Origin of the sequence: Vreelandella nanhaiensis, assembly GCF_003990185.1 — a bacterium.
Taxonomy (GTDB): domain Bacteria; phylum Pseudomonadota; class Gammaproteobacteria; order Pseudomonadales; family Halomonadaceae; genus Vreelandella; species Vreelandella nanhaiensis.
Genome location: NZ_RZHF01000016.1, coordinates 114,088 through 171,758, shown reverse-complemented (window position 1 = coordinate 171,758; position 57,671 = coordinate 114,088). Strand labels below are relative to the sequence as shown.

Sequence of the window (57,671 nt, the reverse complement as noted above, 5' to 3'; positions counted from 1 at the left end):
TTTACCCGGCAGGCCCACTCGGAAGGCGAATTCGCCTGATGCATCGTAATGACCGCACATCATCATTAGCGAGTTAATACGCCGTGCTCGTTGCGGAGAAACCACGCGGATATTGCTGGGCTGGTTAACGCCATCGGAGGCCAGAAACAGCCCCGCATGGGCGAGCTGTTCGCAGCTCATGGCGATTGCACATTGGTGGAAATAGGTGCCCAAGACTTTATCAACATCGTGACGCAGCCGGCCAAAGGCTTTCATGAAGTGGGCAAGGGAGGCATTGCGGTCACGGTGCGCCATTTCAGAAGCGGCGACCTTATGATCAAAGCAGATACTTTCGTCATCAGCGATATAGCGGACAAAGTTTATAAGCTCGGCGAGCGTTTCCTTAGGCTCATGGCCCATCATGATCGCATCGACCACGGCAATAGCACCGGCATTGATGAAGGGGTTACGTGGCTTGCCGCCTTCATGCTCAAGCTGAACAATGGAATTGAAAGGATCACCCGAAGGCTCTCGGCCAACGTTTGACCATAACGCATCGCCCATTTTCCCCAGTGCAATCGTCAGGGTAAATACTTTTGAAATACTCTGAATTGAAAAAGGCGAGGTAGCACAGCCAGCTGAATAGCGCTCTCCATTCACCGTGGCAAGCGAGATGGCAAACCGGTTGGGGTCTACATGAGCAAGCTCTGGAATGTAGTCGGCGACCTTGCCACGTTCGGTTTCGGCGCCCATCGCCTCGGCGATCTCATTGAGTAAATCTTGCATTTATTGCCGTTTGATTTCAGATAAAGGAAAGCGCTACCGTAACCGAAAACAAGGGATTTGTCTGTTAGAAGGCATAGGGCTAGCGTGTGTAAAGTATACTGCTAGGTGGTATGAATGGCAGCTGAAACGGTTATTCAAATTTCATGGTTTTTGACAGTAAACGCTCTTGAGAATTTTATTCAGCTTGGCAAGGAAGATTGAGACTTTGAAACGCCTTTATTTTATTTCAAGTCGATAAATCAACTGATCTCATATTGCCGAGTAATTATTTAAAAAATTATTTAAAAAAATAGTTTACTAGCTTCCCCAACTGTTGCCAGTTAATCAGCTTATCTTAATAATTGTTGGAATGATTGTAGTTAAAAAGTTTTAAGCTTGCACAGTATTAAGTGCCACCTAGACTTAGCTCTCAGGGAAGTTGTTATAAGGAGAGTGCTAATGGTAAAGGAAACCGTCACCGATTCACTACCTACCGCATCGCTTAGCGAAACATTATCGTTCTTATGTAAGATAATGGCTCCTAATATTGCTAAAGGAGTCATTGTTCGCCGCCCAGGCGTGGTGCACTTGGCTGAGCGGTGGGCACTGGACAAGCGCTCTGTTAAACAGGTGCAAGCGTTTAATAATAAATATGGCAAAGGCCCGTTACTTTTTAAAACGCCCTTCAAGCCCATGGCGCTCGTATTGGACCCAGAAGACGCCAACCGTGTGATGGAAGAGACGCCCGAACCCTTCGCGACGGCTGAGGCAGCAAAACAAAGCGCGCTTTCCCACTTCGAGCCAGATATGGCGCTGATCTCTCACGGTAAAGCCCGCCAAGAACGGCGCCGTTTAAATGAAGAGGTCTTACAAAGCAGCTGCCCGATGCACAGTTTTTCTGCGCATTTTTCCCAGGTGGCCGAACAGGAAGTGGCGGCATTGCTAGAAACCGTTCGTCATCATAATAACAAGCTGGACTGGTCATTATTTATTGATGCCTGGAACCGAATCGTGCGCCGTGTTGTATTGGGTGATGCCGCCCGTGATGACGACCCGCTCACCCAAGATCTTATTCAATTGCGTAAGGCGGCTAACTGGGGCTTTATGCGCCCTAAACGCAAACGGTTACGGCAAAAATTTCATGGGCGCTTGGCGCACTATGTTGACCAAGCTGAGCCTAATAGCCTAGCGGCGAAACTATCGGACTACGCGTCTCAAAGCCAGGCGAAGCCGTTGGACCAGATGCCCCAGTGGCTCTTTGCTTTTGAGCCTGCCGGTATGGCAACGTTTCGAGCGCTGGCGTTACTCTGTGCCCATCCGGCGCAGGCAGAACTGGCCCAGGCAGAGGCTGATCAAAAGCCGCAGCCCCAATCCGACAACCCCTTCTTAAAAGCCTGTGTGCTGGAAGCCTTACGACTCTGGCCAACAACGCCTCTTATTCTACGCGAAACAACCGAGCGGACACGTTGGTCGCAGGGCGAAATGCCAACGAATACCACGTTGCTTATTCATGCGCCTTATTTTCATCGGGACGATCGCCATCTGGAAATGGCTAACCGCTTTGCGCCCGACATATGGCTAGACCCTGAGCAGCTTAAGCACTGGCCACTGTTACCCTTTAGTGGAGGGTCAGGTATTTGCCCCGGAAGACATATCGTTTTATTGGTGACCAGTGCAGTACTGGCGGCCATGATGAGAAACCATCAGTTCCGTTTAGACCCACCGGGCAGGCTGACAGAACATAAGCCAATGCCTGCGCTGTTGAGCAATTTCCATCTCTGCTTTCGCTTAAAACAAGCTGGTTCTGTATCGAGTCGGGAAGGCAGCGCATTGTAAAGAAGGTGTTTTACTAGCGAACCATGCTGAATCTTGTTATAGAGAGTGGCAAGAATAATTATCTACTGCCTAAGGTTTAATGGCTTTCCCGCCTGCTTCGTCATTCAGGCGCATTGCATCCTGATAAGACGCTCGCTAAAGTTCCGCCCTCTTTGAGTTTTTGAATGCATGGAGCAGGGCGCATGGCCACCTTAATGATTCAAGGCACTACTTCAGATGCAGGGAAAAGCACAGTGGTCGCTGGGCTATGCCGTGTTTTGAAACGTCGCGGCATAGCCGTTGCTCCTTTTAAACCCCAAAACATGGCGCTAAACAGTGCCGTGACTGAAGACGGGGGCGAAATCGGTCGTTCTACCGCTTTGCAGGCCCAGGCGGCAGGCGTTGCTCCTCATAGCGATATGAACCCTGTCCTGCTCAAGCCGGAAAGCGACCGGGGCGCGCAGGTTATTCTGCGTGGCAAGGTTTACGGACACATGGATGCGCTGGATTATCATGCTTTCAAGCAGACCGCCAAAGAGAGCGTGATGGCGGCCTGGCAGGCGCTTGAAAATCGCTTTGACGTGATTATTGCTGAAGGCGCTGGCAGCCCCGCCGAAATCAACCTGCGTAAGGGGGATATCGCCAATATGGGCTTTGCCGAGGCGGCCGATTGCTCGGTGCTGCTGGTCGGTGATATTGACCGAGGGGGCGTGTTTGCTCAACTGGTGGGTACGCTTGAGCTACTCAGCAAAAGCGAACAGGCACGTACCCAGGGCTTTATTGTGAACCGTTTTCGTGGCGATATCGGCTTGCTTAACCCCGGTCTTGAATGGCTTGAGTCGCGAACGGATAAGCGTGTCTTTGGCACCTTGCCCTATTTGCCAGGGTTACTGCTGGATGCTGAAGATAGCGTGGGCCTGACCCAGAGAACGACAGAAGCGGCGCCGTTAACCGTAGTGGTGCCTGCGCTGCCACGTATCAGTAACCATACTGATTTCGACCCGTTGCGCCTGCATCCACAAGTGGCGCTGCATATGGTTGGCCCTGCCCAGCCCATTCCTCCGGCCGATGTGATTATCTTGCCAGGCAGTAAAAGCACGGCCAGTGATTTGGCGTGGCTTAAACAGCAAGGGTGGGAAGAAGCCATCAACCGGCATCTGCGCTACGGCGGAAGATTATTAGGTATTTGCGGTGGCTTTCAAATGCTGGGGCAGTGGGTGGAGGACCCTGAAGGCCTTGAGGGCCAGCCGGGACGCGTTGCGGGGCTTGGGTTGCTGTCGCTTGTTACGCGCATGGTAGCGAGCAAGCAGCTTCGCAATGTTGCGGGAAAATTGCTTCCTGAAGGGGCTCGCGTGACCGGCTATGAGATTCATAACGGGGTTAGCGAGGGAACTGCGCTGACAAACCCACTGTTCACGCTTGATGGACGTGAGGAAGGTGCCATCAGTGATGATGGGCAGATAATGGGCACCTACCTGCATGGCTTGTTTGACCATCCTGATGCCTGCCAGGCGCTATTAAAACGCCTGGGAATGGTGGATGCCGCACAGGTGGATTACCTGGCTCACCGTGAGCGTGAGCTGGACCGTCTGGCTGATACGCTGGAGGCACATTTGGATATGGATGCCATCATGAAGCTGATCGGGCGCACCTAATCGCGTTTTGCACGCTTGGCCATCAGGGTAATTTCGATACTCGCGCCGCCGCAGATCGTGGGCGATTCGGTACAGGTGCGGGCCGGGTAGCGGCCCGGTTCAAAAAACTCGGCGTAGATGGCGTCCACGTTGCTAATATTCTTTAGATTCGCTAGATGAATATCGACGCGAACCACATCGGCCAGACTGCCTTCTTCTTGAACCAGCATACGCTCAAGCTCGCGCATGATGAGTCGTGTCTCTTCTCTGATATCACCACGAGCAGCGTCGCCGTTGGAAAGGTCAGCCACAGTTAAACCGGAAATAAACACGTAGTGGTCGTCAATCACCAAGTGGCTTCCCGGAAAGCTGGGCTTGGGCAGGGTGGGGTCGTTAATAAACTGGGGCATTGGGCCTCCTTGGTAGCCAAAATGGGTACTCCACCTTGCGACTATACTCACGTCAATGCGTTCATATTGATGAAATGTGACTGGTGTGAAGCACTGGTTTCCTCTAGGCTTGCGGGCATTAACATGCTGACATTGATCGCAACAGCTTAAAGAGAGCGTAATGAAGGTAGTTCAGATTAAAGAGGCGGGGCAGCGAGATGCCTGTTTAGCGCGTCTATGCGCTGAGGTTTATGGCCAGAAAGCTGGCCTGACGCCGCTGGTAGTATTTACCGGTACGCGCAGTGTGCTATTCAAACAAGAAGTAGCCCGCTTGCTGGCAGGCGTAGATAAAGCGGGTAAGCCGCAGGCATTGGCGCTCTTGGTGCTCGATGAAACGGGCGAAGGTATGACACTTACCCACGCCTGCGAGCTTGAACCTAACGGTGCCAAGCAGCGCCTGATAAGCGAGCTGACCTTAAAGGCGCCGCTCCGGGTCGAGGTCGACAGCGCCGAACAGGAAGCGTTTTATCAGGCGTGTGGTATTAAACGCTGGTTCAATGGCGCTGACCAAAAGCGAATTGGTTTGAGCGTGCGCCATCCGGCCGGTAGCCAGGAAGAGCTGGCTGCAACAGTGGCGCTTGATGAAGCGCTGATCCTGCGGCGCTTCAAGCACGATGCCAAAGCCTTTGAAAGCGCCAAGCAGGACTTTTTGAACGGCCTGAATCAGTTTCCAGCATCCCTTAACGCATGATGCTCACCGCCATGGGCAAGGCTACCTTCTAGCCAGTTCGCGCATGGCGGTTTCCAGCCCTTCAAGGGTCATCGGATACATGCGCCCGCCAATAAGCTCCTGAATCAGCTGGGTAGAGTAGGTATACTCCCAGGCACGAGGCGGCATAGGGTTAAGCCATGCCAGATGGGGAAACGTCTCACAAAGACGCTTCAGCCATAGGCCGCCGGGCTCTTCATTGAAGTGTTCAACACTGCCGCCCCGGTGAGTGACCTCATAGGGTGACATGGCCGCATCGCCCACAATGACGACCTGGTAATCAGCGCCGTAAGTGTGTAGCACATCCATGGTCGGAATACGCTCGTTACCGCGTCTTGAATTATGCCGCCATACGCCTTCGTATAGGCAGTTGTGAAAGTAGTAGTGTTCAAGGTGCTTGAATTCAGAGCGGGCCGCTGAGAACAGCTCTTCACAAACGCGAATATGGTCATCCATGGAACCGCCTACATCCAGAAACAGCAATACCTTGACGGCGTTATGGCGTTCCGGCCGCATCTGCACATTTAAAAGGCCTGCATCCCGGGCGGTTTCGCGAATGGTGCTGTCGACATCGAACTCCTGCAAAGCCCCTTGGCGAGCAAACTTGCGCAGCCGACGCAGCGCCATTTTGATATTGCGCGTGCCAAGCTCCAGAGAATCATCATAGTCGCGAAAACGCCGCTCATCCCATACCTTGGTGGCGCGACGGTGGCGTGAACCATCCTGGCCAATTCGTATCCCTTCGGGGTTATAACCATAGGCGCCAAACGGGCTGGTGCCTCCCGTGCCAATCCATTTGTTGCCACCTGCGTGGCGCTCCTTTTGCTCTTCCAGGCGCTTTTTAAACGTTTCAATCAGCTGTTCCAGGCCGCCCAGGGATTCAATCTTGGCTTTCTCTTCATCGGTAAGCTGCTTTTCAAACTCGCGACGCAGCCAGTCATCCGGGATCAGCGCCTCAATGGCAGCGTCCATATCTTCAAGGCCTTTAAACCAAGCGGAAAAGGCACGATCGAAGCGATCAAAATAGCGCTCATCTTTCACCATGACGGTGCGGGCCACCTGATAGAACGCTTCCATATCAGCGAACACCACGCCACGCTCTACCACGGCATGAAGGTCTAATAGTTCACGCAGTGAAACGGGCACCTCGGCACGCTTTAACGTCTCAAACAGGCCAATAAACATGGCTTAACGACCTGAGCCTTTCTGGCGGCGTAGCATAAATGCCAGACGCTCCAGCAGGTGAGTGTCCTGTTCATTTTTAATTAGTGCGCCTGCCATGGGGGGAAGTGCCTTGACAGGGTCGCGGTGGTAGAGCGCTTCCTGGACAAGCTCATCGGCCATCAGCAGTTTCAGCCAGTCGACCAATTCAGAAGTAGAGGGCTTTTTCTTGAGGCCTGGGGTATCACGTAGCTCAAAAAATACTTCCAGCGCTTCGCTGACAAGCCGAGGGGCGATATCGGGAAAATGCACATCGACAATGGCTTGTAGAGTGTCCCGGTCAGGGAAGTCGATATAGTGAAAAAAGCAGCGCCGCAGGAAAGCATCGGGCAGCTCTTTTTCGTTGTTGGAAGTTATGACAATAATCGGGCGAAGCTCCGCACGGATGGTTTCGCCGGTTTCATAAACGTGAAACTCCATGCGATCCAGCTCTTGGAGCAAGTCATTGGGAAACTCGATATCGGCCTTATCGATCTCATCAATCAGCAGTACCACCCGCTGATTGGCGGTAAAAGCTTCCCACAGCTTGCCAGGCTTGATGTAGTTGGCAACGTTCTCAACCCCTTCAACGCCCAATTGGGAATCGCGCAGGCGGCTGACGGCATCGTACTCATAAAGGCCTTGAGCCGCCTTGGTGCTGGATTTGATATGCCAGGTGATCAATTGAGTGCCAAGGGAGGCCGCCAGCTCTTCAGCCAGCAAGGTCTTACCCGTGCCAGGCTCGCCTTTTATCAATAGCGGGCGCTCCAGCATGACGGCTGCGTTTACCGCCTGTTTCAGTGCGTCAGTAGCAATGTATGAAGAGGTGGATTCAAACGCCATGGAGAGGGCCTCGGCTGGTTGAGTCAATTAGCAGATTCAAACAAGTGTACGTGAGGCTGGCTGCCTAGGCCAAGCGGCAGAGGTGTCAACCGTTAGGCTTTGTTCGGCGCCACGATGCCCAGGCGCTTCATTTGCCGATACACCGTTGGCCGTGAAACGCCAAGCTCTCGGGCCACCGCGCTGATGTTCCATTGGTGCTGCTGAAGTCGTGTGACGAGGTGACTATCCACACAGTCGCCTGCGGGTGCGGTTAGCGAAGGCGTATGGGTAATGCGCTGGCTCAGGCACTGTTCGGGTAAGTTGTAAACGGTGATTTCATCGCTCTCGGCGGTTGCCAGGGCAAACGCCAGCGCGTTTTTGAGCTGACGAATATTGCCGGGCCACGCATAAGCAAGCAGGGCGCTGATGGCATCGGCCCCGAGGCGAGGTGATTGACTGCCGCCGCGTTCGCGTGTCACATCGTCGAACACCTGACGAATCACGTAGAGCCTGTCGGCGCGTTCGCGCAGCGGAGGCAGGTATAATTGAGCGCCGTTTAAACGGTAGTAGAGATCTTCGCGAAATTCGCCTTGGGCAATCAAGGTGTCGATATGACGGTGAGTGGCGGTTATTACCCGGATATCGACCTTTTCAGGCTTGTGCGCCCCAAGGGGCATCACTTCCCTCTCCGCCAGTACCCGCAGCAGACGGGTTTGCAGGGCCAGCGGCATATCGCCGATCTCATCCAGAAACAGCGTGCCGCCATGGGCTTGGGGAATCAGCCCACGCATACCTTTGGGGCGCCCACCGGTAAAGGCGCCAGGTTCATAGCCGAACAGCTCGCTCTCGATCAGCGCTTCGGGAATGGCGGCACAGTTTACCGCAATGAAGGGGCCCTGGGCGCGGTTGCCACTGTCGTGCAGGGCACGTGCAACTACCTCTTTACCGGTGCCAGTTTCACCACTGATCAGCACGTTGACGCTGGTTTCGTTGCGCAGTCGCTCGGCCAGTTTCTGCACCTTGCGCATGGCGGGGTCATCGGCCCCCAGCCGGGCTAGCGGCGTGGGGAGTGTAGATGCGGGCGTGCCTGGAGGCGCCACGCGGGGCCTGCGTGGTTCCAGCAGGCTGATAAAGTAGATAACGTTGCTGGCGCGGGCACGGAACGCTCGTAGCTGGTCGTCGGCGGCGCTGTTGATACTCAGCACGTCGGCAATGTCGCACTCAAACAGCTCGCCTAGCAGAGGCGCGTGCTGGGCGGACCATGGCGGCCAGCGGCGCTGGTGGTCTGCTACCAGTTCGCGGCCCACGGCATTGGCGGCAATCACCTGTCCGTTCTCCTCGATCGCGATCAGGCCGCGGCCATTTACGTGCACGAACTCCCGGGAAGTATCCAGGCGCACCATCAGACAGTCGCGATAGCGCTGCAGGAAATAGGCGTCTTCGATCATGCGGGCATAGAGCGTTACCAGCGAGAGGCTGAAGTTCTGGCTTTCATGCGCGGTGGGCGAGTGCAGCGCCGAGATATCCAATACAGCCATCACGTTGCCTTGCGGGTCGGCGATGGAAGCGGCGGTGCAGGTGAGCGAAATATGGGTCGCGTCGAAATGCTCCTGGTGGTGGCAGATGATGGCCCGACGGTCGTGCAGACAGGTGCCGACCGCGCAGGTGCCCGCAAAGCGCTCGTCCCAGTCGGCGCCAAGATAGAGGCCTGCACTGCGTAGCTGCTGGTCCTGATCGGGGTTGCCGCGAAATTCGACGGTAATACCGCGGTGGTCGGTAAGCAATAGCGCATAGCCCAATTGGGCGATTTGCCCGTACAGCTGATCGACCCCGGCGCGGGCAACGTGCAAAAGCTCATCGACGGATTCACGGTGCTCTAGCAGCGTTTGCTGTGGTACTACGCGAGCCGGGCGTGGTTGCGTGGGGTCGAGTCGGTACTCGTTCAGGCAGCGCAGCCAGGAGCGCCGGATGGTGGCCTGAGCCGGTAGTTGCGGCGCTTCCCGCCCTTCGCCGAGCTGGAAGATATGTTCGATATGCTGTCGCTGCACGGATGCCAAGCGTGCAGACGGGGGCAATTGATTCGGCATGGCGTTTCCATACGGCGTTATTGTTGTGCTTCCAGCCTATGCGCTTTACAGGCGGTGTCAACGAGGGCGGGCTACGCCGTTAGTCGTGCGTTACAGCTGTAACGTATACCGTACACAAAGTGTGACAGGTGTACGTGTCCGGCTACGCCTTTTTCAGTAGGGATTGCACTGAATTTCATTGTTTTTCAGTGGTCTATGTGGGTTTTTGTTTTTTGGCATGGCAAGTGCTTAAAGTTGAGTGTCTTGCCGACAGTTCAACAATAATAACGCACCTGGAGTATCCGCGATGACCCACACAGATGTACAAACACCGCAAAACGCTACCAGTACGGCCAACGCATGGCTGCATGCGTTTGATGAGGCGCTGCAAGCGAAGGATATTGAGCGCGTACTGACGCTGTTTAACGATGAGTGCTATTGGCGCGACTTTCTAGCGTTTACCTGGAATCTCAAAACCTGCGAAGGCAAGGATGAAATCCAGGCCATGCTCAGCGCCACGCTGGCCAATACCCGACCCACGCAGTGGCTGCTCGAAGGGGAGGCCAGCGAAAACGGCGATACTGTTGAGGCGTGGTTCACCTTTAAAACAGCGCTCGCCAGCGGCAAAGGGTACTTGCGCCTGAAAGAGGGCAAGTGCTGGACGCTGCTTACTACCATGCAGGCGCTGGACGATTTTCCCGAACCGCGTAATCACCACCGGCCCAAAGGGGCCGAGCACGGCGCTAATAAACAGCGAAAAACCTGGCTTGAAGCCCGAGAGCGCGAGGAAGCCGAGCTGGGCTACACGCAGCAACCCTACTGCGTGATTATTGGCGGTGGCCAAGGGGGGATTGGTCTGGGGGCGCGATTAAAACAGATGGGCGTGCCAACGATCATCGTCGAGCGCAACGAGCGTGCCGGCGATTCCTGGCGCAAACGCTACAAATCTCTCTGCCTGCACGATCCGGTATGGTACGACCATCTGCCCTATATTCCCTTCCCTGATAACTGGCCAGTGTTTGCCCCGAAAGACAAGGTGGGCGATTGGCTGGAAATGTACACGAAGGTAATGGAGCTCAATTATTGGGGTTCTACCGAGTGCCAGAATGCACGCTTCGATGAAGCCGCGGGCGAATGGGTCGTCAACGTGAAGCGCAACGGCGAGGCGATCACGCTACGCCCTAAACAGCTGGTGATGGCCACCGGCATGTCGGGGATGCCCAACGTGCCCGAGTTTCCAGGCGCGGAGAGCTTTGAAGGCGAGCAGCAGCACTCCAGCCAGCACCCGGGGCCGGATGCGTACGCAGGCAAAAAGTGCGTGATCGTGGGCTCGAATAACTCTGCCCATGATATTGCCGCCGCACTCTGGGAGCATGGTTCCGATGTCACCATGCTTCAGCGCTCTTCGACCCATATCGTCAAGTCGGATTCATTGATGGAGGAGGTGCTGGGGCCGCTCTACTCAGAGGAGGCGGTAGCCAGCGGGTTGACCCATGACAAAGCCGATCTGCTGTTTGCTTCAATCCCTTACAGGCTGCTGCCTGACTTCCAGCGCCCGGCGTTTGACGCCGTTAAACAGCGTGACGCAGCGTTCTATCAAAAATTGGAAGACGCGGGTTTCATGCTTGATTTCGGCGATGATGAGTCCGGCCTTTTCTTGAAGTACCTGCGCCGGGGGTCGGGCTACTACATCGACGTAGGCGCCAGTGAGCTGGTCGCCAACGGTGATATCAAGCTGCGCAGCGGCGTCGGCATCGAGCGCATTAATCCACGCTCGATCACTCTGACCGACGGCAGCGAACTGGAGGCGGATTTGATCGTGTATGCCACCGGCTACGGCTCCATGAACGGCTGGGCAGCACGGCTTATCTCCCAGGAAGTGGCGGATAAGGTAGGCAAATGTTGGGGTATGGGCTCTGATACCACCAAAGACCCTGGCCCTTGGGAAGGCGAACTGCGCAACATGTGGAAGCCCACCCAGCAGGAGGCGCTGTGGTTTCATGGTGGTAACCTGCACCAGTCACGCCACTACTCGCACTATTTAGCGCTGCAGTTGAAAGCGCGTATGGAAGGGCTGGAGACGCCCGTCTATGGTCTGCAGTCGGTTCACCACTTGGCATAAAACAAAGTTGGCATAAAACAAAGTTGGCATAAAACAAAGTGCAAGTCTGGTGATGCAGGGCATGAGGAAAAAAGGCCATTTTCGGATGGCCTTTTTTGATCGTCGTCTTGGTTACTCGGCGTAGATCATTTTGCGCGTCATGCCGCCATCGGCCACAAAATTCTGGCCGGTAATAAAGCCTGACTCCTTGGAGAGTAGAAAACGGGTCAGCGCACCAATATCTTCAGGCGTGCCAACGCGCCCGGCGGGGTGCTGCTCGCGGTCGATGGCGCGGTGCTCGATGGGCTGCTGGCGGGAGGGCTTTTGCCAGTCGCCGACTTCGATCCAGCCGGGGCTTATGGCGTTTACCCGAATATCCGGGCCGAGGCTGACCGCCAGTGCGTGGGTCAGGGCCACAATACCGCCTTTGCTGGCGGCGTAGGCTTCGGTGTCCGGCTCGGACTGGATGGCGCGGGAAGAGGCCATCAGCACGATACTGCCACCCTGAGCGCGTAGATACGGTGCCCCATGTTTGGCACATAAGAACGCTCCGGTGAGGTTGGTGTTCAAGTAGGCTTGCCAGGTATCGAGTGAGAGCTGCTCGACCGGGCCATGAAAAGGGTCGGCAATGCCCGCGTTGTGCACGATGCCGTCCAGGCGGCCAAAGTGGCTGACGGTTTTCTCAAGACTCATTGCTACCTGAGCCTCATCGCCGGCATCTGCCTGCAGGGTCAATAGCTGTTGGTGGTTGGATAGCCTCTCAAGTGCTGCGTCAAGGGCGTTTTTGTCAATGTCGGTGATGGCAACGCAGTGACCATCGGCCAATAGCATCTGGGCGATGCCGAGGCCAATGCCTTGGGCGCCTCCGGTGATGTAGTAGGTCTGAGGGTTTGTCATGAGTATGTCTCCTGGGTGGTATCGGCGGTTCGATAATACCCTCGAGGTTCTTGCCGGAGTTATTGAGTGATTCGTTATGAGGCAAAGCGAGAAAAGATGCGCCGGATCGGTGCGCTTTTGCAAATATTCCAGAAAAGCCCAGCATAGCATTACAAACGAAAATTTTTAAGGTTATGTTTTTTAATATAAAAAATATTATTGGCACATGTATCGCATTATAAAATACAAGCAGCAAATGAATAGAGTTGTTTACATCGAGATTGATTCGATAGTGGGTGCTCTCCCTTCTTTGCCACGTCGCCACGGTGAACCTGCCGGGCGATACATAGAGTGAGCTGGCGTGCTCCACCTAGGCCTCCTTCGGGAGGTCTTTTTTTGCGCTTAATAAACATTCAATTTATATAAACCTACGCAAAAACTCCACAAGGAATTTGGAAACACTGTTCGAGTAGTATATATTGTATAGGTAAGCCGGTTGCCCGGCGCTAGTCCAGCTAAAATGCAACGAGGATGAACCAAATGCGCAACGTAAAATTGATTTCAGCCGCTGTGATTACTGCTGGTTTTGCTCTGGCAAGTCAGGCGGCGTTGGCATATAACGCAGGCGATGCATTTGTCCGCGGTGGCTATGCAAAAACTGATACCGGTTCTGGTAACGGTAATGTAGGCGGCAATGAGCTCAATGTTCAGAACGAGAGCGGCTTCACCTTCGGCGCTGGTTACCTGTTCACTGATAAAGTCGGCATTGAGCTGAATAGCTCCGAGAAATTTGAGCATCAGTTTAATGCAGCGGGCAATAACGGCAGCTTCGACCGTATGCCGGTCAACCTGCTGGTGAACTATTACCCGCTGGGTGGCATGGATTCACGCGTTCAGCCATATGTTGGTGCGGGCGTGAATTACACGCGTTTCTCCGGCGAGCCGAGCGATGTAAGCGTTAAATCAAGCTACGGTGCCATTGGTCAGGTCGGTGTCGATCTAGCGGTTACCGAAAACGTATCGCTGAACAGCTTTGCAAGCTACGCGGATGTAAGCTCCGATATCCGCACCGGTGGCGAAACCGTTGGCAAGGTGGATATGGATCCGCTGACGGTCGGTGGCGGTGTTACCTTCCGCTTCTAACGCTCTCTGATCGACGTTAGTCACCTCGAAACGCTCGGCAAACGCCGGGCGTTTTTGTGTATGCTCGATTTACACACTTTTAAGCTATCTCAAACGGTAAAGGAGTAGCCACGTGTCCACATCCTTCGTTGATACCCATTGCCACTTCGATTTCCCCCCCTTCGCAAGCAATGAAGCGCAGAGTCTTGCGCGGGCAGGCGAGGCCGGGGTCGAAAAAATCATCGCGGTGGGCGTAACGGCCGAGCGCTTCGACGGTGTGATGGCGCTGGCCGAGCGTTTCGATCCGGTTTACGCCGCGCTCGGCATTCACCCGATGGCGATCGGCGAGTTCGAAGAGGCGCATCTCGACCGGCTCGAGGAATGGCTTCGCCAAAGGCCAGAGAAGCTGGTAGCGATCGGGGAGATCGGGCTGGATCTTTACATCGACGACCCGCAGTTCGAAAGGCAGGAGGCGCTGCTTCAAGCGCAGCTGCGTCTGGCGCGTGAGTTCGAGCTGCCGGTAATCCTCCACTCCAGGCGCGCCCACGACAAGCTCGCGATGCATCTAAGGCGAATCGAGCTGCCAAGGACCGGGGTGGTGCACGGTTTTGCTGGCAGCGAGCAGCAGGCACGGGCTTTCATCGAGGCGGGGTACTATATCGGCGTGGGCGGCACGCTAACGTACGAGCGGGCCACCAAGACCCGCCGAACGCTTTCGCGCCTGCCGCTTTCATCGCTTTTGCTCGAGACTGACTCGCCGGATATGCCGGTGCAGGGGTTTCAGGGCGAGCCCAATCGGCCCGAGCGTATTCGCCACGTCTGGCATAGCCTTTGCGAGATTCGCGAAGAGTCGCCGGAGGAGATTGCCGAGGCCATTCGCGACAATACCCGCCGGCTTTTCAGGATCTGATTGGTTAAAACCGTCAGCGCCAAAGGGACGACCCCTTTAAGCCTGGGAGGCTCAAGGCGTCAGGTTCTCGAAGCCGGATTCGGTGACCAGCACGTTATCCTCGATGCGAATACCGCCGCAGTTGATCAGCGACTCCACCAGCGGCCAATTGACGGCACGACCCTGCTCCTTGAGCGGGGACAGCAGCATGGGAATGAAATAGAGTCCGGGTTCGATGGTCACCACCATGCCGGGCTTGAGTGTGCGCGTCAGGCGCAGCGCCGGGTGCTTTTCGGGGGCGGGTAGCGGCGCGCCATCTTCGGTTTTAAGCCCCGCCACGTCGTGCACCTGTAGCCCCAGCAAATGCCCCAGCCCGTGCGGGCAGAAGGCGCGGGTGACGCCGAGCTCGAGCGCGCTTTCGGCGCTGTCCTTGTAAAGGTCGAAGCTCACCAGAATATCCGCCAGGCGCTGGTGCATCGTTTCGTGCAGCGCCGTAAACTCCACGCCCGGTCCGATGCACTGCACCAGCTCGTTTTTCAACCCATGCAGCGCGACCACCAGGGCGGCGAAGATTTCCGGCGCATCCGGGCCGACGTGGGTGCGGGTGATGTCGGCACAGTAGCCGCGAAAACGGTGGCCTGCATCCACCAGCAGGCTATGGCGCATCTTCGGCGGAGTAAGGTCGTAGTGCTGGTAGTGCAGCACGCCGGCGTGGCCGTTCAAACCGATGATGTTCTGGTAGGGCACTCGGGATTCGCGCTGGCGGCTGGCGCCCAGGTAGGCGAGCTGAATGTCGAGCTCGGCGCCCACGCCGATGAACGACGCCTTGGCCGCCTGGTGGCCCGCCTTAGCCAGCCGGTTGGCCTCGCGAAGACAGGCGAGTTCGTAGTCGGTCTTTGTCACGCGCAGCTCGTCGAGCGCGGTGATCAACGACTCGGGGGTGAGTTCGACGTTGCCAAGCGTTTGGCGCTGCTCTTCACCGAGCCTTGCTGTATCGCCGATCACCGCGGCGTTTTTAGAAAGCGTCGGCGCGGTGGGCTTTTGGCAAAGCGTGATGTCGAAGGCCTCGATCCAGGGCTCGTCGGGCAGGGTGGTGGTCAAATGCCAGAAATCACTGGGAGCGTAGAGCAGCAGCCGAGGTTTTTGGCCTGGTTCGATCACCACCCAGCTATGCTCGGCGTCACTCAAGCCCACCCAGTGCATGAAGTGCCCGTAGGCCTGAAAGGCCGGGGCGTGATCGTCGGCGAAGAAATAATCGCTGTGGCCGCTGTAGATCGCCACGCTTTCAAAGCCAAGACGCTCAAGAATGTCGGTATAGGCGCGGTCGAGGCGCTTTAGGTGGGCAAGCTGCAGGGCGAAGAGTGTCTCTGACATGAGGAAATCCTTTTAAACGCGGAGTGCGGGCAGTTCGTTCCAGAGCCTTTCGAGTTCGGCGTGATGCTTTTGATAGCGGTATAGGCGCAGCTCCATGGGCACATCCCAGCGGCTATCACCGGCTCTAACCAGTGTGCCTTCGGCAAGTTCAGCGGCAACGTTGCGCTCGGGTAGCCAGCTCATACCATAGCCAAGCAGCAGTAGCTCCTTGATACCGGCGGCATACAGGTTTTCGCTTTGCGCAATCAAGTGCGTGCTTTGAGGCAGCCGGGCCAGATGAGCCTTTATGGCCGAGCCGAGCAGACCCCGTTTGGGGTAAGCAAGCCAGGGCGAAGGCTGCTGGCGCGTTCCGGGCAGCGCGGTACATGGCTCCCCCAGAGGGGTAACCCCGGTTACGGGAATTAATCGCTCATGCCCAATAACCCGGTAGTGGCAGGCGCTGGTGTCAATATCCAGGTCGCAGCGCCCAACAGGCCAGTAGCAAATCGCCAGATCGCACTCGGCGCGTGCCAGCGCCTGGAAATAGTCGTGGGCTACCCAGCCGGTGGCTCGCAGATAGGGCTGTACCTGATGTTGCCAGCCGGTAGAAGACAACCATTCGGGCAAGAAATGGGCCAGCAAGCTTTGCGGGGCGGCCACCATGATGCGCCGCTGTTGGCCTGCATTGATCTCTCGTAAGCGCTCCCGCGTTAAGCGCACCCGGTCGGTAACCTGCTCGCACAGGGTAAGAAACTCTTCACCGGCCGGGGTCAGGGAAAGTGGCAGGGTCTGACGATTAATCAACGTGACCCCCATTTCCTCTTCCAGAAGCTTGATTCGCCGGGAAAAGGTGGGCTGAGTAACGTGTTGATCATCCGCTGCACGCGAAAAGTGCCGTGTTCTGGCCAGGGCAATAAAGTCTTCTAGCCAGCGAATTTCCATGCCTTACCTCGCAGTAATGGAGCTTGCCTCGCTAGTAAAGCGCCGCGATTCATAAGCGGCCTTCTTCTACAGCGTGGCACGCAACGTGAGTGCCATCATGCTGCATTTGCAGTAAAGGTATTTCCTCGCGGCAGCGCGGGTTAGCATACGGGCAGCGACCATGAAATACGCAGCCGCTAGGTAAGTGAACCGGGGTCGGCACTTCGCCTTTAAGCCGAATATGCTGTGGCCGGTCATCTTCCAGGCGCGGAATGGAAGAGAGCAGTGCCTGAGTATAGGGGTGGCGCGGCTTGGAAAAGAGTGTGGCTGTTGTGGCTATTTCACATACGGTACCCAAGTACATGACGGCTACACGAGTACCAAAATGCTCTACCACGGCCAGATCGTGGGTAATAAACAGGTAAGTGAGATGACGTTCGTGCTGCGCTTCCATCAGGAGGTTGAGCACCTGAGCCTGAATCGACACGTCGAGTGCTGAAATAGGTTCATCAGCAACAATGAATTCTGGGTCGACGGCCAAGGCGCGGGCGATAGCAATACGCTGGCGCTGCCCACCAGAAAATTCGTGGCCAAAGCGTTTGCCCCAGTCGGGGTCGATACCCACCGAGCGCATGACTTCTTCAACCTTATCGGCGATCTGCTGTCGATTCCATTTTGGATGGTGCAGACGCAATGGCTCTTCCAGAGTTTGCTGAATGGTCATGCGTGGGTTCAGTGACGCATAGGGATTCTGGAAGATCATCTGCATACGCTTGCGATAGGGCAGCAGCTGGCGCGAGCTTAAATGGTCGATCCGCTGACCATCGAAATGAATCTCGCCTTCGGAAGGACTTAAAAGCCCCATGACGGTGCGCGCCACGGTCGATTTTCCGCAGCCGGATTCGCCTACCACACACAGGGCTTCACCGCGCTTGATATCCAGGTTCACGCCGTTGATGGCATGTACATGCTCTTGATGACGGACAAGTTTGCCGCCCTTGAAGCGGAGTTGGTCAAGAAAATCACCTGACAGCGAAAAGCGTTTTCTCAGATCGCGAATTTGCAGCAATGGCTGGGCGACATCGACGTTTTCAGCAGGGATATGGTTATCTACCCTGGCGCTTGCGGGCATGCTCATTGGCTCTCCTCTTTTAAACGACGATCTTCCTGGAGCTCGGCCACCATATGGCAAGCCGCCTGACAGTTACCCGCCTGTACAAAGCCAGGTACCTGCTCGATACAGGCCGGGCGGACTTGCCCGTCAGTGCGCCTGATAAAATCGCAGCGTGGATGAAAGGCGCAGCCGCTTGGCAGATTGGAAAGCGACGGCATGCTGCCGCGAATCTGATTAAGCTTTTCACCCGGTGTTGCCATTTGAGGGAGGGCGTTGATCAGCCCTTGGGTGTAGGGGTGTTGCGGGTCGTTGATAATTTCCCGTGTGGGGCCCTGTTCAATTACCCGGCCGGCGTACATGACCAGCATGCGCTGGGTAACCTGGCTCACCACACCCAAGTCATGGGTAATCAGAATCAGACCTACATTGTGCTGCTCGCAAAGATCTAGCAGCAACGCCATAATTTCCGCCTGAATGGTGACATCAAGCGCAGTGGTAGGCTCATCGGCAATAATGATATCGGGGTCAAGCAGCAGGGCGATGGCGATAATGATCCGCTGGCGCATCCCGCCCGATAGCTCATGGGGGTATTGGTCCAGACGCTTTTCCGGTGAAGGAATCTGCACCTGGCGCAGCTTGTCCAGCGCAATGGCACGCGCATCCCGCGAAGAAATGCGCCGGTGAGCCTTCAAGCACTCGACCATCTGCTCACCGATGGATAACACCGGGTTCAGGGTCATCATCGGGTCCTGGAAAATCATCGAGATGCGGTTGCCGCGAATTTTCCGCAAGCCGCGTTCCGACATGGTATTCAGTGTTTGCCCTTCAAAACGAACACTGCCACCGGCAATAAACCCTGGCTTGGAAATCAGGTTCAAAAGCGAAAAGGCCGCGACCGATTTGCCCGCACCGGACTCGCCGACAATGCCTAAACGCTCACCACGCTCAAGCGTAAAACTTACATCGCGTATTGCCTTAACCTCGCCCTGGCGTAAGGCAAAGCGTACATCCAACTGGGAAACTTCAAGTAATGCCATGGTGTCCTCAGCCTTTATAGAGTCGTGGGTTCATGACATCGCGTAGCCAATCGCCCAGGAGATTGATAGACAGCACCAGCACTACCAGCACCGCACCGGGGATCAGTGTGATCCACCAAGAGCCTGACTGAATGTAGTCAAACCCCGCCTTGATTAACGAGCCAAGCGACGGGTGGGTTTCCGGCATACCTAGACCCAAAAACGAAAGCGCCGCCTCGGAGATGATCGCATTGGCAATCTGCACCGTGGAGATGACGAAAATGGGTGAAAGCGTGTTGGGCAGTACGTGGCGGAACATGATCCGTTTGCTGCGCAGGCCCATGACCCGGGCGGCGTCCACGTACTCCTTGCCCTTTTCAGCGAGCACCGAGGCACGCACCGTGCGGGCATACTGAGGCCATTCAGCCAGGCCAATAATCAGCACCAGCATCAAGACGGCGTACTGGCTGTAAAATGCCCCGCCCAGGGTCGCTTTCACCACCGCACCCACTACAATCGCGACCATTAACGTCGAGAATGACAGCTGGATGTCGGCAAGGCGCATCAAAAAGGCATCCACACGTCCCCCTAGATAGCCCGCCATCAAACCAAAGGTGACGCCCAGAAGCGCCTGGAGAATAACAGCACCGAAACCAATCAATAGTGACACGCGGGTGCCATAAAGAATGATCGACCAGAGATCGCGGCCCTGGGCATCGGTGCCCAGTGAATATTGCTCATCGGCGCCATCGATCCAGAAAGGCGGCAGTTCTGATGCCATGATATCGATCTGGCGCAGATCGTAAGGATCGGTAGGCGCGAGCAGGGGGGCAGCAAACGCGGCCATTACCAGGCAGAGAAAAACCGCCAAGCAGAGCTGCGCGGTGCGGTCACGCTTGAAGCTGTACCACACAAAAGAGTCGCGAAAGCGTTCTAAGCGGCTGGGTGCCTTATTCGTTTTCATCGTCATGCGGGCTTACCAGTCAGTTTTACAGTGGGGTTCACAAAGCCGTAGATCAGATCCACGATGGTGTTGGTCACCACGAAAATGACGCCGACAATCATCAGGTAGGCCACAATCAGTGGAATATCGGCACGGTTGATCGCATCCAGGAACATCAGGCCCATGCCCGGCCATTGGAATACGGTCTCGGTCAGGATGGTGTAAGCCACCATGGTGCCGATCTGCACGCCGCCTACGGTAATGACCGGCAGCATGGTGTTTTTCAGCGCGTGCACGAAGTAGACGCGGCGCATGGAAATACCCTTGGCGCGAGCGTACTTGACGTACTCTGACTGGAGTACTTCCATCATTTCCGCACGTATCAGGCGGATAAATAGCGGCAGCATGATGGAGGCAAGCGAAATGGCCGGTAGTACCAGATGCTTGAGCCCGTTCCAGGACGCCAGGTTGGTATCCCAGTGGCCGATAACGTGCACCAGATCATAGCCGCGTCCAAACGAAGGCATGCTACCTTGGGTGGAGAAAAAGCCGTTCAGCCAGGCACCCCAACTGGTACTTTCCGGGAAAATGGAGACGGTGATGCCGATAGAGAATATTTGAATCAATACAATAGCGGTCAGAAACACCGGAATAGAAATACCGATAATCGACGCGCCCATGAAAAAACGCGAGATAATGGAGCGTGGTTTAATCGCGCTATATACCCCGATTGGCACCGACAACAGCACAATAATCAGCGTGGCGGCAAAAACCAGCTCAAGGGTTGCCGGTAAATGACGGGCAATCACGCCGAGAGCGGGTTCACGATAAAAGTACGAGTAGCCAAAATCACCCTGTACTGCGTTCTTGGCAAAGCGCACATACTGCACTATGAAGGGGTCGTTGAGCCCTAAACGTTCGCGAAGGGCATCGCGTTCGCTCTCAGGGACCGATTGGCCCACCATCTGTTGTATCGGATCACCCAGGTTATCCTGAATGGCGAAGGCCAGCACGCTGATGACGAACATCACCAATACCGCGTGCATCAGCCGCTTGATTAAAAAAGCAATCATGGCGTACGCCACCTATGTAATAGTGTTTAACAAAGGGCCTAACGATAAGCTTTGAAATGCGTTGCAGCCGTTTTGGTACAACAAGTACTTCGCTCTCCAGTTGCCTGGAGAGCGAAGCATCCTTGCTTTAAAGCTTGCGGGACGTTCAGCAGGATTAGCGACTGATCACAAGATCACCCAAGTAAGGGAAGTCGAGCGCATTGACCACCGGCTCGATTTCTACGCCGTTAGCGGCGGCGTAGGCCAGGTTCTGCCAGTGCAACATGACAAAACCGACATCTTCATAGAGCATGGCTTCGGCTTCGCGTAGCATTTCGTTACGGCGATCAAGGTTGGTGACACTATCAGCTTCGGTTACCAGCGCATCGATCTCTTCATTGCAGTAGTTGCCGTAGTTGTACTGGCCTGCACCAGTCTCGTCATCGATGCAGAAAGAGAGGTACTGGAAGAAGTTAGCGCTGTCTTCGGTATCCGCGTGCCAGCCGATCATGGCGATATCGGACTGGCGCGTATCGTACTCAGGCCAGTATTGCGCCAGCGGCATGGTGCGCAGGTTAACCTTGATATTGATGCGCGACAGCATGTTGGCAACGGCCTGAGCAATTTGGGCATCGTTAACATAGCGGTTGTTGGGCGCGATCATGTCGACCGTAAAGCCGTCTTCATAGCCTGCTTCGGCCATCAACTCCTGGGCGCGTTCAAGGTTATAGCGCGGTACTAGGTCGGGGTTGTGGCCGGAGTAGCCTTCCGGCGAGAACTGGCCTGCAGGAGTGGCAAAGCCGCGCATTAGGCGGTCGGCAATGCCTTCCTGGTTGATGGCAAGGTCAACGGCCTGGCGAACGCGAACATCCTGAAACGCTTCAACTTTCTCCTGGTTAAGCTGAAAGCCGATGATGCGGGTGCCGGGTACCTCTACCAGTTTGACATCGCCGGACTCACGGATGCGCTCAAGGTCGTTGGGCGGTACGGCATCAATAAAGTCAACACCACCCGACAGCAGGGCCGCCACGCGTGAAGCATTTTCAGAAATCGGAGTCAGAACGATGCTGGAAACGTTACCTTCTGTTTCTGTGTCCCAGTAATCTTCAAAGCGTTCAAAGTCAACGCGTACGCCCTGGCGGCGGTCAGTCAGACGGAAAGGGCCTGTACCAGAAATATTGCGCGAGGCGAACGAGTTACCGGCTTTAACGATTTCAGCCTTGTCGTTGCCGTTATCCGTTTCACCGGTATAGAACTGGCTATCCATCGGGAAGATGTAGGTCGCCAGGTTCAACATCAACGGGTACGGCTCGGTAGTGGTGATTTCTACCGTGTAGTCGTCGATGGCTTCAGCGCTGGCAATTGGCTCAAAAATAGCTTTGTAATCAGGGCTTTCTTTCAGGCGCTCAATGGTCCACACCACATCTTTGGCGGTGAATTCGTTGCCTGAATGGAAGGTGACACCTTCACGCAAGGTCATGCGCATATGAGTGTCGTCGGTCTGTTCCCACTCGGTGGCCAGGCGTGGTTCGAAATCGAAATCTTTAGTCCAGCGAACCAACGGGTCAAAGGCAAGGTGTGAAAAACGCAACATGCCGCCTGAAAGCTGTTCATGAATATCCAGGGTTTCCGGGTCGGCTGAGTAGCCAATACGCAGGGTTTCCGCGCTTGCCGTTAGCGGTAGCATTGCGCCACCCGCCACGGTCGCCCCAATAATAGAAGCCAGTAATGTTTTCTTAAGCGTCATAATTGTTCCCATTTTTTGATGGTTTTATTGTTCGCCTTACCGCCTAAAGCCATATATAGAGCCAGTAAAACAGACACGGTCAGCTTGTAAGCTATGCTACTAACATAGAGAGAGGGCAATACGCCGCACAATCGAAATAATGACAGGCTCTATTCATCTACTAAATGATCAAGCTATTAACAGGCATGAACGATCAATCTGTTAGACGAAAGGTGTAGATCAAAAGTAAACGTTCGTTTAGTTATCAGGTTCTTCAGGTACATAACTAGAAGGTTATAATGAAAAAACAGGGATGGGCCGCACTACTGATAGCTGGGCTGCTTCCACTATCCGTTCACGCGTCAAGTATAGAAGGAACGCTTGAAGGTGAAGCATACGAATGGTTCGTCTTAAACGGCGGCCAGGACTCAAGTGCTGCCTATGTTGAAACAGGCAACCAGTTGGATATTACAATTACGGGTTTTATGGATCCGGATAGCCGGGATGCCCGAGAGGCGCTGTCCATGCATTTAAGCGTTGAGGATGGCGAACTTGTTGACGCCCAAGTGGTTCAGCTAATCGGCAGCGCAGCCACGCCGCCTTTTTATACGTCAGAGGGCGGTAGCGTTGCTGTCTCAATAAGTCATTTTGAACAGCAGGGGCGTCTTTTGCATGTTGCAGGTCGCATTAAGGGCTCAATGGCACTGCAAAACAGCGTAGAAGCTGCACAGGGCCCGGACGAAGAAATTGCGATTGATGTTCACTTCGATGTTGAAGCCTACCGGGCAGAGTTCTAGGCCCCAAACTGCTTATGCAGCCAGCGATTAATATCGTCTGACTCATAAAGCCACTCTTCACGACCGTCTTCATGATTGATTTTCAGACAGGGCACTTTCGGCTTACCGCCGCCTTCTATAAGAGCCTGCTTGTGAGCGGGTTCTTGTTGGGTATCCCGAAGCTCGATGTTTAATCCAAGACGGGCGATCTCCTTACGCACCTTGATGCAAAAAGGGCAGGTTCTGAACTGGTAAAGGGCCAGACGCTGGCAGGCTGCGTCAACGCGTGCCTGCTCAGCAGGTGTACGCTCAAGGGCGCTTGGCGTAGTGAGTTTCTCCGAAATAATCATCACCGGTGCCAGCACCAAACGAACACCCCGGAAAAAGTAACGAATCAATATGCGCACGGTACGCTCCTTCGCTGGCCTATAGACGCGGCCAACGCTTGTAAAAAGTGGTTAGTCAATAAGAGTGGACGCATCCTGCAACAATCACGGGCATTTGTCACTTTGATGGCACGCTTAAGGACGGTTCTGATCGCGTCATGATCATTTTTGTGCGTTAAAACCGGCCCTTAGGGATGAGCAATTAGGCCGGTCGTGCTAGTCTTTCCTGTTATTTCAATGCAGTGTTGATTACGTTGTCAGGGGCGCACCATGCATCTCCATATTATCGGTATCTGTGGCACCTTTATGGGTAGCCTTGCGCTACTTGCACGCGAACAGGGCCACCAGGTCAGCGGGTCGGATGCCAATGTCTATCCGCCGATGAGTACCCAGCTTGCTGAGGCGGGTATCACGCTGATGGAAGGCTACCGGGCAGAGCACTTGTGCGATTCTGTCGATTTGGTCATTGTGGGCAACGCGCTGTCTCGAGGGAACGTGGAGGTAGAGGCGCTGCTCAATAGCGGCTTGCCCTATACCTCGGGCGCCCAATGGCTTGCCGAGCATGTGCTGCCGGGACGGCAGGTCATCGCGATCGCCGGCACCCATGGTAAAACCACCACCGCCAGCCTGCTGGCCTGGCTACTGGAAAGTGCCGGTCAGGCGCCGGGCTTTCTGATTGGCGGCGTACCACGTAACTTTGGTGTTTCGGCGCGCTTGGGCGATCCGCAAGGGCCGTTTGTCGTGGAAGCCGATGAGTACGATACGGCTTTTTTCGACAAGCGCTCCAAGTTCGTTCATTACCGCCCAGATATCGCCGTACTCAACAACCTTGAGTTTGATCACGCGGATATTTTTCCTGACTTGGCCGCCATCGAGCGTCAGTTTCATCATCTGGTTCGCACGGTACCAAGCCAGGGGCGCCTATTGATAGCTGACGAGCAACCCGCGCTTGAACGCGTATTGGCCATGGGGGCCTGGACGCCGGTTGAGTACTTTGGCGAGAAGCCTGAAAGTGCCTGGCAACTATGCCTCGAGCGCCCCGATGCCAGCCGTTTCCAGGTTATTTACCGGGCGAAGCACGGCGAAGAAGACAGCGTTGTCGAGTGGCCGTTAAGCGGTGCGCATAATGCGCGTAACGCATTGGCAGCCCTCGCCGCCGCCCATCAGTGTGGGGTAGATCTGGCCCGCGCCTGTGCTGCCTTGGCTCGCTTTGAAACGCCCAAAAGACGCCAGGAAGTGCGGGGTGAAGTTAGTGGCGTACAGGTGATCGATGACTTTGCCCATCACCCCACCGCCATAGCCGCCACCTTAAAAGGTTTACGCGCCACTACGACCAAGGGGCGCTTGCTGGCGGTGATTGAGCCACGCTCCAATACCATGCGTCTTGGTTCATTACGCGATCGGCTAAACCAGAGCATTGTCGATGCCGACCAGGTGTACTGGTATCAGCCTGCGGGTATCGAGTGGTCGATGGAGTCCCTAGTGGCTGAGCAGGGCGCTAACGCGCATCTGTATCGTGATATCGATGCGTTGGTGAGTGCTGTCGTTAGTCAGGCTGAACCGCTGGATCGCATCGTCGTGATGTCCAATGGTGGCTTTGAAGGAGTGCATGAGCGGCTGCTGCATGCTTTGACGGCCAAGGAGTTCGGCGCATGAGTGGCACCCCCTTTAAAAAGCCAGTTACCGTGGCCTTGACCGGCGCTTCCGGTGCGCAGTATGGGCTGCGCCTGATTGATGTGTTGGTCGAGGCAGGTCATGAAGTGTGGGTCATGGTTTCAAAGGCAGCTCACATGGTAGTTGCCACAGAAACCGATATGAACCTGCCTGCACAACCGGAACGCCTGGCCCAGGCATTAAGTGAGCAAAGCGGCGCCGCACCTGGCCAGATACGCTGCTTTGGGCGCGAAGACTGGATGGCTCCGGTGGCCTCTGGTTCAGGCGCGCCCTCTGCCATGGTGATTTGCCCGTGCTCGACCGGAACGCTTTCAGCCGTGGCTTCTGGTGCAAGCAATAATCTGATCGAGCGCGCGGCAGATGTCGCGATCAAAGAGCGGCGCACCCTAGTGCTAGTTCCCAGGGAGAGCCCACTGTCGCCCATTCATCTGGAGCATATGCTGGCGCTAAGCCGTCTAGGAGTCGTGATTCTGCCCGCTGCCCCCGGCTTTTATCATCGCCCGCACTCTATTGATGATCTTATTGATTTTATTGTTGCGAGAATTCTTAATCAGCTGGGAATTCAGCATACTTTAATGCCGCGTTGGGGCGAGACAGGAACAGGCGCAGAAAGCCCCGCTAAGGATAATTCATGACCTGGACCACGCTCTCGATCTTCATTCCCACCTTTTTGTTTGTTTCGCTTACCCCTGGCATGTGCATGACGCTTGCCATGGTATTGGGAATGACCCAGGGCGTTAAGCGCACGCTCTGGATGATGGTGGGGGAGCTTATTGGCGTAGGCTTGGTGGCTGCAGCTGCTGGGGCGGGTGTTGCCGCGCTAATGCTGCGCCAGCCCGAGCTGTTTACGGCTTTTAAGTGGGTGGGCGGGGCCTACTTGATGTATCTGGGCATCATGATGTGGCGTTCGCGGGGGCGCATGGCCATCCCCAGCGAGCTTAACGCCGGGCCCGCGGCTGGGCGCCTGCAGTTGGCCATACAGGGGTTTGTCACGGCAGTTGCTAACCCCAAAGGCTGGGCATTTTTTATGGTCCTGCTGCCGCCTTTTCTGGACAGCAACCGCCCGCTTGGTAGTCAGCTTTTGCTGCTGATTGCGGTTATTCTGCTGATCGAGTTTGCCAGCATGCTGGTGTATGCCACGGGCGGTAAAACGTTGCGTAAAACGCTAGGTAAAAGCGGCAATGTACGGCTGCTTAACCGTATTGCCGGCTCCCTGATGATAGGCGTGGGCCTTTGGCTTGCGTTAGGCTAGCCGCTTCACACCGGCGGAAAAAACAAGACCCTAGCACTGATCAACACAAGCGAGGCAAGGCCCAAAAGCTGCCATGGGCATGGCCTTAGCGGCTTGCGTGGGTAGCGTTGCCAGCTTAAGCGAACCAGCGCGCACAGCACCAAGCCAAGAAGTGCACCACCCACCAGATCGCTAAACCAGTGTACGCCGATGACTAGGCGGGAAAGTGCCATGGGAACGGCCAGCATAATAGCGGCCCAGTAAACCCATGCCCGCTGCTTGCGTGAAAGTTCAGAGGCGATGAAAGCCGCCACTAGCCCAAGCACAACAACGGATGTTGAGGTGTGGGCGCTTGGGTAGGAGAGCGAGCCTGTCAAATAATCAGGTGTGTCAGGCCGCGCGCGGCCGAAATACGCTTTCCCATAAGTATTCAGGAGCGCAATACCACCCACCGCCGCGCCCCAATGCGCTAAAGCATCGAATCTCTTGCGACTAATCATCCATACTGCCCAAGGCAATAAAAGCGCCGCAATGCCCATCTTGTCGCCTATCTTGGCGAACACAAGGCCCAGCGAAATGAAAATATCGTTTTCAATCCATATAAATAGACGCTGTACGTAGACATCAATCAACAAGGGGCCGTCGTGGTGAATAACGAGCAGTGTCCAGCCAGATAAGCTTGTCAAGGCCACAATAAACAGAAGCAGCGATGCGATCGGTACTTCGCCCGACTGACTCATGGCAAGCCAGGGACGGCGCATTAACGGCACTCGCCGGGCTAGCCGGGCAATCGCTAGGTATACGCGCCCATGGCGACCCACTTGCGCGCGTCCCCAGGAAAACACGACCGCTAGTGTGATGATAATGGCTGCCATGATTAACAGAGCGGTCTTGATACCGGGCGGCAAGTCGAGATGATCCTGCCACGTGCGCCCCAGAAGATAGCCTGGCAGTACATATGCCGGTGCCCATAGCACTGCCGAGCCGACGTTAGCCCATAAAAAACTGCGGGGTGACATACGCATCATGCCCGCAACCAGAGGAATGACCGGCCGAACCGGACCCACAAAACGCCCAATAAATACGGAATACAGGCCATAACGTTCAAAAAATCGTGCCCCCCGACCTAGCCACTCCGGGTGAGCAGAAAGTGGCCAGCGTTGGGTAATATGTTCTCGGTGGTGATAACCCAGCCTGAAGCTAATGCCGTCACCCAGGATAGCCCCTACAAAGGCGGCGAGCATTACCCAGAGCAAATCGACAGATTGATGGCCCGCTAACGATGCTGCGGCTGTAATCAGCACAACGCCTGGTACCAGTAGCCCAACCAAGGCTAATGATTCCGCGAGGGAGATCAGTAAAACCACCAGGAGTAACATCACAGGGGAGAGCGAGAGCTGATAGAGGGTATCGGCTAGAGACACAAAAAACTCCTAAAAAGCATTTGGTCATCACCCGTTTGCCAGTGCATCGGCACGGGCGTTCAGGCGGTGCACATAGCGCTCAAAGCTCTCTTTACGAGGCAAACAGGCGGCAATCCTTGCTTCAAGCTGGCCAGTTTCAATCAATACGCATTGCGAAAGCGCGTAGTGTAACCGTTCACGCACTAACAGCGCACCGCTCTCGCTGGTATCAGGTAATACCAGCCAAAAGGTAGCCTCGCCAGCACGCCCCAGCACATCATGATCGCGACACCGGGCGTTAACTTCGCTGCATAAGGTGTTGAGCAATGCTATTTTCGCCCGGGATCCAAACTGCTCTTCTGCCATATCAAGCTGCGGTAAATGAATCACTAGCACGGCTAGGCGCCTATTCAGCATGGCAGCCCGCTGATACTCATTATGCAAGCGTTCCTTTAGGGTATCGATATTGTAGGCATCGCAGTCGGAGTCATTGGGGTCTGTTGCATGCAACAAAGCCCTGCGGCGGGCATGTTCCCAGCGGGGCAAGGCCAATAGCAAAAGAAGTGCCATATAGCCAAACAAGAAAGAAACAGGCTGCGGTGGGTGGGAAAGGGCAAACCACACCAATGGCCCGATCAGGCTGGCAAGTACCAGTGCAGTCCAGAGAGGCAAGAGTAAAAAAACACTTGCCATGGGCAAGCCAAGCCACATAGTTGATGCATATGGATAATTGCAAATCGCATTCAGGACGGCCAGACAAGTGCCCACCAAGAGTAATACCTGGGCAATATATCCCTTCGTAGTTTGCCCCAAATGTAGCAGTAAGGCTGCTAGCAATAGCAGAGTCAGAAATGCCGGAATCGACAAGCTTTGATAGTTACCCATCCCATAAAGCCATAAAGCGTAACCCATCATCAGCATTAAGCTGGCGCTATAGGCCAGTGTCATTAATCGCTTGGGAAAAAGGTGTCTGGTCATGTCAGACTCCGTGCTTTGGGAAGTTTGCCAAGCTGCTCCAGCGTAACAGCGGAGGGTTCTATATCAATAAGAGGGAGATGGTGGCTGAAGACGTTATCAGAAAAGGCTGCCTGTAACTGCTGGCGTCGAATCGCCGCCTCCTGAGCCGAACGTGACAACATAAGTGTTACCAGCGTTGTATTATTCAGGCGGTAAGCATTTTCAAAACTGTAGGTAAGCTCGCAGAGCTTTTTTGCTGTTGACCAGAGCTGGTGGCGCTTGACCTGCAAGATAAACAGTTCGGCATGAATAGCCTCGCGCTCTGATCGGGTTTGCTCGCGTGGTAAATCACGCAGTAGCTGCTCACCCGCCCAGAGATTTACTCCCGGGATCAAGCGTGAGCGCTGACGAATAGCACCATTCATATCCACAAGCTGGCGTGCCTTGGCTAGGGCCAAGACGCCAAGTATGGCCAATAGGAAAAGCATCAGGCCCCACTCGGGAAGGTTCAGCATTGGCGCTAAAAGCACCCAGCTAAGTGTGGCCGCAGTGGCGTTGAATATAAACGCCCACCTCGCCTGAGGAAGCATGAAAACAGCGGCCCAAGCCCATATCAGCAAGCTGTGTCTTTCTGGTGCGACAGCAATCATGCCCAGCAGAAGTACACCGGGCACCACTTGCCAAGGCAAGCCGTAGGAATGACGGTGGCTGAAATCCAGCAGTAACGCGGTAATGCAAAGCCAGCTAAGCGATAGCCACAGCATCAGTGCCGCAAGCGGGGGAGCTGATAATGACCAAGCGGCGAGTACGCCAGAAGCAGCGAATAAGTTGGCTTTCAGCAGGCGGATTTTGTATTTGCTTTGCATGGTGGCTTACTATTCACCCTTAATAACTTTATTTATCCGATCGGTACATGCGCTAGACGGATGACTGAGATTCGGAACTCAGAGTACTCATTATAACGTCTAAGTAGCGTAATATATTGTTAACCATGAAACACCATTGCCAAGCGATACCGCTAGCGCGACGATAATAGGGAGACAGCATGAGCGTTTTAGCACCGTTTAACGATAAGGCCCAGCAGCAACTTACCGCCGGCGATGTCCCGGCGTACATGCAGACGCTGGGTAAGGCGGCACGTTTGGCAGCTAGTGCGTTGCGTCGCGCTGAAACCGGTGTCAAAAACCGTGCTCTTGACGCAATGGCGGGCGAGCTTGCCGCCGCCCGCGAGCGTATTTTGAATGCCAATGCAGAAGATTTGCAGCGCGGTAAGGAAGCCGGGCTGGATAGCGCGCTGCTGGACCGCTTGGCGCTTAGTGACGCACGAATTGATGCGATGATTGAAGGGCTTCGCCAGGTGGCGGCACTACCGGACCCGGTTGGCGAGATTGATGATATGAGCTATCGGCCAAGCGGTATCCAGGTGGGTAGGATGCGTGTGCCACTAGGCGTGGTTGGTATCATTTACGAGTCGCGCCCCAACGTAACATTGGAAGCGGCCAGTTTGTGCTTGAAATCAGGCAATGCCTGCATTTTACGAGGAGGGTCTGAGGCAAGCGCATCCAATGCGGTTATCAGTGAGTGCATTACCCAGGGGCTAATAGAGGCAGGCCTACCGGCAAGTGCCGTTCAAGTTGTTGCGACCACTGACCGCGCTGCAGTAGGTGCCATGATCAGCATGCCCGAGTATGTGGATGTGATTATTCCACGGGGCGGGAAGTCGCTGATCGAGCGCATTTCTCGGGAGGCGAAAGTTCCGGTTATCAAACACTTGGATGGCGTCTGCCATGTTTACATAGATACCACTGCAGACCCGGCCAAGGCGTTGGCCATTGCGGTAAATGCCAAGACGCACCGTTACGGTACCTGCAATACCATGGAAACCCTGCTGGTGGATGCACCGGTTGCGGATCTGATTTTACCCGAGCTGGCCCGCGCCTACGCTGAACATAAGGTTGAGCTGCGTGGTTGCGAGCGCACCCGTACCTTGCTGCCTCAAGCGCTTGCCGCCTCAGAGGAAGATTGGTACGCCGAATACCTTGCTCCTGTTCTGGCCATCAAGATCGTTGATGGGGTGGCTGAAGCGATCGCCCATATCGAACAGTATGGTTCTCACCATACGGATGCCATCGTGACCCAGGACTACTCGCTGGCGCGCCGCTTCATGGCTGAGGTGGACTCGAGCTCAGTCATTGTTAATGCCTCCACGCGGTTTGCCGACGGCTTTGAATACGGCCTGGGTGCGGAAATCGGAATTTCGACGGACAAGCTGCATGCACGAGGGCCGGTTGGTCTGGAAGGCCTGACCACGCGCAAGTACATCGTATTTGGAGACGGCCAGGTTCGGCAATGACTTCTCAGGCAATAAAAGTCGGCATGCTGGGGGGGACATTCGACCCCATCCACCACGGTCATTTACGTAGTGCGCTGGAGGTACGTGAAGCACTGGAACTTGACCGGCTGCATATGATACCAGCGCCCCAGCCACCCTTGCGCGGCGTGCCTCAGGTGTCCGCCGAGCAGCGCTTGGCACTTTTGAAAATGGGTATTGGCGAGACTCCCGGGCTTTATGCCGATTGTCGCGAGCTTCGCCGCGAGGGGCCCTCCTATAGTATTGATACGCTTGCCGAACTGCGCGCCGAGTATGGTGAACAGGCTCGTTTGGTGATGATTATTGGGTTTGATGCTTTTTTGCGTCTTCCTCAATGGCACCGGGCAGGCGATTTGCTGTCTTTGGCCCATCTAGTAGTCATGGCGCGCCCTGGCTATCAAACGCCTTGGCCTGAAGAATTAAAGGAACTGGTTGGCTCATCTGAAGTCGAAGGTGCGGATTCGTTGATGCAACGCCCAAAAGGGGGAGTGTTGATGCTGTCGTTACCCTCCATGATGGCGATTTCAGCGACCTATATTCGTGAGCGGCTTGGTGAGGGTAAAAGCGTGCGTTATTTGCTTCCGGAAGCGGTTGAAGAAGCCATACATGAAAAAGGTTTTTATCAACACTTTTTCCAACATGACGAATAGCGCTGGCAGTCACGATAGAAGCCGTTACAATGGCCGACTTTATCAGCCGATTACCACATGGGGTTGTCTTCAGGAGTCATGCACATCGATACACTGAAAAGCCTAGCGCTTGATGCGTTAGAAGAACTTAAAGCACGCGATATCTCCCAACTGGACGTTTCCAGCTTGACCGAGGTCACCGACCTTATGCTGATTGCCAGCGGCACCTCTACCCGCCATGTTGCCGCACTGGCGCAAAACCTAGTGGAAAAAGCCAAGGCAGCAGGCCTGCAGCCGCGTGGTGTTGAAGGCGGTGATAATGCCGATTGGGTACTGGTGGATCTGGGCGATATCGTTGTCCATATCATGCTGCCCGAAGCCCGTACTCTTTACGACTTGGAACGCCTTTGGTCGGATCTGCCCAGCGACGGTTTTAAGCCTGATGCGTCGTTTGAGCACTTTGAAGAGCGAGCTCGCATGTCATGAGGATCCGGCTGTTAGCGGTAGGTACTAAAATGCCGGCATGGGTTGAAGAGGGCATTGAAACCTACCGTAAACGGCTCCCTCGGGATTTCAGCCTAGAAATAGAAGAAATCCCGCTTGGTCAGCGAGGCAAGAACGCGGATATCGTGAAAGCGCGTGCCCAGGAGGCACAGCGCATTCGCGATAAACTTCGCGGCGATGAATACATTGTAGCGCTTGAGGTAAAGGGTAAGCCCTGGACTACCGAACAGTTGGCTCAGGAAGCTGACGCCTGGCGGATGAACGGTCGCGATATCGTACTGCTGGTCGGTGGCCCTGATGGGCTTGAACCTGCGTTATCGGCAATGGCTGATAAAGCTTGGTCACTATCTCCGCTGACACTGCCACACCCGTTAGTTCGCATTATGCTTGCTGAGCAGCTTTATCGTGCCTGGACGTTACTGGTTGGCCATCCCTATCACCGTTAATGAGGTATATAGACGGTAATATATGTTGGTTTCTATAACGTCAATCGATTGATTTAAGAGTTCTCTGTTGCCATGTCTCAGCGCCGTGACACGCTAAAAAATTCCGAGCAAGAGCTGCATATTTTCCGTGTCAGGGCGCTACTTGCCGTTTTAGTGGTTATTGCCCTTACCAGTCTCCTGGTAGGGCGTCTGGCTTATCTTCAAATCGTTCAGCATGAGATCTATACGACACGCTCGGAAAAAAACCGTGTGCGGGTCGAGCCGTTGCCCCCTAACCGTGGCCTGATCTATGACCGAAATGGCGTGCTGCTCGCTGAAAATCGCCCCACCTATAACCTGACGCTGGTACGTGAGCGTGTTGATAATCTTGAGGATACATTAGCGTTACTGGTCGAGCTTCTGGAACTTCCCGAGGAGGATATCGAGGCGTTTAATGTGCGCTCTCGCCAGCGTCAGCGTCCTTTCCAACCAGCGCTTTTGATGAGTGATCTTAGCGAGGAGCAAATCGCGCGCCTAGCGGTGAATCGTCATCGCCTGCCGGGTGTTGAGGTCGAAGCACAGCTTCTGCGTTACTACCCAGATGCCGAAGTGATGGCTCATACGCTGGGTTACGTGGGGCGAATCAATGCTGAAGAGCTGCAAACGTTGGATGCAGGGCGCTATGCAGGCACGCATTTTATCGGCAAAACAGGTGTCGAGCGATTTTATGAGGAAGAATTGCACGGTCAGGCTGGGCTTCGTAAGGTAGAAACCAATGCCCGCGGACGCGTATTAAGGGAGCTGGGGCGAACAGACCCTGTACCGGGTGAGAACCTGGTACTCACCATCGATAAGTCGCTGCAAACGCTAGCGTATGAGCTGATGGACGGCCGACGCGGCTCGATTGTGGCGATCGTGCCAGCCACTGGTGAAATCCTGGCCATGGTGTCAACGCCCGGATTCGATAGCAATCAATTCGTCACCGGTATTGACGTTGCCTCTTACCGCGCCCTGCAGGAAGACCTGGATTTACCGCTGTTCAACCGCTCCATTCGCGGACACTATCCACCCGGCTCGACAATCAAGCCCTTTCTGGCGCTGGCGGGGCTTGCTGAAGGCGTTATCACGCCAGATAGTACAATCAATGACCCCGGCTACTATCAGTTGCCCAATGACTCGCGTCGTTATCGTAATTGGCTGCGTTGGGGGCACGGGCGGGTGGATCTGGAGCGCTCGCTGGCTGTGTCCAACAATACCTATTACTACACCCTGGCCCACGACCTAGGTATCGATAAGCTCCACGAGCGGATGAGCGGTTTTGGTTTTGGCCAGCGGGTTGCTCACGATGTGCAGGGCGAAAGCAGTGGCTTAATGCCCTCGCGAGAGTGGAAGCGGGAGCGTTTCAACCAGCCCTGGTACCCTGGAGAAACTCTGTCTGTGGGTATCGGGCAGGGGTATTGGCAGGTGACCCCGCTGCAGTTGGCCAGCGCCACGGCGGCGCTGGCCAATCGCGGTCATTGGGTAAAACCGCGTCTGGCGCTGGAAATTGGTGATGAACCGGTCCCCCATGATTTGCCCAACACCCTGGACGATATTCACATTGAGAATGATGCCTGGTGGGATCGGGTGTTCAGCGGCATGGAAAAAGTGATTAGTGGCAGCGAAGGCACTGCCCGGCGAACCGGGGTTGGGCTTGAGTACCGCATGGGCGGCAAGTCAGGCACTGCCCAGGTGTTTTCACTTGGCCAGGACCAGCGTTATAACGCTGATGAGCTTGAAGAGCGCTTGCGGGATCATGCGCTGTTCATGGCCTTTGCGCCGATTGAAGATCCACAGATTGCTGTTTCGGTGATTGTTGAAAACGCAGGCGGGGGCAGTACTCACGCGGCCCATCTGGCGCGCGCGATGACCGATGCGTGGCTTTTGAAAGATGAAGCTCCAAACGCTGACGATATTAAAGAAGTTCTCGAAGTAGATACCGCCAACGTGGAGGGCGACTGATTTATGGCCTGGCAGACCCTGACGCGTCCCTTGCGCCGCCATCCTGTTCGCCCACCTGATAGTGGTATCGCACGGCGCAAGAGTATTTGGGAGCGTATCCATCTGGACCCGTGGCTATTGGGGTTCCTTGTAGTGCTAATGGCAGGTGGTCTGCTGGTTCTCTACAGCGCTTCTGGTCAGCGAATCGAGTCTGTGATCGCCCAAGCTATGCGCTTTGGTTTTGCCATAGTGGTTATGGTATTTCTAGCTCAGCTTTCACCTACCACTTTCCTGCGCTGGGCGCCATTCGCCTATGGGGTCGGCGTTGCCATGCTGTTGGCGGTGGAGATTGTCGGCGATATTGGCATGGGGGCCAAGCGTTGGCTGGAAATTCCCGGCGTTATCCGTTTTCAGCCCTCTGAAATGATGAAGCTGGCGGTGCCATTGATGGTGGCCGCCTATTTGAATCGGTGCCAGCTCCCGCCGCGGATAAAAGACATTGTGATATGCGCGATTATTATCGGCCTGCCGGTCGTGCTGACGGCCATTCAGCCTGATCTGGGCACTTCATTACTGGTAGCAAGTGCCGCTGTTATTGTGGTGCTGCTGGCGGGGCTGTCGTGGCATCTTATTGCGTTTGTCATAGCGCTATTATCCGCATGCGTACCGTTACTGTGGATGAATATGCATAATTATCAGCGCCAGCGGGTGCTAACTTTTCTCGACCCTGAAAGCGACCCGCTGGGTTCCGGATGGAACATTATTCAATCGACAACGGCGATTGGTAGCGGCGGGCTCTGGGGTAAGGGCTGGCTTGAAGGTACCCAGTCGCAGCTGGAATTTCTGCCTGAACGGCATACCGACTTTATCATCGCGGTACTAGGCGAGGAGTTTGGGCTTGTTGGCATGCTGGTGTTGCTGGCGCTGTACCTGATGATTGTCGGGCGAGGGATATGGCTTGCCGCCTCTTCACAGGATACATTTGGACGACTTTTTGCAGGCAGTATTATCCTGACCTTCTTTATTTACGTATTTGTGAACGTGGGAATGGTCAGTGGCATTCTGCCCGTGGTGGGGGTGCCGCTACCGCTGGTCAGTTACGGCGGCACCTCTAGCGTGACCTTGTTGGCTGGGTTCGGTATTCTCATGTCCATCCATGCCCATCGTCGGCTGTTGCCACGTTGATGCCTCGATAAATACGACGCGTTTTCAAAGGAGTGGTGAGTTGATGAACAGGGTCCGAAATAAAGCTGGCGGTTACTTTATCGCCGCGCTACTGGTGTGTTCAGCCCCCGCTGTTCTAGCCGAGGTAGAGCATTCGCCAATAGACCTTCAGGAGAATGAGCGCGTTCAGCAGTTGATAGATGAGCTGGCCGCGCAAGGTGTGCCAGAGAAATGGCTGCAGAATACTTTTGCTGAGGCCACTTATTCCCAAGGCGTGCTTGATGCCATGGAAGGAGCGGCGGAGCGCCGTCTACGCTGGTTTGAGTATCGCAACATATTTCTAAACCAGCAGCGCATCGAAGAAGGTGCTGCTTTTATGGAAACCTATGCAGATACCTTGGCCCGCGCAGAGGATGTTTATGGTGTGCCGGGGAATGTCATTACCGCCATTATTGGCGTAGAGACCTACTATGGCCGCCATAAGGGGCAGCACCGCGTGTTGGATTCCTTGGCAACGCTGGCCTTTTATCATCCCAGCCGCGGCAACTTTTTCAAAGGCGAGCTGGCAGCATTCTTAAAGATTGCCTATGAGCAGGAAGTTGATCCTGTAGCGCTTTATGGTTCCTATGCAGGTGCCATGGGCTACCCGCAGTTTATTCCAACCAGCTACCAGGCTTATGCTGTTGATTTTGATGACGATGGATTTCGTGATCTGTGGGAAAACCCAGTCGATGCCATTGGTAGCGTAGCTAACTATTTCGCCGAACATGGCTGGCAGCGCGATGGTGCCATTTATCACGAAGCAACCGGGCCTGACGTACTTCCCGAAGCTTTGGCATTTAATCAAACGTCGGCACCCAGTATCACTATTGCTGATGTGAAAGCCGCTGGTATTGAGCCTGAGCAGCCGCTTGCCGATGAATTGCCCGTTGTGCCTCTAGCGCTGGAAGTGGATGAGGAGCACATGCGTTACCGGTTGGGCGAGAATAATTTTTATGTCATTACGCGCTATAACCATAGCCACCTATATGCCATGGCGGTAACGGAGCTAGCCGAGGCCATCCAAAGCCAGGTCGAGGAGCAGGGATGAAGATGTTGCAAACAGTGACATGGCGGGTAGGCAGTGCCATTGTCCTTATGGCCTTGATCAGTGGGTGCGCTAGCCGTGAAGCCCAGCAGGCGGATGCTCCTTCTCAGACCAAGCCTACTGCATCCACCACCAGTAGCGGTGCAGGTACCAGTGGCGGCCGCTATGCCATGAATGGCGATGCGTATCCCGTTGAGCCGCCGGACGTATCTAGCGTGCCTGATGCCGAGCCGCGTATTGAGCCGCTCTCTCGGGCGGGCAATCGCCCTACCTATGAAGTATGGGGCAAAACGTACCATGTAATGCCTGATGCCTCAGGCTATGCCAAACAGGGCACCGCTTCCTGGTACGGCGAGAAATTCCACGGCTATGCAACTTCTAACGGTGAGATCTATGACATGTACAAAATGTCAGCAGCCCATCGTTCGTTACCGCTGCCTACGTTTGCCCGTGTTACCAGTCTGGATAACGGCCAATCCGTGATTGTGCGGGTTAATGATCGAGGGCCTTTTCATAGCGATAGAGAGATTGATCTTTCCTATGCCGCCGCTGCACGTTTAGGAATATTGGATAATGGCACCGGGCATGTGAAGGTCGAAGTGGTTGATCCGGCGCTCTGGTTGGCCGAGCGCGGCAGAGCACCAGCAGAAGCAGCACCTGTCGCTGCTAGTACGCCAGCGGCGGCTGCGGCCGGTGAACAGCCCCGCAGCGTACCTGCGCCTCAGGCAGCGCCTGTACAGCCAGCTTCATCGTCTGCTACGCCCTCTGGCAATGAGGCGGAAGGGCCCATTTATCTACAGATTGCCGCCTTGGGTAGCGCTGAGGGGGCGCAGCAGCTTCAACAGCGTTTGGAAAACGAATTACCCCATGGGGTGCGTGTGATGAGCGATGCGAACGTGCATCGTGTTCAGGTGGGGCCGGTTGGGCCTGCTCAAGAAACGCGAGCGCGTGAAGAACTCCGCCAAGCAGGCTTCCCTCAAGCCTTTATCGTGAGATAATTCACTTTTTATACTCTTGGTGCCTGGCGCCGATTTTTGTAAGCGAGATGTTAGTGATGAATGTATTTATGTCGATTCGCCGATCTGCCCAATTCTGCCTGTTTGCAGCCATAACGGCGCTTGCGCTGCCGGCTGCGGCTCAAGAAATACCTCAGCCCCAGCCGCAGACGATTATTCCAGCTGCTCCTCAGCTTGCTGCCAGCTCCTGGATATTGATGGACGCCAACAGCGGACGCATCTTGGCCGAGCACAATTCGGATGAACGTTTGGCACCGGCAAGTCTAACTAAACTGATGACCGCTTACTTAGTGGAGCGTGAGCTTGATCGAGACACCATTCAGCTTGAGGACCTGGTTAATATCAGTGAAACCGCCTGGCGGACCGGTGGCTCGAAAATGTTTATTGAAGTGGGCAACCAAGTCCGCGTAGATGACCTGCTGCACGGTATTATTATTGTGTCAGGCAATGACGCAAGTGTAGCCATGGCTGAGCATCTGGCAGGTGGAGAAGCCCCTTTTGCTGATCTAATGAACCAGCATGCGGCACGTTTGGGAATGGAAAATACGCATTTTGAGAATGCAACAGGTCTTCCAGGCGAGAATCACTACTCGACGGCTCGTGATATGGCACTACTTTCGCGCCATATTATTAATGATTACCCTGAGCATTATGCCATCTACTCGCAGCGTCATTTCTCTTATGGAGGAATCGACCAACCTAACCGTAACCGCCTGTTGTGGCGTGACCCTTCCGTTGACGGCCTAAAAACTGGCTGGACAGACGCTGCAGGCTATTGCCTTGTATCTTCTGCCGAGCGCGACGGTATGCGGCTTATTTCTGTAGTCATGGGCACTAACTCAGAAGAGGCGCGGGCTCAGGAAACTCAGAAGCTCTTGAGCTATGGCTTTCGCTTTTATGAAACCATGAAGCTTTACGAGCGTGGTGCCGTACTTGCCACCCCGCGCGTATGGGGCGGTGACAGCAATGAGCTGCGTGTGGGCGTGAACGAAGAAGTCTACATGACATTACCGCGCAACCGTAATGAAGAGCTGCGCGCGCGTCTTAATCTGCATTCAGATTTACAGGCGCCCATCGCTATTGGCGATGATGTAGGAACACTGGAAGTGTATTTGGGTGAGGAAATGGTTGGGGAGCGTCAATTGGTCGCCTTAGAGAACGTTGAAGAGGGTGGCTTGTTCAAGCGCCTCTTTGATCAGGTTCAGCGTTTCTTCAGCGGACTGATTGCCAACTTTACCGATTGATCTGTCCGGCCCGGGCGTCGCCCGGGCCAAATTTTATGTTAAGCAGAGGGTCAAAGATGAAAAAGGGTACCCCAAAAGGGTTTCGCGACCTGCGCGAGCCGGTGGCGCCAGAAGCGCCCAAAATCACCTTCCCCTGTGATTACTCCTTAAAAGTGGTCGGGGATGCCGCCGAAGATTTTCCTGCCTGCGTATGTCAGATCGTGGTGCGGCATGCGCCGGATTTTGATGAGTCAACGCTTCAGGTGGTCGATAGCCGTACCGGTCGTTTTCAGTCGGTGCGTATTACCATCCGCGCTACCGGCGAACAGCAGATAAGCCAATTGTTTGATGAACTGAAGGCAACCGGCCGTGTACACATGGTGGTCTAGATGAGCGCCATAGCACCTATTGAACTGCACTGCCTGGGGCGTAAGCCTTACCTGCCCGTTTGGGAGGATATGCGAGCGCTGACGGATACGCGGGATAGCCAGACGCCGGATCAATTTTGGTTGGTTGAGCACGACCCGGTCTTCACTCAGGGCCAGGCGGGTAAGCCTGAGCATTTATTGATGCCTGGCGATATACCCGTGGTACAGACCGACCGCGGCGGCCAGGTGACTTACCATGGACCAGGGCAGGTCGTACTGTACCTGCTGCTGGATGTAAGGCGCAGTAAGATAGGTGTGCGAGACCTGGTTTCCGCGCTTGAGAATGCGGTGATTGCGCTATTAGCCGGTTATGACATTGAGGCGCATGCACGTCCGGATGCACCGGGGGTCTACGTTAAAAGCCTGATGGGGGAGGCCAAGATTGCCTCGCTGGGCCTGCGTATCCGCCGCGGAGCAAGTTATCATGGCGTAGCGCTTAACGTGGATGGTGATCTGTCTGCGTTTCAGCGCATCAACCCATGCGGCTATGCCGGTATGGCGGTTACCCGGCTGGCGGACCTGGTGACATTGCCCCGCGAGCATCAGGTGGGCTGTCAGCTGGCATCGGCACTAGCATCGCAGTTGAATCGAGAGCTGGTAACCATGGATGCGGCGGATTAGCCAATCGCATGATAATTAATAAGAAAACGCCGCCGCAGTGCTTAACATTGCGGCGGCGTTTTCTTGTCAGCCGTAAGTAGAGCTTAGCCAACGTTCAAGGCGGGAATAATGTTCGGGTCAGGCTCTTCTTGTCCAGGTACCTTGGCTGGAGAAGCAAGGCCTAAATTGTTCTTCTCGAATACCCGGTCAGCACGATAGCTTGAGCGAACAAGCGGACCTGACGGCACTTCCATAAAGCCTTTCTCAAGGCCTATTTCACGATAACGATCAAATTCCTCAGGGCTCACCCAGCGCTCAACAGGCAGGTGATTTTTCGTGGGGCGCAAGTATTGGCCTAATGTCACGATATCCACACCGATCTCGCGAAGATCATCAAACGTCTGCAGAATTTCTTCGTCAGTCTCGCCAAGGCCCAGCATGATGCTGGTTTTGGTGATCACATCTGGACGGTGCTTCTTGGCATAGGCCAGGACATCCAGGGTCTTGCGATAACCCGCCCGCGGGTCACGCACACGACTGGTGAGGCGCTCAACGGTTTCAACGTTTTGGGCAAACACTTCAAGGCCTGAGTCCACGACGCGCTCAATGGCAGCAGGCTCGCCATCAAAGTCTGGCGTCAGTGCTTCAACAACTACCTCAGGTGTGCGCGCCTTGATAGCACGGATGCAGCTGGCGTAGTGCGTTGCGCCACCATCCTCAAGATCATCACGGTCCACGGAGGTTAAAACGATATAGCGAAGCCCCATCAGCTCTACTGACTTGGCGGTATTTTCAGGTTCTTCATGATCCAGCCAACCCTTGGGGTTGCCCGTATCTACCGCGCAAAACCGGCAAGCTCGGGTGCATACAGAACCCATTAACATAATGGTCGCGGTGCCATTGCTCCAGCATTCGCCCATATTGGGGCAATGCGATTCTGCACACACGGTGCTTAGGCGATGGGTGGCAACGTTGCGTTTGACTGCTTCAAAGCGTTCGCCACCGGGAATTTGGGCGCGTAGCCATTTGGGCTTGCGTTCAAGAGATGGGACTTCGGTCTGCACATTGCGCACCTTCATGCCATCCTTGATTACCGTCATGCCATGTTCGTTGCGAAACTTCTGACCGCTGGGAACACGCTGCGAGGGGGTGTTGCTCATGGGAATAGAGCCTCTCTACTGTGCGGCAGGCAGGGCTTATCACTAACAGGTAAGCGCTTGCCCCTCAAGTCATGCCGAATAATACGTTGCTAATTAATACGTAGGTAGTAGGTGTAATGTAACATATCTGGTGATTAACAAGACACTGTCGGGTTTTGCTATGGCGCTATCGGCAGGCAGGCCACGCCATGGCTCGGCAGCGGGCTTAAAGGTGCCTTGAAATGTTGCTGGTACTCCGGCAGGTGCTCACGAACAAAGCGCAAAAAAAGTTCAGCCACCGGGGTAGGAAAGCGCTCTCGACGGTAAACTGTGCACCAGGAACGGCGTATGGGAAAATCAGGTAGCGCCAGTTCAAATAATAACCTCTGTTCAAGCTCAAGGCGTACCGCCAGGCGAGGAAGCACCGCTACACCTAAATGTGCCATCACACCCTGCTTGATCGCCTCATTAGTACCTAGCTCAATGCGATGTAAAAGTGCCACTTTTTGAAAAGCCGCCAGCTGCTCAAATGCATTGCGTACGCCGGAGCCGGGTTCGCGCATCAGTACATAGTGGCGCGCAAAGTCCGCAAGGCCTGGGGACGGCGTCTCTAGCAAGGGGTGCTCCGGCCATACCACGGCTATCAGCTCGTTATCAATAATCGGCATGACCGTCAGGTGTTCATCTTCAGGCACCATGGCCATGATCACCAGGTCATCTTGCTGTTCCGCCAGGCGTTCAAGCGCCTGACTACGGTTGCAAACCTTGAGACGTACGTGAATATCCGGATAACGAGCGCGAAAGCGCGCCAGTATATACGGGACAATGTACTGCGCGGATGAAACAGCTGCCAGGTGCAGCTCTCCTGTTATCTTGCCGTTAATGTCGGACAAATTCATTTGCAGCCGTGAAAGCTGACCGAAAATTTCCCGAGTAGATAGCGCTAGCGTGTCGGCTGCGGGCAGCACATGCAGGGTTTTGCCTGCATATTTGAAAAGCGGTTGCCCCAGCGCCTGTTCAAGCTGACGGATCTGTGCACTGACGGCAGGCTGCGTTAATCCTAGCTGTTCGGCCGCGCGGGAGTAAGAGCGTTGGTAATGTACCGCTTGAAACACTTGTAGCTGGCGAAACGTCAAGCGGTTAAGCAGCGTAGGGGATGACATACATGACAACCTCTGAAGTATCGGCCTCAGGCGGCGAATGGCACGGGCGGCGTTATATACCGCTAGCGTCAAATGAAAATGCTATCACTGTTTAACCATGTTTGCCTGATGCAACGGTGAGTTACGCAAGCGGCATAAAATCGATAGCGCTAATCATCGACGTTAGCCAAGGAGTGGCCTAGACTATATTGCATCGCAGCATTATGGCTTTTGGGTTGATCGCCAACGCATTCCTTCTAGGGAGACCCTATGAATTTTCTTGCCAATCCACTGCTCGCCGCTAACCCGATGCTAAAGGTCTGGTCGGGAAAGCCGAATGACGCCGCAGCGTTACTGCCTGGTAGTGACATCTTGACCTCATTGATGGATCCTTTTGGAATTGGACGTGCCGCGACCGATTACTGGCGCGATAGCGTTGAGCGCAGCGTGCTTTATTGGGATGTAATGCGTGAGCGCGGCAATCAATACCTGGAGCATATGGAACAAACCAAACCCAATGTGCTGGGGTTTGAAACGGAAGTATTGGTGGATGGCCGTACGTTGCCTCAGCCAACCAACTATGAGTTGCTCCGTGTTTTGCCGCCGCAAGGTACGGTGATTGACCCTAAAAAGCGCCCCTTTGTTGTGGTTGATCCTCGGGCTGGCCACGGCCCAGGAATTGGTGGTTTCAAGCCTGACAGTGAGCTAGGCGTAGCCTTGAAGGCTGGCCACCCTTGCTATTTTATCGGTTTCTTGCCTTATCCTGAACCGGGGCAAACCGTTGAGGATGTCGTCGAAGCTGAAATCGCTTTTTTACGCCATGTGATCGAGCTTCATCCTCAAACCAGTGAAAAACCCATGGTGGTGGGTAACTGTCAGGCGGGTTGGCAGTTGATGATGGCCGCTGCGCTTGAGCCGGATGTGTTTGGCCCTATTCTAATTGCCGGCGCGCCACTCTCTTACTGGGCAGGCGAGCATGGCAAAGCGCCCATGCGCTATACCGGTGGCATGACCGGCGGTAGCTGGGTAACGGCGTTCACCAGTGATATAGGTAACGGATTGTTCGATGGTGCCTGGCTGGTACAGAACTTTGAGCGCCTGAATCCGGCCAATACCTACTGGAAAAAGCAATATCACCTTTACGCCAATGTTGATACCGAAAGCCGACGTTATCTCGACTTTGAGCGTTGGTGGGGCGGCCACGTGGTGCTGGGTGGCGAAGAGATCCAGTACATTGTGGATAACCTTTTTGTAGGTAACCGGCTGTCTACCGCGCAGTTGGTAACCCGCGACGGACGGCGTATTGATCTGCGTAATGTGCGTTCACCTGTTGTCGTGTTCTGCTCGCGTGGCGATGATATTACGCCGCCTCCTCAGGCATTGGGCTGGATTCGCGATCTTTACGAAGATACCGACGACATAATAGCCAACGATCAAACCATTGTTTACTGCCTGCACGACACCACTGGCCATTTAGGCATCTTCGTATCCGGCAGTGTATCGCGTAAAGAACATTCTGAATTTACCGCTAACATGGACTACATCGATGTGCTGCCGCCGGGGCTTTATGAAACAACGGTAACGCAGGCATCGGACAGCAGTGATGCCGCGCTTTATGAACGTGATTATCTGTTGGAATTTGCCCCGCGCAATTTCGAAGAGCTGGACCAGGAAGTGCATCACAATGTCGATGATGATCGGCGCTTTGCCACGGTTGCTCGTCTTTCAGAAATCAATCTAGGGTTGTACCGGATCTATGTGCAACCCTGGCTGCAGGCGGTCATGACTCCGGAAGCCGCACGCTTTATCCGCCGAATGCACCCTATTCGCTTGGGCTATAAACTGCTTTCGGATCGTAATCCGTTATCAGTACCGTTGCCGGTAATGGCCGAAGCTGTGCGTAAAAACCGTCATGAAGTGGGTTCAGACAACCTCTTCAAAGCACTTGAAACCATGGGTTCTGATAATATTGTCGCCTCCTTGAATGCTATGCGCGATTTGCGCGATAGCATCACAGAACGGTTGTTCATGGATATCTATGGCCAACCCTTACTGCAAGCGGCGGTAGGGCTTTATGGCGATGCACATGTGCACCGCAGGCGCCCAGGCGCCGAGCCTGAACATCGCCGCTTTTTGGCGCATCGCCAGAATGAGCTGCGCGAGCAGATTGCTCAAGGCGGGCCGCAGGAAGCTATCATGCGCTCGTTAATTTATGTGCTGGGCGGCGCGCCAGCAACTGACGAGCGCAACTTCAAGCGGCTGCGTGCGTCAAGAGCGGAACTGGAGTCGGGCATCAAACTGTGTGATTTCAAACGGCTGGTGCGCGAGCAGTTCTCCATCTTGAAACTTGATCGCGAGCAGGCCCTGAATACGCTGCCTGAGCTACTATCTGGGCAAAGTAGCAGCGACATAGATGCGCATATTAAAAACCTTGAACATGTATTTGCGGCAAGTGGTGAACTCTCAGAGCATGCTTCAGAGCGTTTTACGCAAATAAAAGCGTTGTTTGACAAGGCGCGCCCTGCCAAGTCTGTAACGGATAAATCTACAGCATCTGAACCTTCAACAGCCAAGTCAGGAGCAACTAAATCTAAAGCAACTAAGCCCGCCGCTACTAAGTCTGCACTAACCAAGTCAGCTACAGATAAGTCAGCTACAGCCAAACCAGCATCAGCTAAAGCGGCGTCTTCCAAGACAGCCTCTAAAGCGTCGTCGATTAAGGCTGATAGCAAGCCAAAAGCTAAAAAAGCGGAGGCGGGAGAAAAAGCAGCAGCAAGTACCACGGTAGATAATCCGGTAGTGACCAAGGCCATTGTTAAGCAAGGGCCGACTGAGAAACGGGTTGAAAAGAAAGAGCCGGATATGCATGCAAAGCCCGCTCCTAAGGCTGCTGATAAAAAGCCTGCTGAGTCTGCAAAGCCCGCAGCTGATATCGCCCACCTCAAAACGCCGCGCAAGCGCTAAACAGGTTTTTAGCTTATCTACGCCTCTGCTGATACGCAGGGGCGTTTTGTTTCTAGGATAATGGCGGGTTGCTGATCTGCAAGCGTCGGTCTAGTGTCTAGCTACCATGTATAAAAAAGTCAGGTTTGTTCTCTACCGTTCGGTTGCTACTGGCGCTTAGTCAAGGGCTGGGGTAGGGTAGGCGCATTTTTTCATCCGTATGTTTGTGTGGGGTGGCTACACAGAGCCGGTTCTTCTGCAGCCATTTTTCCTTCAAATCATGCGGTACTGTTTTCAGGCGCGGGCTGATTGGCCTAAGCAATAGATAAGTGGAGCACTATGGGCAAGTCACTGGTCATCGTCGAGTCGCCAGCTAAAGCGAAGACGATTAATAAATATCTCGGCAACGATTTCATCGTAAAGTCGAGCGTGGGTCATATTCGTGACCTGCCGACCAGCGGCTCGGGCAAGGCAGCTTCCGACCCCAAGGAGCGCGCTCGCCAAGCCGCGGCAACACGTAAAATGTCGGCGGAAGAGAAGGCAGAGTACAAAAAGCGCAAGAGCCAGGATCAGCTGATTCGGCGTATGGGTATTGACCCGAATAATGGCTGGGAAGCGCACTATGAAGTGCTGCCCGGCAAAGAGAAGGTGGTGGCCGAGTTAAAGAAACTCGCTGAAAAGGCCGATGCTGTTTATCTGGCAACGGATTTGGACCGCGAGGGGGAAGCCATCGCCTGGCACCTTCGCGAGACTATTGGCGGCGACGATAGCCGCTACAAGCGCGTGGTGTTTAACGAAATCACCAAAAATGCCATTCAGGACGCGTTTAAAGCGCCTGGCGCGCTGAATATTCCCCGTGTTGAAGCCCAGCAGGCACGTCGGTTTCTGGACCGTGTGGTGGGCTTCATGCTTTCACCGCTGCTGTGGGCCAAGATTGCCCGCGGGCTTTCCGCCGGGCGTGTCCAATCCGTGGCCGTGCGTCTTATCGTTGAGCGCGAGCGGGATATCCGGGCCTTTATTCCTGAAGAGTTCTGGGATGTGCATGCAGACCTGGTATCGCCAGAGGGTGAGCTGGTGCGTTTTGCACTAGCTAGGCATGATGGCAAGGCGTATCGGCCCACGTCTGAAAAAGAAACCATGGCAAGTATTGAAGCGTTGCGCAAAGCTCCGCTTTCGATCACTTCACGAGAAGATAAGCCCACCAGCTCCAAGCCGACGGCGCCTTTTATTACCTCGACCCTGCAGCAAGCGGCCAGCGGCCGCCTGGGCTTTTCGGTCAAGAAGACCATGACTATGGCCCAGCGCCTATATGAGGCTGGCTACATTACCTATATGCGTACCGATTCGACCAATCTCTCCAAGGATGCCGTGGGAAGCGTTCGGGAGTTTATTGGTAATGAGTACGGCGAACGCTATCTGCCGGAGGCGCCTAATCGCTATAGCAGCAAAGAGAGTGCTCAGGAGGCCCACGAAGCCATCCGCCCCTCAAGCGTTGAACGTAAGGCGTCCGATCTGGCCGGTATGGAACGTGATGCCGAGCGGCTGTATGAATTGATCTGGCGCCAGTTCGTGGCCTGCCAGATGACCCCGGCAGAGTATCTGTCGAGCACGTTGAGTGTCGAAGTGGATGGCTACGACTTGCGGGCAAAAGGGCGTGTGCTGAAGTTTGACGGCTATACCCGCGTAATGAAGCCCAGCGGTAAAAATGAAGATCAAAGCCTGCCGGACTTGCCCAAAGGCACACGTATGACGCTGGAAGCGTTAGACCCCCAGCAGCACTTTACCAAGCCCCCAGCGCGTTATACTGAGGCAAGCCTGGTCAAGGAGCTTGAAAAACAGGGAATTGGTCGACCCTCCACTTACGCTTCGATCATCTCCACGATCCAAGATCGGGGCTATGTGAAGCTGGAAAACCGTCGCTTCTACGCTGAGAAGCTGGGCGATATCGTCACCGAACGATTGAAAGAGTCGTTCCCGGATTTAATGGACTTCTCCTTCACCGCGCGCATGGAAGATAGTCTGGATGAAGTAGCCGAGGGCGAGCGTAACTGGCAGGCGTTGCTGGATGCTTTCTATAGTGAGTTTCGCGATGAGCTTGCCAAGGCGGAAAGTGAAGACGGCATGCGCCCCAATCAGCCGGTTCCCACTGATATTGATTGCCCCTCCTGTGGGCGAAAGATGCAGATTCGAACCGCCTCCACGGGAGTATTCTTGGGTTGCAGTGGTTATAACCTGCCGCCAAAGGAGCGTTGCAAGACAACCATTGACCTGATTCCCGGCGAAGAAGCCGTGGCAGCGGATGCCGGTGAAGAGGCAGAAACCAATGCGCTGCGCGCCAAGCGCCGCTGTGCCAAGTGTGGTACAGCGATGGATAACTACTTGATTGATGAAACCCGCAAACTACATATCTGCGGTAATAGTCCTGATTGCGATGGTTATGAAATCGAGCAGGGCAAGTTCAAGATCAAGGGTTACGACGGCCCGGTTATCGAATGCGATAAATGCGGCTCGGAAATGCAGCTCAAGTCGGGGCGGTTTGGTAAATATTTTGGGTGTACCAACAGCGAGTGTAAGAACACACGTAAATTGTTGAAAAGCGGCGAGGTGGCGCCGCCGAAAATGGATCCGATCTCCATGCCGGAGCTTGCCTGCCAGAAGGTGGATGACCATTACGTATTGCGCGACGGCGCAAGTGGGCTGTTTCTGGCAGCAAGTAAATTCCCCAAGAATCGCGAAACGCGCCCGCCGCTGGTGAAGGAACTCAAGGCTCATGCCGCTGAGCTGCCTGAGAAGTACCATTTTATTCTTGAAGCACCCAGTGAAGACCCCGATGGCCGACCTGCACAGGTTCGTTACTCGCGTAAGAATAAAGAACAGTACGTGATGACCGATGAAGAGGGCAAGGCTACCGGCTGGAAGGCCACCTATGAGGCTGGCAGATGGCACGTGGAGGATAAGCGTAAATGAGCCCGCGTTCACGCACTAACCAGCTGCTTTATCAAGCTGAACTCTTGTTGAACATGCCGGTCGGTGAGGATGAACATGCACTGGCTCGCCAAATGGCGCTCGAAGAGAGCGCCCTGGCGCTCTTCGAGCTGGCCTTGGTCTCGCTGTTACGCGAAGTGACTGAGCATGCAAGGCTTGAAAGCCACGCCTGGCGTGAGCTATTGGCAAATGATGGGCCTCAGTTGGCTGAATTACAGCGCCTGCGCGACGTGATGCATGAGCCAGAAAGCTGGCTTGGCTGGTTGGTTAACAAGCTTGGGCAGCTGCACAGTAGCGAGGGAGCCGCGAGACGCACGCCTGCCAATCCGGTAATGATTGCTGTGGGCAGTCAAGCAGATCCGGCTGCACAGCTGCTGGCTTGCCTTGAGGCCGCCAAGCGCGAGATAGCATCGCTTAGGGAAACCAGTCTGGAGTGGTAGCGCCCCCTCAACGGTTCAAATGAACTACCCTGAACTTCCAACATCAAAGGTTTGCATTATTTTCATAATGGCCCTACTTGGTAATTGGTAAAGCAGAGAGGAGACAAGGATGCGTTATAACAAGGTCAAGGATCTCATTGAATGGGCAGAAGGCTTTCACAGGCGAATGGCCCAGCAGTACAGCGAAGCGGCAGACAAGACGGATAACGAGCGCCTGCAAATGGCGCTAACCTACCTGGCAAGCCAGGAACTTCAGATGCAGAAAGGCCTTAATGGGCTGTTCCACGATGGCACTGATCATAAGGAAGTGCTGGAAACGTGGTTTGACGAGTCCAGCGATTTCCCCGAGCCGCCTGAGCTTGATCAAATGGCCGAGAAATCAGTTGAGGGATCGGTGAATGAGATCACCCAAGCTGCGGTTGAAACGCATACAAGGTTACAGAAGTTCTATGAGCATCGTGCCTTGCGGTCGAGAATTGAGCCTGAGGCCACATTTTTTAATTCTCTAGCAGAAGGGCATGAGGCCCAAGCGCGCAAGCTGGTTACCAGCATGCAAGAGTTTGAAGATATCTAGTGCTGCGTTGAACGGCGTTTGATTGACATGATTTTGTCGTAAAAAGTTGTGTTGTATCGCTGACAGGCGTGGTGGTTATAGGGTATAAAAGCCCCCGGAAATGCTTAGTTGGTCAGCGGCTAGCTGGCCTGTTTTGAGAGGCTGATTAATGCCATTAAACCGCCGCCGTTTTTTAGCGCTAGCCCTAGGCTGGCCAGCTGTGGCTAGCGCTGCTGCATCAAATGTGTCGCTTAACACCGAACCTGCGGACCTGGTGGAAACGCTGTTATCGCGGGCGCATATTCCCCGTTATAGCAGTGAGTTATGGCTGATGATTGATGACAGCCAGTCAACGCTAAGCATATATCGTGGCGATACGCTGATTGAGCACTACGGGCCCATTTCATTGGGCCGGTCGGGTGCCAAGACTCAGCGAGTCAGGGGTGACAACGTAACACCGCTAGGCGAATTTCGGATTAATCGATTTAATTACGAAAGTCGGTGGCATATATTCCTTGGTATCGATTATCCTACGCCGATTCATGCAAGAATGGCGTTAGCGAGAGGCATCTACTCGCAAGACGATTACGAAGCCTACTTCGATTACTACCGTCGTTATGGTCATCCACCGCAAGATACCGCGTTGGGTGGGGCAATTGGAATTCATGGCATCGGAAGCGCAGATCCTGACATTCATGGTCGCTACCACTGGACTCAAGGGTGCGTGGCAGTGACAAATGAACAAATTGAGCGAGTTGCAGAGCTCGTTGATGTTGGCACTCGCGTTGTTATCCGCTAGTCTTATGTTGTTGAAGGAAGTACGAGGTTTTGTACAAGTGGCTATAGACAAGCGCTGTGGTCTATTATAAAACAGCGTTTGACTAGCGTGCATATGCACAAGTCAGTGTATGGAACCTGTATCGCAGGTAGACAAAATCGAGTTAAGCACTTAGCCTGACTTTGTCATACCATTAACGTTGTATCCAAGGAAGACTCAAGGAGAACATTATGACTCTGAAGACTACTCTGAAAATGACCGCCGCTGCCGCTTCTCTGGCAATTCTGGCTGGCTGTGCTTCTACCGGCGCTCTGGAAGAAGTTCGCATGACTGCTGAATCTGCACAGGCTGATGCCGCAGAAGCACGCAGCATGGCTTCTCAAGCTCTGAACACTGCAAACCAAGCTCAGCGCGATGCGCAAGCTGCCCTGCAAATGTCTGAGCAAGGTCGCGAAGAAATGAACCGTCAGTTCCAGCGCTCCATGCAGAAGTAATTCTGCTTGGACCACTGGGCAGTAGTTTTGTCCGGCGGTTTGCTGAAGATGTAAAAAACCCCGCTTCGGCGGGGTTTTTGTTGTTACGCTAAACGCTTGTTCAGGCGTCTTCTTCTGCTGGTTGAGTCCGGCTGAGCTCAACTTCCTCAAAAAGGCCGTTAAGTGTGGCGGGTTCTTCTTCAATTTCAGGCGCAGGCGCTTGCGGGCCATACAGTGCCACAAAGCGCCCATCAGGCGACTCCACGGCGCGTTTTACCTGCTCGTAATCGACTTCTACCTGATCTTCGATAAGCGCGTCCACGCGTTCAATGGCGTTAATCAGGGGCTCGAAGTCACCCTTGTTCTCTTCAAGCTGCGGGTACGACTGAACAAATAAAGTGCCGTCTGCGGCCCAGCCTGCTTTGAAGGGCGCATCCATAAGATTGACCTGGGTGCCGCTGGGCAGGCGCTCGTACAGCGATTTGATATCTTCCGGATACATGCGGATGCAGCCCCGGCTGACACGCATGCCTACGCCGTCAGGGCGGTTGGTGCCATGAATCAGGTAGCTTGGCATGGCCAGAAGTATCGCATGTTCACCCAGGGGGTTGTCTGGGCCGGGCGGTACTACGGCGGGTGCCGGGTCGCCGCGCTCTGCCGCTTCTCGGCGCATGGAGGCAGGCGGTGCCCATGCAGGGTCTTTGACCTTGATGGTGGTGCGCGTGATACCTACCGGCGTTGCGAACTCTTCACGGCCAACACTCACTGGGTAGGTCTCGACGATTCCGGGCTTGTCAGCAGGATAGTAATACAAACGAAGTTCGGAAAGATTGACCACAATGCCTTCGCGTGGGGCGGGCGGTAAAATGTACTGGGCTGGAATAACCACTTCCGTACCTTCACCGGGCACCCATATGCTGACATCCGGGTTGGCCATGCGTATTTCTTCATAGCCAATATTGTGGCGACGCGCGATGTCGATCAGGGTGTCTTCAGGGTTGTCGACCGTAACGGTGTAGTACTCACCAATGATGTCACCCTGTTCAGGCAACTGGAAATGACCGCGAGGAAGCTCGCGCTGAGCCTGATTGGTGACTTGTGCTGCGCTTTCTAGTGCTTCGCTGGCAATCGCTGAGGCGTTTTCTGCTTGCTCGGGTGTTGCTTGCGCATATACAGGGCTAGTGAGGGAGGCTGCCAGTAAAACTGCTAGGCTAGTAGGTCCCCAAAGATTGAATTTTTGACGAGTATTCATGGTCGTTCCTAATAAGTTAGTGCACTGCTAGTACGCGTAAACGGGCAAACATAGGTTGCTTGCTACCAGTTTGCCCCAAGGTTCACGCTGCCGCTACTTTTTGATTAAGGGTACTTAAAAGCGACTCCACCTGTTCTAAACGCTGGTCATGGGTTTCCATGTTAAATTCAAATCGCAGAGTATCTGAACCGTCTAGACGATAGTGCTGCGGCGAAGTTTGAATCAGTGTTACCAGGGTTAATGGATCAATCTTCGTTGTGCCGTCAAACAAAATTCTGCCGCGGCTTTCACCGGCCTCAATTCGGCTAATTCCTAACTGCTCGGCGCGCTGGCGTAGCCGGGTTTGGCGTATCAGGTTCTTGAGTGGCTGCGGAAGTAGGCCAAAGCGGTCAATCAATTCAACCTGTAATTCTTTCAGTTCATTGTCGCTTTGCGTATTGGCAATGCGCTTATACATTACAAGACGCTGCTGTACATCATGAATATAGTCGTCTGGGATCAGCGCGGGTAAGTTTAGGCTGATTTCCACGCCGGTATTGAAGGGCGCGTCGATATTGGGCGTCTTGCCTGCGCGAATGGCCTTAACGGCTCTGTCCAGCATTTCCATATATAAAGAGTAGCCGATAGTCTCCATCTGACCGCTCTGCTCATCGCCCAATAGCTCGCCCGCTCCACGAATTTCCATATCGTGGCTTGCCAGCGTAAAGCCCGCGCCAAGGTCGTCAGAGGCGCTAATGGCTTCAAGACGTTTGACTGCGTCACGGGTCATGGCCTTGGGTGGCGGTGTCAAAAGATAGGCGTACGCCTGGTGGTGGCTGCGTCCCACGCGCCCGCGCAGCTGGTGAAGCTGGGCCAGGCCAAACTTGTCGGCGCGTTCAATTAAGATGGTATTGGCGCTGGGTACATCAATACCGGTTTCAATAATCGTTGAGCAGACCAGAACGTTGAAGCGACGATGGTAGAAATCCGACATCACTCGCTCAAGGCTGCGCTCAGGCAACTGCCCGTGGGCAACGGCGACCCGGGCTTCCGGCACTAGTTCGCGGATCTGTTCAGCGGCATTTTCGATGGTCTTGACTTCGTTATGCAGAAAATAGACCTGGCCGCCACGAAGTATTTCGCGCAGCAGCGCTTCCTTGATAATGCTGTTGTCGCGCTGCTGTACAAAGGTTTTGACCGAGAGGCGCCGGGCAGGCGGTGTGGCGATAATCGAAAGGTCGCGAATGCCGCTCATCGCCATATTGAGCGTTCGCGGTATGGGCGTGGCGGTAAGGGTTAAAATATCGACTTCAGCGCGAAGTGTTTTGAGCTTTTCCTTCTGGGCAACGCCAAAACGGTGCTCTTCATCGATAATTAGAAGCCCCATCTTGGGTAGCTCAACGCTTTTAGAAAGCAATTTATGGGTGCCGATGACAATATCAGTTTGACCATTTTTAATGCTTTCAAGCGTTTGAGTCATTTCCTTGCCCGCCGTAAAGCGGGAGATCAGACGGATATTCACCGCTGTGTCGGCAAAGCGGTCACGGAAGTTTTCAAAATGCTGGCGGGCAAGCAAGGTGGTGGGTACCAGCACCACGACCTGACGGCCTGATTGTACCGCCAGAAAGGCAGCGCGCATGGCGACTTCCGTTTTACCAAACCCGACATCGCCGCACACTACGCGATCCATGGGTTGGGGAGAAATCATGTCGTCAATGACGGCTTCAATGGCCGCCTGTTGGTCGGGCGTTTCCTCAAACGGAAAGCTGGCAGCAAAACGCACGTACTCATCACCGGGGGATTCATAGACAACCCCTTGCTGGGCTTCACGCCGGGCGTAAACATCCAGTAGCTCGGCGGCTGTATCTCGGATTTTCTCAGCTGCTTTGCGGCGGGCTTTTTCCCATTGATCCGAACCCAGCTTATGCAGCGGCGCCAGTTCGTCATCTGCACCGCTATAACGGGAAATCAGATGAAGGCTATCCACCGGGACATAAAGTTTGGCTCCATCTGCATAGGAGAGGGCGAGAAACTCATTGGCCTGACCGCCGGCAGACAGCGTCTCAAGTCCCAGGTAGCGGCCGACACCATGGGCCTGGTGAACCACCGGGGCGCCTTCGCGCAGCTCAGAAAGATGGCGAACCGCCAGCTCGTTATCATCAGTGGCCTTTTCCCGTCGGCGGCTCTGGCGTACCACCTCACCAAACAGCTCCGTTTCACTGATGACCGCGATATGTGGATGTGTGAGCCACAGGCCACTATCAACCAGGCTTTCGGTAATCGCGTAGCGGTGCTGACTGGTTAGAAAGGTGTGAAAGCTTTCCACATGGGGTAGCGCGAGGGCCAGCGGGGCAAGTATCTCTTCAAGCGCCTCCCGGCGGCCCCGGGACTCAGCCACAAACAGTATTCGAAGCTCAGGCTGATTCTTTAAGAAATTGCGTAATTCGCCCAGTGGTTGTTTTGCGCGAGCGTTTATCGCCAGGGGAGGGAGTGCCTTGGCCTCTGGTGTCAGGGCGTGACGCTGCTCTTCATTTTCGGTCAGCTCGATGCGTGGGCGAGCCTTAATGGCCGAGAACACCTCGCTTACCGGAAAGAACGCCCGGTGAGGAGGCAGCAGCGGCCGAGTGGGGTCAACGCCCAGGTTGATATAACGCGACTCGATGGAGTGCCAGTGCTGCTCGGCAGCTTCGAAAACGCCAGGCAGAAGGGCCACACGGGTATCGTCGGTAACGTGGTCGAATAGTGAGGCGGTTTCATCAAAAAATAGCGGTAGATAGTGCTCAAGACCAGGCGAAGGAATCGCTTTCAGCGCGTCGTTATACAGCGGGCATTGGCGCGGATCGACATCAAATAGGGTTTCAAATTGCTCGCGAAAGCACGCAATGGCGCTGCGACTGAGCGAATACTCATGAGCGGGAAGTAGCTCAATGGCACCTACCTTCTCAGTCGAGCGCTGGCTGCCGGGGTCGAAGTGGCGCAGCGTATCAATCTCATCGTCGAACAAATCGATGCGGATCGGCTCATCCATACCCATGGCAAAAAGATCGATGAGGGCGCCGCGCATGGCGTACTCGCCAGGCTCATAAACCGTCTCTACCGCGCGATACCCGGCGCGCGTCAGTGATTCTCTAAACGTTTCACGGTTGAGCTTGGCGCCCTCCTTTAAGGTCATTACGCGCCCTGCGATATAGGACACGGGGGGTAGACGCTGCATTAGTGTATTGATAGGCACCAGTACGATGCCGCGCACGCCGTCTTGAAGCAGGCGCAGCGTGCGCAGGCGCGCCGAAACGATGTCCTGGTGTGGCGAAAAGCTGTCGTAAGGCAGCGTTTCCCAGTCGGGAAAGGGAAGCACCGGCACGTCGCTATAGAAGGTCAGGTCTTGCTCTAGGCGCTGGGCGCTGGCCGTATTGGGGGTGATCACTAAAAGGGGAGCGTTTGTCGCTACCTGAGCGAGCGCCAATGCAGACGCACTGCCCGGCGGCGCTGTCCAGTAAAGCGTATCGCGAGTCCCTTGTGGCTGGGGCGGTTCGAGCAGAGAAAATGATGGCATAGTCAGGTATCGTTTTGCGCTGAAACGGAATAAGGATCATACACGATGACTACTTTCAGTCAGAGGGCTAACCCGTGGCAGTTTAAGGTAGAGTCTATTTTGAGTTTGTAGTCAAATGCCATTTTCTGTAATACCCCTACATGGCGTGCGACTATCCATTCATTGCGGCCCGGCAGCAAGGCCGGGATAATGCATTTACATCCTGGTTACTACTTGGGTTGATGATTTTCTAGTTTTGGTTGCTTAACCCATATTTTCGTAACTTTGTATTTCATAACCCTATCTTTCATAACCGTATGAGGCCGCACGTGAGTCAGCAAGCTCTCGAGAACGTTTTTCAGGAATGGCAAAACAATCAAGCCCTGGCCGAACAGATGATCCCGCTGGTGGGTCGCCTCTATCGTCAGAACAACGTTGTGGCCACCATGTTTGGGCGCTCGCTGATCAATCAGTCGGTTATCCGGATTCTGAAGGATCATCGGTTTGTACGTAAGATCGAAGGTACAGAGCTTTCGGTTGAGGACACGTTCCCCATCATTGAAACCATGAGCGCGCTTAACCTGGGGCCTGCCCATGTGGATGTAGGTAAGCTCGCGGTTATGTTCAAAAAGCAGGGGGGTAGTGACCTCAACGCCTTCCTGCGTAACGAATTGAAGGATATCATCGACGGCTATCAGCCGGGAGCCAGCAAAGGCGAGCCGCAAGATGTCGTGCTTTACGGTTTTGGCCGTATTGGTCGCTTGCTGGCACGTGTGCTGGTTGAAAAAGCCGGTGGCGGGAACTTGTTACGTCTTCGTGCCATCGTGGTGCGTGGGCGTGGCGATGTGGCCAAGGATCTTGAGAAGCGTGCCAGCCTTTTGCGTCGGGACTCCGTGCATGGGCCTTTTGAGGGCACTATTGCCGTTGATGCCGAAGCGCGTACGCTGACTGTTAACGGCAATGTTGTTCAGGTGATCTACGCTGACTCGCCTAGCGAAATCGACTACACCGCCTATGACATTGATAACGCTGTAATCGTTGATAACACCGGGATCTGGCGTGACGAGGCTGGCCTTGGCCAGCATCTGGAGTGCAAGGGCGCGGCCAAGGCACTATTAACCGCGCCGGGTAAAGGCGATATCAAAAATATCGTTTACGGTGTTAACCACACGACCATTGGCGAAAATGACCGTATTGTGTCGGCTGCTTCTTGTACCACTAACGCCATCGTGCCCGTGCTCAAAGTGCTAAATGATGAGTATGGCGTCGCGACTGGGCACGTGGAAACGGTTCACGCTTACACCAACGACCAGAATCTGATTGATAACTATCACAAAGGTGACCGTCGGGGTCGTAGCGCGGCACTCAACATGGTATTGACCGAAACGGGTGCGGCCAAGGCAGCGGCAAAAGCGCTACCTGAACTGGAAGGCAAGCTAACCGGCAATGCGATTCGCGTGCCAACGCCGAATGTTTCCATGGCCATTTTGAACCTGACGCTGGATAAGCCAACGGATGCCGATGCGTTGAATAATTATCTGCGCCGCATGTCCATTGATTCGTCTTATCAAAAGCAGATTGATTATGTGGATTCTGCCGAAGTGGTTTCATCGGACTTCGTTGGCAATCGCCATGCCGGCATCGTGGATGCGAAAGCAACCATTGCCAACGACAACCATGCAGTTGTATATGTATGGTACGACAATGAGTTTGGTTATAGCTGTCAGGTAATTCGCATCCTGCAGCAGATGTCGAACGTGCAGTTTTTGAAGCTGCCGCACCACGCATAATGCCTCTACTTCGGTGAATTGCCGATCAAACGGCTTTTCCATTGAGCCGCATTTTTCTGACGCCACCTTCGGGTGGCGTTTTTAATTGTAAAATCAATTGCAATTGATAGGTGTATAACACTTTTTGAGAGCATCAGGGATGTGGTCATTGGCCGCGCTTATCTTTATAATGCGGTAGCTTTTTCGGGGTGGTTCAAGCGGTGCTTGGGCCTGACTGGTAACGATCTGACAGAAAATAAGAATTCACTGGGCAGAAAAT

At 54.6% G+C, this 57,671-nt stretch carries 49 protein-coding genes (1 of these 49 running past the window's edge); 28 read left to right on the top strand and 21 right to left on the bottom strand.

Going from position 1 to position 57,671, the window contains the following annotated elements; genetic code table 11:
* Nucleotides 1–765, bottom strand: partial view of a glutaminase gene (locus ELY38_RS13040; RefSeq protein WP_127062716.1) — the 5' portion only. The gene continues 156 nt to the left of window position 1, outside the view; the window shows 765 of its 921 coding nt (coding positions 1–765); the start codon lies at nucleotides 763–765; the stop codon falls past the left edge of the window.
* Between the two features lie 438 nt (nucleotides 766–1,203).
* On the opposite strand from ELY38_RS13040, the gene ELY38_RS13035 reads away from it, so the two are divergent.
* Nucleotides 1,204–2,580 carry a cytochrome P450 gene (locus ELY38_RS13035; protein WP_127062715.1) on the top strand — a complete coding sequence of 459 codons (1,377 nt, stop codon included), beginning with the start codon at nucleotides 1,204–1,206 and terminating at the stop codon, nucleotides 2,578–2,580.
* A gap of 182 nt (nucleotides 2,581–2,762) precedes the next feature.
* Nucleotides 2,763–4,214 (top strand): cobyric acid synthase, encoded by a 1,452-nt coding sequence (locus tag ELY38_RS13030; RefSeq protein WP_127062714.1) that lies wholly within the window; start codon nucleotides 2,763–2,765, stop codon nucleotides 4,212–4,214.
* Here ELY38_RS13030 and ELY38_RS13025 read toward each other — a convergent pair.
* On the bottom strand, nucleotides 4,211–4,603 hold the full coding sequence (locus ELY38_RS13025) for a RidA family protein (protein ID WP_127062713.1): 393 nt from the start codon (nucleotides 4,601–4,603) through the stop codon (nucleotides 4,211–4,213). The two genes, ELY38_RS13030 and ELY38_RS13025, sit on opposite strands and share 4 nt — an antisense overlap.
* Nucleotides 4,604–4,763: 160 nt before the next feature.
* On the opposite strand from ELY38_RS13025, the gene ELY38_RS13020 reads away from it, so the two are divergent.
* A complete protein-coding gene (locus ELY38_RS13020; RefSeq protein WP_127062712.1) occupies nucleotides 4,764–5,333 on the top strand; it encodes a hypothetical protein in 570 nt (189 codons plus the stop codon).
* Between the two features lie 21 nt (nucleotides 5,334–5,354).
* On the opposite strand, the gene ELY38_RS13015 is transcribed toward ELY38_RS13020, so the two are convergent.
* The 3 genes from ELY38_RS13015 to ELY38_RS13005 all read right to left on the bottom strand — a co-directional run bounded on the left by ELY38_RS13015 (nucleotide 5,355) and on the right by ELY38_RS13005 (nucleotide 9,460).
* On the bottom strand, nucleotides 5,355–6,536 hold the full coding sequence (locus ELY38_RS13015) for a vWA domain-containing protein (protein ID WP_127062711.1): 1,182 nt from the start codon (nucleotides 6,534–6,536) through the stop codon (nucleotides 5,355–5,357).
* Nucleotides 6,537–6,539: 3 nt separating this feature from the next.
* A complete protein-coding gene (locus ELY38_RS13010) occupies nucleotides 6,540–7,394 on the bottom strand; it encodes an AAA family ATPase (protein WP_127062710.1) in 855 nt (284 codons plus the stop codon).
* Nucleotides 7,395–7,486: 92 nt separating this feature from the next.
* Entirely contained in the window at nucleotides 7,487–9,460 is a 1,974-nt protein-coding gene (locus ELY38_RS13005; RefSeq protein ID WP_127062709.1) for a sigma-54-dependent Fis family transcriptional regulator, read from the bottom strand.
* 286 nt (nucleotides 9,461–9,746) lie between these two features.
* Here ELY38_RS13005 and ELY38_RS13000 point away from each other — a divergent pair, with 286 nt between their 5' ends.
* Nucleotides 9,747–11,561, top strand: a complete 1,815-nt coding sequence (locus tag ELY38_RS13000) for an NAD(P)/FAD-dependent oxidoreductase (protein WP_127062708.1) — start codon at nucleotides 9,747–9,749, stop codon at nucleotides 11,559–11,561.
* A gap of 111 nt (nucleotides 11,562–11,672) precedes the next feature.
* Here the strand turns inward: ELY38_RS13000 and ELY38_RS12995 are convergent, their stop codons facing one another.
* Nucleotides 11,673–12,437 (bottom strand): SDR family oxidoreductase, encoded by a 765-nt coding sequence (locus tag ELY38_RS12995; RefSeq protein WP_127062707.1) that lies wholly within the window; start codon nucleotides 12,435–12,437, stop codon nucleotides 11,673–11,675.
* Between the two features lie 519 nt (nucleotides 12,438–12,956).
* Here ELY38_RS12995 and ELY38_RS12990 point away from each other — a divergent pair.
* Nucleotides 12,957–13,559 (top strand): OmpW/AlkL family protein, encoded by a 603-nt coding sequence (locus tag ELY38_RS12990; protein ID WP_185858983.1) that lies wholly within the window; start codon nucleotides 12,957–12,959, stop codon nucleotides 13,557–13,559.
* 112 nt (nucleotides 13,560–13,671) lie between these two features.
* Complete coding sequence (locus ELY38_RS12985) at nucleotides 13,672–14,448, top strand: TatD family hydrolase (protein ID WP_127062705.1); 777 nt, start codon at nucleotides 13,672–13,674, stop codon at nucleotides 14,446–14,448.
* 51 nt (nucleotides 14,449–14,499) lie between these two features.
* Here ELY38_RS12985 and pepQ read toward each other — a convergent pair whose 3' ends face one another.
* From pepQ to ELY38_RS12950, 7 genes are all read right to left on the bottom strand, one after another.
* The gene (gene pepQ, locus ELY38_RS12980; RefSeq protein ID WP_127062704.1) at nucleotides 14,500–15,801 is read right to left on the bottom strand and encodes a Xaa-Pro dipeptidase; all 1,302 of its coding nucleotides are present in this window, start codon (nucleotides 15,799–15,801) and stop codon (nucleotides 14,500–14,502) included.
* A gap of 12 nt (nucleotides 15,802–15,813) precedes the next feature.
* Nucleotides 15,814–16,722 (bottom strand): LysR family transcriptional regulator, encoded by a 909-nt coding sequence (locus ELY38_RS12975; protein WP_127062703.1) that lies wholly within the window; start codon nucleotides 16,720–16,722, stop codon nucleotides 15,814–15,816.
* Nucleotides 16,723–16,771: 49 nt separating this feature from the next.
* Nucleotides 16,772–17,833 carry an ABC transporter ATP-binding protein gene (locus ELY38_RS12970; protein ID WP_185858989.1) on the bottom strand — a complete coding sequence of 354 codons (1,062 nt, stop codon included), beginning with the start codon at nucleotides 17,831–17,833 and terminating at the stop codon, nucleotides 16,772–16,774.
* Between the two features lie 2 nt (nucleotides 17,834–17,835).
* The gene (locus ELY38_RS12965) at nucleotides 17,836–18,852 is read right to left on the bottom strand and encodes an ABC transporter ATP-binding protein (protein WP_127062701.1); all 1,017 of its coding nucleotides are present in this window, start codon (nucleotides 18,850–18,852) and stop codon (nucleotides 17,836–17,838) included.
* A gap of 7 nt (nucleotides 18,853–18,859) precedes the next feature.
* Entirely contained in the window at nucleotides 18,860–19,801 is a 942-nt protein-coding gene (locus ELY38_RS12960; RefSeq protein WP_127062700.1) for an ABC transporter permease, read from the bottom strand.
* Nucleotides 19,798–20,847 (bottom strand): ABC transporter permease, encoded by a 1,050-nt coding sequence (locus ELY38_RS12955; protein WP_127062699.1) that lies wholly within the window; start codon nucleotides 20,845–20,847, stop codon nucleotides 19,798–19,800. The genes ELY38_RS12960 and ELY38_RS12955 overlap by 4 nt, the downstream gene beginning before the upstream one ends.
* A gap of 154 nt (nucleotides 20,848–21,001) precedes the next feature.
* On the bottom strand, nucleotides 21,002–22,573 hold the full coding sequence (locus ELY38_RS12950) for an ABC transporter substrate-binding protein (RefSeq protein WP_127062698.1): 1,572 nt from the start codon (nucleotides 22,571–22,573) through the stop codon (nucleotides 21,002–21,004).
* A 278-nt stretch (nucleotides 22,574–22,851) separates the two neighbouring features.
* Between ELY38_RS12950 and ELY38_RS12945 the strand changes: the two genes are divergently transcribed.
* Nucleotides 22,852–23,349 carry a hypothetical protein gene (locus tag ELY38_RS12945; protein WP_127062697.1) on the top strand — a complete coding sequence of 166 codons (498 nt, stop codon included), beginning with the start codon at nucleotides 22,852–22,854 and terminating at the stop codon, nucleotides 23,347–23,349.
* On the opposite strand, the gene ELY38_RS12940 is transcribed toward ELY38_RS12945, so the two are convergent.
* Nucleotides 23,346–23,735 carry a glutaredoxin family protein gene (locus tag ELY38_RS12940; protein WP_127062696.1) on the bottom strand — a complete coding sequence of 130 codons (390 nt, stop codon included), beginning with the start codon at nucleotides 23,733–23,735 and terminating at the stop codon, nucleotides 23,346–23,348. The genes ELY38_RS12945 and ELY38_RS12940 overlap by 4 nt on opposite strands.
* 249 nt (nucleotides 23,736–23,984) lie before the next feature.
* Between ELY38_RS12940 and mpl the strand changes: the two genes are divergently transcribed.
* Genes mpl through ELY38_RS12925 form a run of 3 tightly spaced genes read left to right on the top strand, consistent with a single transcriptional unit; the run spans nucleotide 23,985 to nucleotide 26,640 of the window.
* A complete protein-coding gene (mpl, locus tag ELY38_RS12935) occupies nucleotides 23,985–25,370 on the top strand; it encodes a UDP-N-acetylmuramate:L-alanyl-gamma-D-glutamyl-meso-diaminopimelate ligase (RefSeq protein WP_127062695.1) in 1,386 nt (461 codons plus the stop codon).
* Nucleotides 25,367–26,023, top strand: a complete 657-nt coding sequence (locus ELY38_RS12930; RefSeq protein ID WP_127062694.1) for a flavin prenyltransferase UbiX — start codon at nucleotides 25,367–25,369, stop codon at nucleotides 26,021–26,023. Before mpl ends, ELY38_RS12930 begins: the two co-directional genes overlap by 4 nt.
* The gene (locus tag ELY38_RS12925; RefSeq protein ID WP_127062693.1) at nucleotides 26,020–26,640 is read left to right on the top strand and encodes a LysE family translocator; all 621 of its coding nucleotides are present in this window, start codon (nucleotides 26,020–26,022) and stop codon (nucleotides 26,638–26,640) included. Before ELY38_RS12930 ends, ELY38_RS12925 begins: the two co-directional genes overlap by 4 nt.
* A 5-nt stretch (nucleotides 26,641–26,645) precedes the next feature.
* Here the strand turns inward: ELY38_RS12925 and ELY38_RS12920 are convergent, their stop codons facing one another.
* The 3 genes from ELY38_RS12920 to ELY38_RS12910 are packed head-to-tail and all read right to left on the bottom strand — an operon-like array spanning nucleotide 26,646 to nucleotide 29,845.
* Nucleotides 26,646–28,043, bottom strand: a complete 1,398-nt coding sequence (locus ELY38_RS12920) for a bifunctional DedA family/phosphatase PAP2 family protein (protein WP_127062692.1) — start codon at nucleotides 28,041–28,043, stop codon at nucleotides 26,646–26,648.
* A gap of 27 nt (nucleotides 28,044–28,070) precedes the next feature.
* Entirely contained in the window at nucleotides 28,071–29,000 is a 930-nt protein-coding gene (locus ELY38_RS12915; RefSeq protein WP_127062691.1) for a diguanylate cyclase, read from the bottom strand.
* Nucleotides 28,997–29,845, bottom strand: a complete 849-nt coding sequence (locus ELY38_RS12910) for a hypothetical protein (RefSeq protein ID WP_127062690.1) — start codon at nucleotides 29,843–29,845, stop codon at nucleotides 28,997–28,999. The genes ELY38_RS12915 and ELY38_RS12910 overlap by 4 nt, the downstream gene beginning before the upstream one ends.
* Before the next feature lie 179 nt (nucleotides 29,846–30,024).
* Here ELY38_RS12910 and ELY38_RS12905 point away from each other — a divergent pair, with 179 nt between their 5' ends.
* From ELY38_RS12905 to lipB, 11 genes are all read left to right on the top strand, one after another.
* Nucleotides 30,025–31,332: a glutamate-5-semialdehyde dehydrogenase gene (locus ELY38_RS12905; protein ID WP_127062689.1), complete on the top strand. Its 1,308-nt coding sequence runs from the start codon at nucleotides 30,025–30,027 to the stop codon at nucleotides 31,330–31,332.
* Nucleotides 31,329–32,000, top strand: coding sequence for a nicotinate-nucleotide adenylyltransferase (gene nadD / locus ELY38_RS12900; RefSeq protein WP_127062688.1), 672 nt, complete (start codon nucleotides 31,329–31,331; stop codon nucleotides 31,998–32,000). The genes ELY38_RS12905 and nadD overlap by 4 nt, the downstream gene beginning before the upstream one ends.
* Nucleotides 32,001–32,078: 78 nt before the next feature.
* Nucleotides 32,079–32,465: a ribosome silencing factor gene (rsfS, locus tag ELY38_RS12895; protein WP_127062687.1), complete on the top strand. Its 387-nt coding sequence runs from the start codon at nucleotides 32,079–32,081 to the stop codon at nucleotides 32,463–32,465.
* A complete protein-coding gene (rlmH, locus tag ELY38_RS12890) occupies nucleotides 32,462–32,929 on the top strand; it encodes a 23S rRNA (pseudouridine(1915)-N(3))-methyltransferase RlmH (RefSeq protein ID WP_127062686.1) in 468 nt (155 codons plus the stop codon). Before rsfS ends, rlmH begins: the two co-directional genes overlap by 4 nt.
* 72 nt (nucleotides 32,930–33,001) lie before the next feature.
* On the top strand, nucleotides 33,002–34,909 hold the full coding sequence (gene mrdA, locus ELY38_RS12885; protein WP_127062685.1) for a penicillin-binding protein 2: 1,908 nt from the start codon (nucleotides 33,002–33,004) through the stop codon (nucleotides 34,907–34,909).
* A gap of 3 nt (nucleotides 34,910–34,912) precedes the next feature.
* The gene (rodA, locus tag ELY38_RS12880) at nucleotides 34,913–36,073 is read left to right on the top strand and encodes a rod shape-determining protein RodA (protein WP_127062684.1); all 1,161 of its coding nucleotides are present in this window, start codon (nucleotides 34,913–34,915) and stop codon (nucleotides 36,071–36,073) included.
* A 43-nt stretch (nucleotides 36,074–36,116) separates the two neighbouring features.
* On the top strand, nucleotides 36,117–37,142 hold the full coding sequence (mltB, locus tag ELY38_RS12875; RefSeq protein WP_127062683.1) for a lytic murein transglycosylase B: 1,026 nt from the start codon (nucleotides 36,117–36,119) through the stop codon (nucleotides 37,140–37,142).
* Nucleotides 37,139–38,137, top strand: coding sequence for a septal ring lytic transglycosylase RlpA family protein (locus ELY38_RS12870; protein ID WP_127062682.1), 999 nt, complete (start codon nucleotides 37,139–37,141; stop codon nucleotides 38,135–38,137). The genes mltB and ELY38_RS12870 overlap by 4 nt, the downstream gene beginning before the upstream one ends.
* A gap of 56 nt (nucleotides 38,138–38,193) precedes the next feature.
* Nucleotides 38,194–39,399: a D-alanyl-D-alanine carboxypeptidase family protein gene (locus ELY38_RS12865; RefSeq protein WP_127062864.1), complete on the top strand. Its 1,206-nt coding sequence runs from the start codon at nucleotides 38,194–38,196 to the stop codon at nucleotides 39,397–39,399.
* A 56-nt stretch (nucleotides 39,400–39,455) separates the two neighbouring features.
* Complete coding sequence (locus ELY38_RS12860) at nucleotides 39,456–39,767, top strand: HP0495 family protein (protein ID WP_127062681.1); 312 nt, start codon at nucleotides 39,456–39,458, stop codon at nucleotides 39,765–39,767.
* Nucleotides 39,768–40,427 (top strand): lipoyl(octanoyl) transferase LipB, encoded by a 660-nt coding sequence (gene lipB, locus ELY38_RS12855; protein WP_127062680.1) that lies wholly within the window; start codon nucleotides 39,768–39,770, stop codon nucleotides 40,425–40,427.
* An 83-nt stretch (nucleotides 40,428–40,510) separates the two neighbouring features.
* On the opposite strand, the gene lipA is transcribed toward lipB, so the two are convergent.
* Both lipA and ELY38_RS12845 read right to left on the bottom strand, forming a co-directional pair.
* Nucleotides 40,511–41,566 (bottom strand): lipoyl synthase, encoded by a 1,056-nt coding sequence (gene lipA, locus ELY38_RS12850; RefSeq protein ID WP_127062679.1) that lies wholly within the window; start codon nucleotides 41,564–41,566, stop codon nucleotides 40,511–40,513.
* A 158-nt stretch (nucleotides 41,567–41,724) separates the two neighbouring features.
* The gene (locus ELY38_RS12845) at nucleotides 41,725–42,708 is read right to left on the bottom strand and encodes a LysR family transcriptional regulator (RefSeq protein WP_127062678.1); all 984 of its coding nucleotides are present in this window, start codon (nucleotides 42,706–42,708) and stop codon (nucleotides 41,725–41,727) included.
* Between the two features lie 249 nt (nucleotides 42,709–42,957).
* Between ELY38_RS12845 and ELY38_RS12840 the strand changes: the two genes are divergently transcribed.
* The 6 genes from ELY38_RS12840 to ELY38_RS12815 all read left to right on the top strand — a co-directional run bounded on the left by ELY38_RS12840 (nucleotide 42,958) and on the right by ELY38_RS12815 (nucleotide 50,880).
* On the top strand, nucleotides 42,958–45,651 hold the full coding sequence (locus tag ELY38_RS12840) for a DUF3141 domain-containing protein (RefSeq protein ID WP_127062677.1): 2,694 nt from the start codon (nucleotides 42,958–42,960) through the stop codon (nucleotides 45,649–45,651).
* A gap of 318 nt (nucleotides 45,652–45,969) precedes the next feature.
* Complete coding sequence (topA, locus tag ELY38_RS12835) at nucleotides 45,970–48,597, top strand: type I DNA topoisomerase (RefSeq protein WP_127062676.1); 2,628 nt, start codon at nucleotides 45,970–45,972, stop codon at nucleotides 48,595–48,597.
* Entirely contained in the window at nucleotides 48,594–49,055 is a 462-nt protein-coding gene (locus ELY38_RS12830; protein WP_127062675.1) for a DUF6586 family protein, read from the top strand. Before topA ends, ELY38_RS12830 begins: the two co-directional genes overlap by 4 nt.
* Nucleotides 49,056–49,164: 109 nt before the next feature.
* Nucleotides 49,165–49,629 (top strand): 2-hydroxyacyl-CoA dehydratase, encoded by a 465-nt coding sequence (locus tag ELY38_RS12825; RefSeq protein ID WP_127062674.1) that lies wholly within the window; start codon nucleotides 49,165–49,167, stop codon nucleotides 49,627–49,629.
* A 148-nt stretch (nucleotides 49,630–49,777) separates the two neighbouring features.
* Complete coding sequence (locus tag ELY38_RS12820; RefSeq protein WP_127062673.1) at nucleotides 49,778–50,407, top strand: L,D-transpeptidase family protein; 630 nt, start codon at nucleotides 49,778–49,780, stop codon at nucleotides 50,405–50,407.
* A 209-nt stretch (nucleotides 50,408–50,616) separates the two neighbouring features.
* Nucleotides 50,617–50,880, top strand: coding sequence for an Lpp/OprI family alanine-zipper lipoprotein (locus ELY38_RS12815; RefSeq protein ID WP_127062672.1), 264 nt, complete (start codon nucleotides 50,617–50,619; stop codon nucleotides 50,878–50,880).
* 100 nt (nucleotides 50,881–50,980) lie between these two features.
* Here the strand turns inward: ELY38_RS12815 and ELY38_RS12810 are convergent, their stop codons facing one another.
* Both ELY38_RS12810 and mfd read right to left on the bottom strand, forming a co-directional pair.
* Entirely contained in the window at nucleotides 50,981–52,111 is a 1,131-nt protein-coding gene (locus ELY38_RS12810; protein ID WP_127062671.1) for a L,D-transpeptidase family protein, read from the bottom strand.
* An 82-nt stretch (nucleotides 52,112–52,193) separates the two neighbouring features.
* Nucleotides 52,194–55,643: a transcription-repair coupling factor gene (gene mfd / locus ELY38_RS12805; protein ID WP_127062670.1), complete on the bottom strand. Its 3,450-nt coding sequence runs from the start codon at nucleotides 55,641–55,643 to the stop codon at nucleotides 52,194–52,196.
* 308 nt (nucleotides 55,644–55,951) lie between these two features.
* Here mfd and ELY38_RS12800 point away from each other — a divergent pair, with 308 nt between their 5' ends.
* The gene (locus ELY38_RS12800; RefSeq protein WP_127062669.1) at nucleotides 55,952–57,412 is read left to right on the top strand and encodes a glyceraldehyde-3-phosphate dehydrogenase; all 1,461 of its coding nucleotides are present in this window, start codon (nucleotides 55,952–55,954) and stop codon (nucleotides 57,410–57,412) included.
* The last annotated feature ends 259 nt before the right edge of the window (nucleotides 57,413–57,671 follow it).

Coding starts and splice junctions, on each gene's coding strand:
- ELY38_RS13035 (WP_127062715.1), top strand. CDS start 1,204: ATGGTAAAGGAAACCGTCACCGATTCACTACCTACCGCATCGCTTAGC.
- ELY38_RS13030 (WP_127062714.1), top strand. CDS start 2,763: ATGGCCACCTTAATGATTCAAGGCACTACTTCAGATGCAGGGAAAAGC.
- ELY38_RS13025 (WP_127062713.1), bottom strand. CDS start 4,603: ATGCCCCAGTTTATTAACGACCCCACCCTGCCCAAGCCCAGCTTTCCG.
- ELY38_RS13020 (WP_127062712.1), top strand. CDS start 4,764: ATGAAGGTAGTTCAGATTAAAGAGGCGGGGCAGCGAGATGCCTGTTTA.
- ELY38_RS13015 (WP_127062711.1), bottom strand. CDS start 6,536: ATGTTTATTGGCCTGTTTGAGACGTTAAAGCGTGCCGAGGTGCCCGTT.
- ELY38_RS13010 (WP_127062710.1), bottom strand. CDS start 7,394: ATGGCGTTTGAATCCACCTCTTCATACATTGCTACTGACGCACTGAAA.
- ELY38_RS13005 (WP_127062709.1), bottom strand. CDS start 9,460: ATGCCGAATCAATTGCCCCCGTCTGCACGCTTGGCATCCGTGCAGCGA.
- ELY38_RS13000 (WP_127062708.1), top strand. CDS start 9,747: ATGACCCACACAGATGTACAAACACCGCAAAACGCTACCAGTACGGCC.
- ELY38_RS12995 (WP_127062707.1), bottom strand. CDS start 12,437: ATGACAAACCCTCAGACCTACTACATCACCGGAGGCGCCCAAGGCATT.
- ELY38_RS12990 (WP_185858983.1), top strand. CDS start 12,957: ATGCGCAACGTAAAATTGATTTCAGCCGCTGTGATTACTGCTGGTTTT.
- pepQ (WP_127062704.1), bottom strand. CDS start 15,801: ATGTCAGAGACACTCTTCGCCCTGCAGCTTGCCCACCTAAAGCGCCTC.
- ELY38_RS12975 (WP_127062703.1), bottom strand. CDS start 16,722: ATGGAAATTCGCTGGCTAGAAGACTTTATTGCCCTGGCCAGAACACGG.
- ELY38_RS12970 (WP_185858989.1), bottom strand. CDS start 17,833: ATGCCCGCAAGCGCCAGGGTAGATAACCATATCCCTGCTGAAAACGTC.
- ELY38_RS12965 (WP_127062701.1), bottom strand. CDS start 18,852: ATGGCATTACTTGAAGTTTCCCAGTTGGATGTACGCTTTGCCTTACGC.
- ELY38_RS12960 (WP_127062700.1), bottom strand. CDS start 19,801: ATGACGATGAAAACGAATAAGGCACCCAGCCGCTTAGAACGCTTTCGC.
- ELY38_RS12955 (WP_127062699.1), bottom strand. CDS start 20,847: ATGATTGCTTTTTTAATCAAGCGGCTGATGCACGCGGTATTGGTGATG.
- ELY38_RS12950 (WP_127062698.1), bottom strand. CDS start 22,573: ATGACGCTTAAGAAAACATTACTGGCTTCTATTATTGGGGCGACCGTG.
- ELY38_RS12945 (WP_127062697.1), top strand. CDS start 22,852: ATGAAAAAACAGGGATGGGCCGCACTACTGATAGCTGGGCTGCTTCCA.
- mpl (WP_127062695.1), top strand. CDS start 23,985: ATGCATCTCCATATTATCGGTATCTGTGGCACCTTTATGGGTAGCCTT.
- ELY38_RS12930 (WP_127062694.1), top strand. CDS start 25,367: ATGAGTGGCACCCCCTTTAAAAAGCCAGTTACCGTGGCCTTGACCGGC.
- ELY38_RS12925 (WP_127062693.1), top strand. CDS start 26,020: ATGACCTGGACCACGCTCTCGATCTTCATTCCCACCTTTTTGTTTGTT.
- ELY38_RS12915 (WP_127062691.1), bottom strand. CDS start 29,000: ATGACCAGACACCTTTTTCCCAAGCGATTAATGACACTGGCCTATAGC.
- ELY38_RS12910 (WP_127062690.1), bottom strand. CDS start 29,845: ATGCAAAGCAAATACAAAATCCGCCTGCTGAAAGCCAACTTATTCGCT.
- ELY38_RS12905 (WP_127062689.1), top strand. CDS start 30,025: ATGAGCGTTTTAGCACCGTTTAACGATAAGGCCCAGCAGCAACTTACC.
- nadD (WP_127062688.1), top strand. CDS start 31,329: ATGACTTCTCAGGCAATAAAAGTCGGCATGCTGGGGGGGACATTCGAC.
- rsfS (WP_127062687.1), top strand. CDS start 32,079: ATGCACATCGATACACTGAAAAGCCTAGCGCTTGATGCGTTAGAAGAA.
- rlmH (WP_127062686.1), top strand. CDS start 32,462: ATGAGGATCCGGCTGTTAGCGGTAGGTACTAAAATGCCGGCATGGGTT.
- mrdA (WP_127062685.1), top strand. CDS start 33,002: ATGTCTCAGCGCCGTGACACGCTAAAAAATTCCGAGCAAGAGCTGCAT.
- rodA (WP_127062684.1), top strand. CDS start 34,913: ATGGCCTGGCAGACCCTGACGCGTCCCTTGCGCCGCCATCCTGTTCGC.
- mltB (WP_127062683.1), top strand. CDS start 36,117: ATGAACAGGGTCCGAAATAAAGCTGGCGGTTACTTTATCGCCGCGCTA.
- ELY38_RS12870 (WP_127062682.1), top strand. CDS start 37,139: ATGAAGATGTTGCAAACAGTGACATGGCGGGTAGGCAGTGCCATTGTC.
- ELY38_RS12865 (WP_127062864.1), top strand. CDS start 38,194: ATGAATGTATTTATGTCGATTCGCCGATCTGCCCAATTCTGCCTGTTT.
- ELY38_RS12860 (WP_127062681.1), top strand. CDS start 39,456: ATGAAAAAGGGTACCCCAAAAGGGTTTCGCGACCTGCGCGAGCCGGTG.
- lipB (WP_127062680.1), top strand. CDS start 39,768: ATGAGCGCCATAGCACCTATTGAACTGCACTGCCTGGGGCGTAAGCCT.
- lipA (WP_127062679.1), bottom strand. CDS start 41,566: ATGAGCAACACCCCCTCGCAGCGTGTTCCCAGCGGTCAGAAGTTTCGC.
- ELY38_RS12845 (WP_127062678.1), bottom strand. CDS start 42,708: ATGTCATCCCCTACGCTGCTTAACCGCTTGACGTTTCGCCAGCTACAA.
- ELY38_RS12840 (WP_127062677.1), top strand. CDS start 42,958: ATGAATTTTCTTGCCAATCCACTGCTCGCCGCTAACCCGATGCTAAAG.
- topA (WP_127062676.1), top strand. CDS start 45,970: ATGGGCAAGTCACTGGTCATCGTCGAGTCGCCAGCTAAAGCGAAGACG.
- ELY38_RS12830 (WP_127062675.1), top strand. CDS start 48,594: ATGAGCCCGCGTTCACGCACTAACCAGCTGCTTTATCAAGCTGAACTC.
- ELY38_RS12825 (WP_127062674.1), top strand. CDS start 49,165: ATGCGTTATAACAAGGTCAAGGATCTCATTGAATGGGCAGAAGGCTTT.
- ELY38_RS12820 (WP_127062673.1), top strand. CDS start 49,778: ATGCCATTAAACCGCCGCCGTTTTTTAGCGCTAGCCCTAGGCTGGCCA.
- ELY38_RS12815 (WP_127062672.1), top strand. CDS start 50,617: ATGACTCTGAAGACTACTCTGAAAATGACCGCCGCTGCCGCTTCTCTG.
- ELY38_RS12810 (WP_127062671.1), bottom strand. CDS start 52,111: ATGAATACTCGTCAAAAATTCAATCTTTGGGGACCTACTAGCCTAGCA.
- mfd (WP_127062670.1), bottom strand. CDS start 55,643: ATGCCATCATTTTCTCTGCTCGAACCGCCCCAGCCACAAGGGACTCGC.